Raw genomic sequence first — 57,671 nt, forward strand, 5'->3', positions numbered from 1 at the left:
CACTCAATCGCAAACGAAGAATCCACAAACAAACGTCCCGTTCCATGACCGCCAAATTCATGGAATCGATCGTCTAGGTGCCGGAGCCGGCGACCCGACAGGCCGCGTTGGACGCCTACGCCCGGGTGCTCGACGAGAACCCGAGACGAGGCTCCTGCTCCCAATCCACATCAGCCATCGGACAGGCCTCGTCATGCCGATCGCCGAGATCGTGCGCATGGCCGAGGCCAAGCACATCGGCACCATCGTCGACGCGGCCCATTCGTGGGAACAACTCGATTTCAAGGTAGGTGAGCTCAAGACCGACCTCGTTGGCTTCAACCTGCATACGGCGCGTCGCTCGGGGCGGGCTTCCTCGACATCCGGACGAACCGCCTCGCCGACGTCGACCGCGACATGGGCGACGAAGAGTTTCCGGAGACCGACATCCGCCCGCGGGTGCACACTGGCACGGTCAATTGCGCCACCGTGTTGACGGTGCCCGCGACGATCGCGCTCAACCAGGAGATCGGCGCGGCGACGAAGCAGGCCCGCCTGCGCTATCTGCGCGACTACTGGCTGCGCCGTGTGGGCGCGTTCAAGGACATCGAGATCCTGACGCCGGACAAGGCCGGCTCCTACGACGAAGCTGACAACGACGCCATCGTGGCGAAGCTCAGAGATAGTTATAAGGTGCTCTCCGTGCGCCGGGCGGGTGTCGTCAAGGGCAATGCGTCCGCCTGACGCCGGCGCTCTATACCGAGGAGGCGGATCTCGACCGCGTGGTGGAGGCGCTCGTCGTGGTCACCGGCAAGAAGGCGGGCTGAAGCGTGCCGGTCCTTGAATAAGGCCGCCGCGTCATGGCCCGGAGAAGCCCGGGTGAATCTGGGAACGACTCGGCTTTTGCCTCCAGATCCAGTTGAAGCAACTTCAACAATAGCCCGCCCCAGCAGGGCTCGAGAAGGAATATCATCCCGCCCGTGGGCTGGCGCATGTAGTCCAGGCGAAAACATGCTGGTGTTCGCAAGCACCTGCTGACGGTTGGCGGGCTTGCCGACGAATTCGGCCGCAAGCGTATTTTTCGCGGCGGCATCACACCTCTTCGTCGTAGCCTCCGGGGTGCGCTGGTTACCCTCGACCACGAATACGGGCCGTTGAAAATGCGAGCGCTATTCAGAAGAGAAATCCGAGGAGAGACGAAGCCCACGAGCAGCGCCGAGATACCACTACGGGCTCGGCTCGTTCGCTGAGATTCGTCGATTGTACCTGCGCCCGCTCGCTTGCCTCAATCATCCCGGATGATCTGCTCGTGCTCCACCGGCAGACGTGCCGGAGTATCCGTCCGAAGGACGGCCGCCGGCAGGGGGACGAGGGCTGCGCCAGCGATCGCGCTGCCTCGGCAGCCGCGGCCGCTTCGCGTGCTTGTTTCCTGCGCGACCGCGCGCTCGGTGCCTGCATCGATGGTCCGCTCGGCACGCAAGTTCGCGCTTCAATGTCGGATTGAGTGCTGCAACCGTCTCCTCGCGACGTTCGCCGACAACGGTACGATCGGCTGAGGCGCGCAGCGTCGCTGCTTCCCGTCTCTCCGCAACCGTTTCGCGTCCGTGCGCTCGATGAGCCGCTCGCGTACTTCTCGGCACACAGGAAGGCGTTCTCTCACGAGCCATAAGTCGTAAGCGCTTAGCCTAGGCCCTCTTGAAGCTGGCGTGACGCTTTGCGGAATCGCCACGGCATGAGGTCTTCGATTCTGCTATGGGGATGGCCGTCGATGATCGCTTCGAGTATTTCGGTGATGTAGGCGGCCGGGTTTGACGCCGTTGAGCTTGCAGGTAACGACGATCCCGCCAGCAAGGCCCAGTTTTCTGCCCCGATTTCATGACCGGCAAAGAGAGCATTTTTCCTGGTCAAGCAGACTGGCCGGATGGCATTCTCGAGCGGGTTGGTGTCGAGCTCGAGACGTCCGCCTTCAGCCCCTGCAAATGATTGAGGGCATAGCGGACGTCCTCGGCGAGCGTCGAACCGATCGGCCGCGTTGCAACGTCGATCTTCAGATCAGCACCGGCCGCGATCATCGTGATGCTCGCAGCACGCGGATCACCCAGGACAGCTGCTCGGCATCAATGGCCGTATCCGTCCGCAGCACGATATCACCGATCGCGATCTTAAGCTTGATTGCCGGCGCCTGACGCTCCCCCAACGCACCTCCCAGCACCAGCGGCGCGAATGTCGGCTGCGACGCCTCGCACGCCGGCACAGGCCTCGGCGTCGAAAGCGCCGTCGCCAGCCCTAGATCCGCCAGCGCGTCTCTCCATACTTGCGCGCCACGTCGGACACCTGGGCACAGGTAACAGGCTCTCGGCGAGGATCCGAGCTCTCTCCGCTTCGGAACGCACACGGCGCCTCGATGGCAGTCCAAGAACCTCCAGCCGGCTCACCGCCACTGCCGATGAGCCGTCAAAATGCGCGTCATTTTTGCTGTCCAATCCATCCCGACCTCCGTCCAAGCCGGACGCTTCTCGCACAGCTATCCAGATCCCGAAGCAAGGGTTCCGGCTAAGCGCTTACCGTAAGTCTCTGGGCGACAGGTGCCGATGCGAGCTTTTCACTACGCGCGGGGCAGGGGGCAGACCGCTCGGGCTGTTGCTGCGGCACCAGGTCATTCGTCGCTTTCCCCTGAGCGCCTAGCTCGCTGTCTGCCATCCCCCAGCAGATCGAGAAGCGAGCGCCGAACCTTTCTTGGATACGAGATCTCCGTCTGCGCACATTATGGCGGCACCATGCGGCACGTCGACGCTGTCCGGCGAGCTTGCCCGCTGGACATTCGTAGTGATACGTCATGACCAGCGCGCGCACCGTCCATAGATTCTGTGATCATCCTTCTCGGTGGCAATGTTCGATGTCGCCTGTCCGCGCTCGTCACCCAAATTGTTCGGCTGCACACTCAACGGAGCAAATCGCTCGCTGAAGCGCACCCTTTACTCGATCAAATGGGGCCGTTCACATCCGATGAATGTCTCGCCGATGCGCGGCGACTACAGGTGCGCCTTCTCCGCAACCGCACCGGCTCCACTACTCTCAAAGCACCCACAACTCCTTTGTTCAATTCGGCGTCTATGACATCATACGCACGACAAAGCGCGCGGCTCGCACCGCGACAACATAAAACGCTCAAGAGTCTCATTAGATTCCCTCAACGACTATCGGCAGGAACTACTGGATTCTTCGTATTCCGTTTTGATCTATCGGGAGATAGAAGCGCTCGGGTCGAAAGGCGCCAAGCACCTCACATGATCCTTCCCTTGCAATTTGTTTGGTGAGCAGTAGCGCGACATATGGGGCAAGCGTGACGCCTGCGTGCGTCACCGCAATGAATATCTGTGTTTGACCAGGTAGTCGCCCGACGATCGGGTAGCCATCTTTGGGGACGGGGCAGGTCCCTCTCCGCGCGGCAATGGACTCCCCAAAGGAGGGGTCTTTGAGTTCGCCCCTTACTAACGAGACATTCTCTCTGGCAGCCGTGACCTCTACACCAGAGTCGCTAAGACCCGTGGGGTCGCCGGCATTGCCGACGATGAGAGAAGAAGGCCCGTTTGCGCGGAAATGAATATGATTAGCAAAGACAACGTGCTCGATGGGAGGGCCGAAATACGGTATTTGTGTCAGCACTTTGGGCGACTCATGAACCATTGGCGCATACGCGAGATCTTCAAGCAGCGCGTTGATTCCGGTGCCGCTGGCCAGCACGACTGCATCGACAAGGTAGCAAGTACGATTAGTCCAGACCACGGCGCCTTGGTTGAGAGGCTCTATCTTTGTACATTTTTCAGAGACGCGGTGGGCTAGTCCGGTAGCGACGGCAGCGTCGATCATGCGCTTCGTGAAATAAACAGAATCGAGCCATCCCTCCTGAGGAACCCGCACAATAACTTCGGGAGCCCCCACGATGCAAAGATTGGGCTCAAGGTTCAATGCATCATTTCGTGAAAGGTACTCGACCGTCCTTCCTAGCCCCGCGGCCATACTGGCTGCCTGAAGTAACTTCTTATTCTGCGTGGAATCGGTTGACCAACGCAATGTTCCGGTTGCTCTGATGGCGTCTACCAGACCAATGGGGCGTGCAAGTTCCATGTGGTAGTCAAGGGCTTCAGACCTGAACTGCATGTAGTCCGACGTCGCCGCAGCAAAGAAGTTTAGGCACGCGAAACTTGATCCGGTCGCTCCAGAGCCGGGCACGGCGTCATCAAACAACAGTACCGTCATTTCGTTCGCGGCGAAATGAAGCGCGAGCGACGCGCCCATAATCCCCGCTCCAACAACAGCGACCAACATCGATTCCTCCTTCAGCCAGCCGGGTGCTCGCTGGAGCAGAAGCTATCGGCAAAAAGGGGCTCCGCCGCGTCGTGATCGCTCGTTCTATGTGTCTCTGCTGGCGACAAGTCAACACATCAATCGGGGGCGCTGACAGAGGAGATTGTGGTCGTTATTCCATGCCGAACACCTGCAGGTGACGTTGGCTCGACATTAATCGACTAGTCAGTGACATGCGTCTTTGATCCAGATCAACTACTAACGTTGGTAGTGGATGCAAATTGTTGCATGTCGACATAGCGTTGCAGAGTCGGGCACCAATTTCCGATACGGACATTCTGAGGTGGCACTGAGCGAGGCTCATCGCCTCATCACCCAACTTCTTGTCGTAACACCAACATGATCATCAAGTTTGTATAGGCTCCCCGTTGATTTCATCCGTTTTCGGTCGCATGATTCTCTTCTGGGACGCTCAATCTAGGATAACATCACTATTCGCGCCGCTCACAGAAGCGAGTCGACGAGTGTTCGGTTGCACTAAGTTAGGAGATTCATCCACGCGGCGCTACGGGCGCGCGCCCCTCCGACCGAGAATCACAAGGGAAACGGAATCAGTCCGCGCGAACTCTTTTCAACGATCTCCACTCGGCGGCGCTGCCATGTGGCGTTCAGCACCTTGGCGGCGGCCTTGATGCTCTCATGCGCGTCCGAGATTCACTAGCTTGAGGCCGTGCAGACCCGCCTGGCGAGCCAGCTCAGGAATGCCATCCGCGGATCGGCCGACATCCATGCCGGAGACTTCGCACCGGCCATCACTGCACGCCGATCGCGACGATCCCCGCGCCGAGACAATGCGCCCCAGCTGGCGCCTTCACGTAGGTGGCGTCGATCCACAGAGAGGGTCATCGCGCTCGACCGGACGGGCGAGGAACGTCCCGTCAACTATCAAGCATGCTAATTGATCTTGATGTCAGAAAAGGCGACTGATTGCCGAATGAAGGTTGGGCTGCTCAGTCGGGCTCCTCAACCGTCGCTCCTGGGGTGTTCGGCATGAAACGTGAACCACAATTTGTACTCGCCAACGGTCGTGATCGATGCACGCCCGCAGAAATGCTGCGTGCACAGGTCTGCTCCAATCTTGAACTCTCCGTCCTCATGGAAGCGCATGATGGCCTCTCCGCTGCGATCGCCGAGCGCGCAGGGTTCAAAGGTCTCTGGGCGTCCGGTCTTTCAATTGCTTGCTCTCTCGGCTATCGTGATGTCAACGAAACGTCATGGAGCCAACTTGTCGATGCGGTCGAGCGGATCGTGGACTCGACCAAACTGCCCGTTCTGGTTGACGGCGATGGCGGCTTCGGCAATTTCAACAATGCGCGCCTCCTCGCCCGCAAGCTCCGTCAGCGAGGTGCTGCGGGCGTTGCGCTGGAGGACAGCTGCTTTCCAAAGATGAACTCGCTCATTGGCGATCGTCATCCCCTCGCTGATATCGACGAATTCTCAGGCCGCCTGAGGGCAGTCAAGGATACAGTCGCGGAAGACTTGGTCCTCGTGGCCCGGATCGAGGCGTTGATCGCGGGGCATGGAATGGACGACGCAATTTTACGCGCTCACGCCTACGCGGACGCGGGTGCGGATGCGATCCTGATTCACTCGCGAAAGAGCAGCGCGGACGAGGTCCTTTCCTTCACGCGCACCTGGCAAAGCCGATTGCCCGTCGTGATTGTTCCAACGACGTACTATCGAACACCGGTCTCTGCCTATCGTAATGCCCGCATCTCAACAGTGATCTGGGCCAACCATTCCGTACGAGCTGCAATAGCGGCAATGCGGCAGATCTGCCATCGCATCATTGCTGAAGAAGGTGTTGCCGGTATCGAGCCCAACATTGCGACGCTCGACGACGTCTTCGAACTGTTGGGGTATGACGAACTTGCCCGCGCGGAAGCGCGCTATCTTCACCCTCCTGACTGAGGGCGATGACCTCTCATTTGCGCGCAGCCACTCAATCTCGAAGAACAACCGCCATGCAACCGGCCGCCTTCCTGGTACGCTCCACCGCATTTTTCAGTGAAGCACAGGCGTCCCCCTCCCAGAATTAGATACGTCCATATACGGGCGCGACAGCTCTTGCGCGGCTGATCCGAAACATGCTGCAGATCTACGGGCTCATTTCCCTGCACTGGGCCGCTCGGTTTGCTGTCGCCCGCGATCAAAGAACGGACGACTTTATTAGAGAGCGACAACGAAATCTTGTCCCGCATCGTGAGCCGGTTGTCGGTTCCAAACCAATGTTGTCGTGTTGACGACGTGAGATAAAGCGAAAATCAGCAATTTTCAGTCTGGCGCGTTGCTTGCTTTGTTCGCGCTGTCGGCGTCGATCGCCTGCGAAGGCTTCGTGCATAGTTTGGCAACATTAAGCGAAGACGTGGAGACTGGCTGTGTCGCGAACTGAGATAGAGCGATTCGTGAACGATCTAGGGAAAAAAGGCAATCTGCTCGAAAACGCAAAACCGAGTGCTACAGGTCTTGCATCAATTGTAGCGGTCGGAAAAAGTCACGGCTACAATTTTACTCTTGATGAAGCGAAGAGTTACACCCGGTGTCGAAGCCGACAGGAGTTGATTAGTAAGCAGCTCGATGCGACTGCCGGCGCCAATCGGATTCTAGTGTTGCGATCTCGACCGGCGTTGTGCAGGCCGTTGGGCCGGCCAGATCCGCTGCGGAGGTGCCCACGAGCGGCGTACAGGTCGGGGAAACGCACTCTAACTTCGCCTCGGCAGTCGAGCCCGTCGCTGTTGTTCTGGTTGTTGTTGTTGCGGTCGTGGCCTGACATGCCTTTCGCTCTGACCGCATTGGCCCGTGCTCAAGGAGACGAGAAGTGCGACGAGAACATGAAAGCCGGCCTCGTCCGGGGTGAGATTTGCCATTAGGCTTATAAGATGCTGCTTCAAGGTTTATCCGTAACGTGATGACGTGCGCTGCCACCGAACACTACCGACAGAGTTTTGACCGTCGCACCCCCGAGCAACTGCGCACCCTGTCGCACGTCAAGCGCTTCACGGAGCGGTTAGCCGGTGACGTGGAGTTCCGCAAGGCGCTTTCGGAGAGCGTCGACGCCCCTCGTACGGTAACAGAGCGCTACGGCATCGAAGTTGACCCAATGGAAATGTTGCCGCTCTGGCACGGAGACTACCAAAAATACCGCTTCAAGCCGGAGTCTGCCCAGTGGCCGCTGGCTACGATGTGGGACGAGCATCTGCGCGAGATGTTGCGCCATCGCGACCTCCTGCGCGACGAAGGCGAAATGTCGACGATTAACCCTCGTTTCCATGCCTGGCGCGAGCGCCAAATCCGGCGCTGCAACGACGAATTGGGCGCATCGTCGCTATCGGTCACGTACCCGATCATCGCTTTCGAGTTGAGCGAAGGCTGCAGCGTTGGTTGCTGGTTCTGTGGCCTCTCGGCCGACCGATTCAAAGGCTATTACGACTACAGCAAAGAGCAGGCAGAGCGTTGGCGTGACGTAGTTGGCGTCGCGTGCGAGGTGTTTGGTTCGGCAGCCCGCACTGGCTTCTGCTACTGGGCTACAGATCCTATGGACAACCCACACTACGATCGCTTTCTGTTCGACTACTATCGGATCACGGGCGCGTTGCCGCAGACAACGACCGTTGCGCCGCTCAAGGATCAGGCACTCACCAGACGCGTGCTCAGACTGTTCAAGCTGTATGGCACCACGCCGAATCGTTTCTCCGTGCTGAGCAAAGCACATCTCAATCAGATTCATATGACGTTTTCGCCAGAGGAGCTGCTAGGGGTGGAACTCATCCTGCAGGGTAAGGAGGCGCCGACCGCAAAGGCTTTCGCCGGACGCGCGCGCGAGCAGAGGGGGAAGCTCAGGTCCGCCATCAAAGATGATGCAATCGCGTTGCTGGAACGCGATCATACCACGATCGCGTGTGTTTCCGGCTTCCTCGTAAATATGCAGCAGGGACGTTTGCAACTGGTGACGCCGGTACCGGGGAGCGAACGCTGGCCGCTCGGTTACCGCATCTTGGGTGAACGTTTCTTCAAGACGCCTGACGAGTTCCGGGAGGGGCTGCAGAGCATGATCGACCAGTATATGCTCGAGAGCCCAGCCCCGCACCTGCCGATCCGCTTCCGCAGAGACCTGCAATACAAAGCAGGGAACCGGTACTTCCAGCTCCGCGCCCGCAACATGGAACACCGGGTGCCCGACGACGTCGCTCCGATTTCCGTTGGCGATCTCATCGCGTTCGGTAACTGCACAGCGTCGGAGCTGGTTATGCGGGTCACCACAGACGAAACGAGCGTACTTGCAGTCGCTGACTTGCTCGATCGGTTGTACGCGGCCGGGGTAATCGAAGACGACCTCGACGACCGCTTCGCCTGGCAGACCAGCAATTGGACGACGAGCCGCATCGAAGCTGCCAAATACGCAGGCTGCCGCACGGACGTAGATCATGCCGATTCGCACTGAGGTACTACGTCCAGTATCGAGGAGCTGCGGCATCTTACCATCTCGCAGTGTGGACTAGGGTGGCAAGCCATTTCGCATCCACCGTCCACGGCTTCATGGTGCGCAGAACCGACGTGAACGCAGAACCGGATCTTGGCGTGCCGGGCTCTCCTAGGCAGCTCGAACTCATTCGGTCTACCACCTGCCTGAGCTCCGCCGGATGGGCTTTGGTAGCTCCGCGCTGGACGCGACCGAAGGACTTCCGCGCTTGCGCCTTCGAGCCAAGTCCTCTTTTTTTGCACATCGGCGAGTACGACTGGAACGCTGCACGCGCTTCGTCAAGAACGGTTCGACCCGACCTGATCCTTGGCGTGGCGCCGCTTAATGTCGGGAGCGAAGCGGTGTGTCGGCCCATTCACCGCTCGGCTCTAGCCCCTCCGCTGGACTAGCGCGTTCATGCTTCCCAGTCTCCAGGCAACGAACGTGACACGGAAAACATGGCTCGAAGCGCGCCGCCTAGGGCATTCGCTGAATTAGGTGACTTCATGTTCACGGCTCCAATCACGGAGTCGCGCAGAAGTTCGCATTTCCGTCCAGCGCATGAGGCTGTGGCCGGGCGAACGCGCCTAACCTACACGGATAATGTGGGATCACATGAGTGTCGATGTGCCAATCGTCTTAGTCAACATGCCTATGTCGGCAGTCGAAAGACCGTCGTTGGCGCTTGGTCTGCTGAAGTCAGCGCTCACCCAGGCTGGGCTGCAAGCCACGATAGCATATACCAACATCTGGTTTTTGGAATACATAGGCATTGCCGACTATGGGCCTCTTGAGAGTTGCCCGCCAGAGGAAGCGCTGGTTGATTGGCTGTTCGCGGGCGTTGCGTTTCCCGACTTCGAGCCTGAAGAAAGCGCCTTCCTGGACCTTTTTTTCGAACGCAACCCGTTACACGCAGGCAAATCGTTGGCCGAGCGTCGCGCGAATCTCCTCAGGCTGCGCCCGCTAATCGGCGGGTTTATTGATTGGACGGCTGACAAGATATTGGAGCAGCGGCCGGCCATGGTCGGGTGCAGCTCGACCTTCACCCAGCATGTTCCCTCGCTCGCGTTGCTGCGCCGACTGAGCGAGCGCTCACCGGATCTTGTCACTCTCATGGGGGGCGCAAACTGCGAGTCGGTAATGGGGCGGAGCACTCACAGGCGGTTCCCATGGGTCGACTATGTCGTGTCGGGCGACGCCGACTTGCTGATCGGCCCGCTGTGTTGGGACATCCTTAATCGCGGCAGAGACATTCCGCCTGCTGACCTGCCATTTGGCGTTTTCGGTCCGGCGCATCGCGAGGCCGGTTATCCCGCTGCGTCGACGCGCGACTTAGTGCCCCGCGCAGTGATCGAGAACATGGGTGACCTGCCGCTGCCCGATTTCTCGGACTATTTTGCCGAGCTCAACGCGTCGCTCTACGCCGACCGCATCCATGCCGGGCTGCCGATGGAGTTCTCTCGAGGCTGCTGGTGGGGCGAGCGGAGCCACTGCACGTTTTGTGGGCTGAACGGCGGATCGATGACCTATCGTCAGAAACCCGCGAGGCAGGCCGCAGAGGAGATGATTGAGATGTCGGCGCGCTACGGTTCGTCGCGCATCGAAGCGGTGGACAATATTCTAGCCACTGACTACCTTAAAAAGGCGCTGCCTCGCCTCACCGCGCTACCCGAGAAGCTCGCGATCTTCTTTGAGGTCAAAGCCAACCTGAAGCGCCACGAAGTGGAGAAGCTGGCTGCCGCTGGCGTCCGCTGGATCCAACCGGGTATTGAGAGCCTGGATACCCGTGTTTTGAAGCTGATGCGCAAAGGAACGAGCTCAGCGCATAATGTCCAACTCTTGAAGTGGTGCCGTCAGCACGGTGTGCGGGTCAGTTGGAGTTTGCTGTGGGGCTTCCCCGGCGAGAGCGACGCATGGTATGCGGAAATGGCTCCTTTGCTACCGCTGCTGCATCATCTACAGCCGGGACCTGCGGTACGTTTGCGGTACCAGCGCTACAGCCCCTATCACTACGCAGCCGAGAAACATGGATTGAAGCTGCGCCCGGCCGTCTCGTATCGCTACGTCTATCCGTTGTCGGAGCGCGATCTGGCGGATCAGGTTTACTACTTCGAAGACAGTGAAGACGACGATGTCGGCGGTCATTTCGCGGCGCGCAGCGCTAATCGCCGCCCGGGGCTAAGCGCTGTCGCAAAGGGCGTCGATGCCTGGCTGAAAGCCTGGTACGAGCCGAACTTGTCTATGCTGTCGATGCGGGACAGCGGCGAGGAGATCATAGTCGAGGACACGCGAGCCATTGCAGTCGAGCGCGAACACCGGGTCAGTGGCCTCGCGCGGGAAATTATTCTGGCTGCGGACGAAGGCTCGCCTGAATCCCGCCTGCGCGAACAGCTGAGCGGGATGAATGTAATGCAGGCCGAGATTGAGGCTGCGATAGCTGACATGATCGCTCGCAAATTGATTGTGCGGCTGGACGCGCGGCTGGTTGGGCTCGCGCTCTGGCATCCCTATACGCCAATCCCTCCGATGACTGCGTTCCCTGGAGGCTATTTCGACCGACGAGCCGCGCCATTGGGTACCTCGCGAGAATGAGGAAAACTGCGGGGGCACCTCGGAGAGAGATGCTTCTTGTGAGGCGCAGACGAGATGCCAAGTATGGCGGAGCCGAGATTTCCAGCTTTTGAAAGTTTTGTCTCTGTATATTCCTCCGGACTGGCAGCACGGCGAACAGTGAGCACCGGAAGAGCTCAAGGAGGGAATGCGCTCGCACAACGGGTTGCCAAGTGTGTCTGAGCCAGAGACAAGTCTAACGCTTCGCGGCGCAAACGACTCGGCCAGCATTGGGCCGCCAAGCCTGGAGCAAGAATTTTCCTCCGGCGAAGCTGATTAGGGGGCTAGCTTCAGCACGTGTTGCGTTCAAACGACGGGTTATCGGCGCAAGCGCTGGGCCGTCTTGGCCGTCGTCGCCTCGCTCAACGAGACTGGCCAGCAGCGGGTATGCCTTGAGCGGCGCATCCGCAGTTTCCCCGGCCCCGTCGCCGAGACCGCCGGAGACACGGCGCAGTGCCGACCGCGCGCGCGTCAAGTGGTTGTTCACAACCGAAAAAACCGCACCAAATGGCGTGCCAAATCAGGCCAATCTCAACGAATCAAGACCTCTGTGTCGAGGTGCTGCTCAGCTTCTCGAAAGCCAACCTTCTAGCATTCCAACCCGGTCTCTAGATGCCGATGCCGCCTATGACTGAACTGGTGACTGCGCTCCTCGCTAACAACCTCCTTGCTGATTCCAAGGCGGCCGGCAGGCTGCGTTACATCCCCGTCGGTATTCGTCGATTCTATGCCCACAGCAACCGCTCTCCGGTTCTCACCCCGGGGCGGAGCGGAGAGCGAGGCTCGAAGCTACGCGGGGGCGTTGCCTAGAGTTAATTGGGTTTGGCCGGTATTTTGGGCGATGCCGTGGCGCCTAGCCGCTCGGCGCCTGGTGAGGAAGTCGCGGCCGATGGCACGGTGGTCGACCGGGCTGCGCCCATTGGGGAGCGGCCGACGATAATGGTGAGCAGACCCTGGCCCCACAGCCGCTGAGCGGCCCTCTTGGCGTCCTCCAACGTCACTGCATCGACGACGGCGTTATGCTGTTTGACATAGTCGATCGGCAGCTTATCAAGCTGATGCTGCAGCAGCGTTCGCGCAAACTTCGAGGAAGTGTTGAGGGCCAGCATCTGTGAGCCCCTCAGGTAAGACTTTGCATCGTCGAGTTCCTGCTGGGTCGGTCCTTCCACGGCGATTCGGCGGGCTTGATTCTCGATCTGTTCGACCATCTCGTCAGCGCGATCGGCGCGGGTGCCGCTATTGCCGACAAACATGGCGGAATGATCCATCCAGACCAAGCGCTCATGGACCGAATAGGCCAGCCCGCGCTTCTCGCGGACTTCGCGGAACAGCCGCGACGTCAGACCGGTGCCGCCGAGGATGTGGTTGACGACGTAGGCCGCCATGAAATCCGGCTCGCTGCGGCGGACGCCGGGACCGCCGAAAGTCACAACAGTCTGGGGCACATCGAGCGGAATGAAGACGCGCTGCGGCGGTTTTGCTGCGACCACGTCGGGCACCGGCGTCGACTCCGCCAGGGCGGGCAGGCCGCCAAAAGTCCTGTCAAGCAATTTGCACAGGGCCTCCGGATCGACGTCGCCGACCACCGCGATCTTGAGCGTGTCTTTTGCCATCACGCGTCGGACATAGCCCTTGAGATCCGCGACTTCGATCTTTGGCACGCTCTCGATCGTGCCTCTGGCCTCCCGAGCATAAGGATGATCGTTAAAGGCGACTTCGAGGAATTTGCGATTGGCGAGCGACGAGGGATCGGTCGAAGCATGCCGAAGGTTCGCAAGCATGCTGGCACGAATCCGTTCGACATCGGCCTCATCGAAACGCGGCGAGGTTAGTGCCATCCGTAACAGGTCGAAGGCCTCGTCCCTGTTGCCTTCGAGCGTGCGCAAGGCACCGCGGAGGTCATCGCGGGTCGATCCAAAGTTAAGTTCAATCGCGCGACGGTCGAGCCGCTCATGAAAGGTCTGGGAATCTAGATCGCCGGAGCCTTCACCGAGTAAGCCAGAAACCATGTAGCCGACGCCGGGTTTATCGGTGGGGTCTTGGGTCGCGCCGCCGCGGAATGCGTATTCCATCGCAATCAACGGGACAGTGGCGTCCTGCACGAACCAGGCTACTATACCGCAAGATGACACCAGGCGCTGGATCTTGGTCGCGCCACGCGTTCCGACCGCGGAGAGTGAACGTGGCGAGGCGAGCATCGCGGTCGAGAGCGAGGCTCCACCGGCGAAGTCCGCACGACGTGTGAAGGAATAGGTCATGATCGCTTCTCCTGGTGATTCCGCGTTGACCCTTTCATAAGATAGCCGGTCACGGAGCGCTTCTTGTCGAGCCATTTCCCAGCGGCCGCGCGCACCTGGTCGGCGGTGACGGCGCGGATGCCGTCCTGCCAGCCGCGGACTTCGTCGATGCTGAGTCCAGTCGTGAGCCCACGACCATACCAGATCGCAAGCGTTTCTTGGCTGTCCTGGGCGTAGGTTGCTTGCGCGATTAGCTGCGTCTTGACCCGCTCAAGATCCTTGGCGCGCGCGCAACTGTGCGCAATATCGGCTATCACCTCGTCGATGGCGCGCTCAATCTCCCCGAATCCGACGCCGGGTTTCGGGGTCGCAGAAATCTCGAATTGCGAAGGATCGAGCGAGGCACGCTCGTAGCTAGTCTCCGCCGTGATCGCAATCTGCTGGTCGATTACCAGCGCGCGATAAAGATGTGAGTTGGCGCCGCCACCCATCAATTGCGCGAGCACATCAAGCACTGGACTCTCGCCGGCGGCCGCGGGGTGAGCCGACGGCACGAGATAATAACGGCGCAAGGTTGGCTGCTCGACGCGGGGATCGGTCAGCGTCACGGTACGCGGCGCGGCCGGCGTCGGTTCCTGCGGTCGTAGGCGTTCCGCGGGAATTGATGGTTGCGGGGGGATGTGGCCATAATTCGTCTCCACCATCGGGCGGATCGCATTTGCGTCGACGTCACCGGCGATGATCAGGATGGCGTTGTTCGGCGCGTAAAAACGCTTGTAGAAGGCGAGCGCGTCCTCGCGATCGAACTTTTCGATTTCCTGACGCCAGCCGATCACAGGGCGGCCGTAGGGATGGTTGAGGTAAAGCGCGGCCATCATCTGCTCGGCGAGCTGCGCATCCGGCTTATTGGCGACCCCCTTATTGAGTTCCTCCAGCACCACGTCGCGCTCGGACAGCACGTTCTCCTCTTTGAGGATGAGACCCGTCATGCGGTCGGCTTCAAATTCCATCATTTTACCGAGCTGCTCGCGCGGCACGTGCTGGAAATAGCTGGTATAGTCGGTCCCGGTGAAGCCGTTCTGGTTGCCGCCGCAGCGCTGCACGGTCTGGGAGAATTCACCCGCCGGATGTTTGGATGTGCCCTTGAACATCAGGTGTTCGACGAAGTGCGCAAGCCCCGATTTGCCGGGTGGCTCGTCGGCGGAGCCGACCTTATACCAGATCATCTGCGTCGCAACGGGCGTCCGATGATCCGCAATCACCACGACCTGCAGGCCGTTCTGAAGCGTGAAGCTGGCTGGTCGATCCGACCCGACCGTGTCCCGGACAAGGACGCTTTCGTGCTCAGGAAGGTACCCAAGGTTACCATCCGCGCTATCATGCGTTTCGACCGCCAGTGCGGTGCGCGTCGTCAAATCGAAGGCACCAGCTGCGGTGCTTCCAACCTTGGCGGTTACCGAACTCAAGTTCTTCATCGCATCGCACTTTCGTTCCAGAGAGCAACGTTCGGTGATAGACAATTCCGACAAAGCGGGAAGCCGCACACCGTTTGGCAAGCGACCGAGCAAAGGCCGGGCCAACTGCCCGGCGGCCTGCGCACGGCCACGCTGCGCGCCAACTGTTTGCGCACGAAAGCGCACGGTAACTTGGCGCCAAATGGCAGAATGACAACTTGCAGCGAACGACTGCTTGGAGTGCACTTCGCCACACTAGTGTAGGACGAAGGTACCAGAATAAATTAGATTTCTCGGTAACGCGAATTAGGTTGTCGAGAATGGACCGAGTTCCCCGGCGCAGTCGCCGATAACGTTGGCAGCGTTCATCGAGTGAACCGCCTCGTCGGCAATCACCTCCTGCAATCAAGAAACGTGTTGTTCCCAAGGTCGTCATTGGATGGCGTTTTTGCAGCATAGGCGCGGCAGGTGCACATCTCGTCAAATGCGATCAAACCATCAGGGAGAATTCGTTTTTCAGATGTTCGGGATCGCCGATCCTCACATTCCTAACGGCAGGCTTCCGTCTGCCCGTTCCACGCATCAATCGCACTTGGGCACAGGCGGGATATGACGCCGGTCACGCTCACGATTCAGGGAGAGGCTCATCGGTGGGCTCAGTGCTATCACTTGAGCATTCGCGGCAGGTATTTGAGGTCTGAGGTTCACCATCTTTCATAGTCGCTCCGATACGGACGGAAGCGCACTTCAGCCATCACCCAATATTGCTGCATCTCAAGCCAGAAGTGCACTTAAAGTCGCATACCAAATGAAATGTTCCAACGACGAAACATCGTCGTCCGTGTTGAAATATCCTAGTTTCATTTTCTTGCGGAGTTTCGCGGGCGCAAGCGCGCGTGGTGCGCGTTACCTGAGCCCGAGGCTTCCTTCAGGCCAATGACTGAGCGGACCCAAGAGCGACTGCCGACGCCTCTAATGTTGGGTTTGCAACATGATGTCGGGGCCATGACGCCTCCGATTGAGAAAGTCGCTTTTGCAAATCAAACCATTGCATTTGGCACAAGACTTGAAGGGGGAATATCATCTAGCAGCGCCTGTGCAAGGAGGGGCAGTGGTGGCTTACAAGAGTGTCGCCTCTCGGCTTATTGTATGCGGCGGGTACGATGTTCACTTTCCCAGCGCCGCGATCCGTCGCAATGCGCGTATGCGTATGGTCCTGTCACGTGGTTGACTATTGGGTCGTAGTTCGAGACAACATCGATGCGCGTGCGCGCCACGGTGCTGCGCCTGTGCCAGGCCCCGCGCCCGCCGGCATGAACGTCCGTGATGCGGCCGAATTTGAGCAACTCGAAGCCGAGGTGCGGCGCATGGATGCCGACGGACCAGCTGCGGTTGATTGGAGCAAAGTCAGTACACTGTCACTCCATATCCTGTCGAACCAGTCAAAGGACATTTTGGTTGCCTGTTGGGCGAGCTATGGTTTGTTTCGGACTGGCGGATACCAGGGTCTTGCCGTCGGATTAGGGGTTTTGCGCGGCATGGTGGACGCGCATTGGGAGGGGCTCTTTCCGCCGATCAGGCGGGAACGGGCGCGGGTCGCAGCGATCGATTGGCTCTTTGGTCGCGTCGGACCAGAGGTGGCCGAGAATGCGCCAACTGAAGCCGACTATCCGGCAGTGCTCGCCGCTTATGAGGTGCTCGATGATCTCGATTGGCAATTGCGCGAGAAGCTGGTCAATGAGCAAGTCGCGTTGGGCGAGTTACTGAGTGCGCTGCAACCGCATTACGACCAAGCCAAGCGTGTGATCGCCGCGGCGGCCGAACGTGCGACTGAGGCGGCCACCCAAGCTGCCGAGCTGGCCGCGGTCGCACCGGCAGTATCCATTCTGCCGGTCAAGAGTGCTCAATCGGCAGTAGTGGAGGCATCGCTAACGGCTACTTCCGATGACGACTGGGCCGGCTTTATCGACCGGTTGCCTGATATGCTTCGGCAAGCTACGGCCGCCCGGCGCGTCACATCCCCCACAGACCCGAAGGTCTATCTGTTCGCTCGCGTCGGCTCGTGGATGCGCTTTGACGCGCTGCCGCCCGATACGGGTGGCCGCACGACAATATGTCCGCCCGCCGATAACATCGCGGCGTTAGAAGCCAAGGTGGCGACCGGTCGGCATGCCGATGTCGTGAATTTGGTCGAAGAGATCGTCTGGACCGCTCCGTTCTGGCTCGATACTCACCGGCACGCCGCCAAAGCGCTGAAGCAAATGGGGCCGCTCTTTGAGCCGGCGGCCGCGGTGGTGCGCGCTGGGTTGGCTCTCCTAGCCATTCGCTATCCGCGGATCTTCGAGCTTCAGTTCAACGACGGCCGGCCTTTTGCGGACGAGGAAACGCGTGCTTGGGTCGCCGCGGATGGTGCGGACGTGTCGCCGGGCCGTGATCCTGTCGACGTGGCGGTTGCCGAGGCATACAGGCTCATCGGCGGCGGGCAGCCGCAGGCCGCACTCGAGAAGCTGTCCCATGCGTTGAATGGCGTGAGGGGGGAACGAGCGCGGTTCGTGGGCCAGCTTGCGCAAGCACGTTTCTGCATCGAAACCGGCTTCGTCACGACCGCCATCCCGCTGCTGGAGCACATGGAAGAGGTCGTCGCCGAGCGCAACCTCGAAAGCTGGGAGCCCGAGCTCGTACTTGATGTCGCGGAATTGCGCTTTCGCGCGATGAGTTATTCCGACTCGCAGCAGATGATTGACGAGCCTCGCCGCCGCGCCGCGCTTGAGCAACTCCGAACGCGGGTCGCAGGTATCGACATCGCACGCGCGAGCCAACTTAGTGGCTAGCTGATCTTGTCAGGAACAACGTCCCAAAGGGAGCTGATATGGCACAGGAAAGCTCGGTCGCGCCGAAGGAGCGCATCAATATCCGTTTCAAGCCGGCAACCGGCAATCTCAAGGAGGACGTCGAGCTGCCGCTCAAGTTGTTGGTCGTGGGCGACTTCACCGGACGGGCCGATGACCGCCCGATTGAGGAGCGAGAGCTCGTCAATATCGACAAGGACAATTTCAACGAAGTTGTCAAAAGCCAGGAACTGACTCTCCAGATCTCCGCTGAAAATAGGCTCGACGACCAGCCCGAGGCCGGCAAGCTGTCGGTATCGCTGAAGTTTGAGAGCCTGAAGGACTTCGAACCCGAGCGTGTCGCACAGCAAATCCCTGAATTGCATGCGTTGACCGAATTGCGCGCGGCGTTAATCGCCCTGAAGAGCCCCCTCGGTAACGTGCCAAGTTTCCGCAAAGCCATCCAGAATCTGCTCGAAGACCGCGGCGCGCGGCCGCAGCTCTTGAGCGAGCTCACCAGCAAGAGCGAGTGAGCGGATCAACGAGCTGTTTCAGGAGCAAGGGCGCTATGACCGACACAAGCGCGCAGCAGCCGGCTGAAGTCGCCACCCTTTCACTGCTGGATCAGGTCCTCGTCGAAACCAGGATTACTCCGCGCGACGAGGAGTACGACCTTGCCCGCCAAGGCGTCGCAGCTTTCGTCGCCGAGCTCATCAAACCGAGCCGGGCCGACGAGCAGGTCAACAACGCGCTCGTCGATCGGATGATTGCGGAGATCGATCGCAAGATCTCGGCTCAGCTCGACGCCGTGTTGCACACAGTGGAGTTCCAGCAGCTCGAGTCGGCCTGGCGCGGGCTTAAGTTCATGGTCGACCGCACCGATTTCCGTCAGAACATTAAGGTGGAAATTCTCAGAGTCGGCAAGGACGAACTGCTGACCGATTTCGAGGATAGTCCCGAGATCGTCAAGTCCGGTCTGTACAAGCACGCCTATACCGCAGAGTACGGCCAGTTCGGCGGCCAGCCTGTCGCGGCCATGATATCGGCCTACGAATTCGGCAGTGCCAGCCAGGATGTTAAGCTCATGCGGTGTATGAGCGCGGTAGCCGCCATGTCGCATGCACCAGTCATTGCCTCTGCTGCGCCGGAAATGTTCGGCGTCGAACATCATGAACAGATCGCGGGTCTGAAGGACCTGCGATCGGTGTTCGAGGGACCAAAATACGCGAAGTGGAACTCGTTCCGCGAAAGCGAGGACGCTCGCTATTTCGGACTGACGCTGCCGCGCTTCCTGCTGCGCCTGCCCTATGGACCGGATACGGTTCCGGTGAAGACTTTCAATTACCAGGAAGCCTCAGACGGCGAAACCGACAATTACCTCTGGGGGAACGCTGCTTTTGCGTTCGCCACGCGCTTAACCGAAAGCTTCGCTAAATATCGCTGGTGCCCGAACATCATCGGCCCCCAGTCGGGTGGGGCGGTCGAGGACCTCAATCTGCATACTTATGAGGCGATGGGGCAATTGCAGACGAAGGTGCCGACGGAGGTTCTGATCTCGGACAGGCGCGAGTTCGAACTTGCCGAGCAGGGCTTCATCGCGTTGACCATGCGCAAGGGCTCAGACAATGCCGCTTTCTTCTCGGCAAATTCCGTGCAGAAGCCGAAGTATTTCGGTAACACCCCGGAAGGCAAGACGGCCGAGCTCAACTATAAGCTCGGCAGCCAGCTGCCTTACATTTTCGTGATCAATCGGTTCGCGCACTACATTAAGGTGTTGCAGCGCGAGAACATCGGCTCGTGGAAGAGCAGGGAAGAGCTGCAAAGCGAGCTGAACAACTGGATCCGCCAGTATGTCGCCGACCAGGAGAATCCGTCGGCAGAGATACGCTCGCGGCGGCCTTTGCGAAAGGCGGAGATCGTGGTCGAGGACGTAGAAGGTGAACCGGGCTGGTATCGCGTCGTCATCGCCGTCGTTCCACACTTGAAGTACATGGGCGCAGATTTTGCTTTGACCCTCAAGGGCAAGCTCGACAAGCAGTAGAGATGGTAGACGATGTTCGACCGCAGCCTTATGGAGCGCTTGGAGGACGAGACGGCGACCAATCAGGCGTCGTTCGACCGTTTCCGGGCAAGCGTCATGGAAAATTTACGTCGGGTCCTGAACTCGCGCCAGGGCTGCTGCGAAACACGGCCGGACTTCGGCATGCCCGACCTCAACGATGCGATGGGGCAAGGAGCCGACGCGGTGCGTGCGCTCGCACGTTCGCTCAAGCAGCAGATCGAGACATTTGAGCCGCGCTTGAAGAATGTTTTGATCCGCTTTCATGCTGATCCCGACAACCCGCTGCAACTGAGTTTCCACGTCAACGCGACGCTCAATTATAACGACCGGATGGAGCGGGTTGCCTTCGATGCGATCTTCGAGAAGCATGTCCAGGTGAGGGGCTGAAGCGGTGGCCCTTAATCCCTATTACGAGGATGAGCTGTCCTATTTGCGCGAGCTCGGCACTGAGTTCGCTTCAGCCAATCCGAAGCTTGCGCCATTTCTCGGACGTGATGCCACTGATCCCGACGTAGAGCGGCTATTGGAAGGCTTCGCCTTTCTTGTCGCGCGGCTGCGCCAGAAGCTCGACAACGAGTTTCCCGAATTCGTCCACGGCTTGTTGCGGATGGTATGGCCACAATATCTTCAACCTCTGCCGCCCATTACCACTGTCGCCTTTGCAATGAAGCCATCGGCGAGCGCCGCGAGCCTGAACGTACCGGCCGGCACGAGCGTTCGCTCGCGTCCAATTGAGGGAACGAACTGCACGTTCGTCACCTGCTATTCAATTGACGTGCTGCCGCTGCAGATTAGCGACGTTCAGCTCGAGAACCGGACGAATTCGGCTCGACTTATTTTGGTTATCAAGGCAACCGGGCAGCGAGACCTGTCATGTCTTAAGGGTGGTCGGCTCCGCCTCTTCTTCTCGACGGAGCGAGAGCCACAAGTGGGGCGCTATCTGTGGACTTGGCTGTGCCGGCACGTTACGCAGGCAACCGTGACAGTGGCGGATCGACAAGTCGTCACCATCGGGCCCGCACAGATCACACCAATCGGCTTCAGCGATGCCGAGGCGGTTTTGCCCTGGCCGCGCAACGGCTTCTCAGGATTCCGGATCATTCAGGAGTATCTGAATTATCCATCGAAATTTCTTTACCTCGAACTGTCCGGTCTCGAGCCGGTCGGCACCCACACAGAGACGGAATGCAGGCTCAGCATCGAGTTGCAGCGTCCCTTGCCCGCGCACTTGCGCGTGGGGAAGGGCCAGATTTGCTTGAATTGCACGCCAGCAATCAATGTCTTCAGCCACGAGGCCTCGCCGATCCCCTTGAAGCGGACAAAGACCGAATACCGGGTACTTGCCTCCGGTGGGCCGAACTTCAGCATCCGTTCCGTTGACCGGGTGACGGGCTATGTGCAAGGCCACCCCGAACGCACCGAATTTGAACCATTCGACCTGTTACGACACGATCTGCCCGGCGCCGAACCTAACCGCGCTTACTTTCGCGAGCGTATCCGGCCGGCGGTAGTCGGCCGGGGCGTCGATCACTATGTAAGTTTCGTTGACCGGCTCGACATGTGCCAGCATGCGCCAATAGACGTCGCGTCCCTGCAATTGACTTGCTCCAACGGACCCATCGCCGACCGGTTGCCGGTCGGTGCAGTGGATCTGCCGACCTCTGATACGCCTCGCGCGGTCACCTTCTCCAATATCACGACGGTCGTTGCAGAAGTTCCGCCGCCGGTCAATGACGGCCTGTTGCGGCGGCTGACGGCCAATCTGGCGCGCAATTACGGCGCCATAGTCAACGTAGAGACGCTGCGGAGCATTCTTGCCAGCTACGAGTTCCGTGCGGTCTACGACGTTCAGGCGCGTCGGCGCCTGGAGTTGCTGCTCGAAGGCCTCGACCAGTTCGTGACCACCGATACCGATCACGTGGTACGCGGCGCCCCGATCCGAATGCGAAATATTGAACTAGCCGTGGTCGACAGCAAGATCGGCAGCGAGGCCGAATTGTTCCTGTTGGGTTCGGTGCTCGACGCCTTCTTCGCGACCTTCGCCGGCATCAACATGCTGCACCGGTTTTCGGTCCGGGGCACGGAAAGCAACGCACACTACGCATGGCCAGCGAGAATCGGATCGATCACCCCGTTCTGAGCGCGCACGATGAATGGGATGAGCTTTCGGCCTGCGGGTTCTTCTCGCTCGCCGCGCTTCTCGAGCGGCGCTTCAGCGACGCTCCCCCGATCGGATCCACCGAGAATCCCGCGCGTGAGGCGGTGCGCTTTCGCGCGGCGCCGACGCTTGGATTTCCTGCCGAAGAAATCGCGGGAGTGAGGCGGGTCAAGGCCGTCGGCGAGCGCGTGGAGGTAACTCTCAATTTCCTCGGGCTGCACGGCCCTTCCTCGCCGCTGCCGGCCTTCTACACCGAACGCGTCATGGATGCGGACGGCATGGGATCGCTCGGCGACTTTTTTGACCTTTTCAATCACCGTCTGATTAGCCTGCTGCTGCTGATCTGGCGGTACTACCGCCACCATTTGCGGTTCGAGGAGGGTGCAACCGACCCGATCTCGGTGCTGATTGGTGCGCTCTTTGGCTTCATGCCCGCCGAAAACACAGCCAAAGAACGCGAATGGCGCGCACGGCTGCTGCCACACGCCGGTGTCCTTGCATTGTGCAGCCGGTCGGCCCGGCTTCTGGCCGGCGCGATTTCTAGCCATCTAAATATTTCGGCCCGGGTCGAGGAATTCATCTGGCGCGAGATCGATATTCCACCGGAGGCGCAGTGGCGCCTTGGCCGGCGTGGTCTTGAGCTCGGCGTTGATACTCTTGCTGGCGAAACCATGCCGGATGTGGTGGGCAAATTTCGAGTTTGCCTCGGCCCGGTCAACCAGCAGATGTTTCGGTCGCTGCTGCCCAGTTGCGAGACCCACGCCATCCTTTGCCGTCTGATTAGCGTCATTCTGCGCGAGCCTTTGGCATGGGATCTCCAGCTGGAATTAGCGGCCGGGCAGACACCGGAATGGACTCTGGGCGAAGCAGAATTGGGCTGGAGTACATGGATCGACCCGCCCAAGGGAACCGGAGGCCTTGTTCTACTGTGATCGTTTTCAAGTTATTTGCTTATGGTGAAGATCACCGGCGATGACGGGACACCGGACCATGATGGCGTGTCATTGATCGCAGATCGGGTCGCGGTCAACCCGGTTGCCATAGGGTACTGGCTGCGCTCCAACGGCTTCCGCACCGAGCGGATCCTGGCTCCTTACGACCGTGAGCACGCCGTCACCTGCATGCGCCTCTTGGATGCGGATGCAGAGGGCGCGGACTGGCGCGAGGTCGCGGAGATCATGTTGCGCATCGATCCCAGCCACGAGCGGGTGCGCGCCCGCCGGGCTTATGAGAGACATCTGGTTCGCGCCAAGTGTGTGAGTAGGCATGGCTTTCCACGATTGGCGCTAAAGCCGTTCGGCACGCTTTTTGCGTGGTTCACTGGCAAATTGGGAGAACTATAGGTGCTAAACGTAGTGCTGGATGTTCCGCTGGTCGGCCAACAACATGGCTATGACGGTCAATTGAACATGCGACGAAACTATGCCGGAAATATACGACCGCATGGGAATGACAATTGTTGGTATGCTTGCGCTTGTATGCTGTCGTACTACTTTCGCCCGGGGCCTCGGCTGGGGCTGCCGTCCGTTTGGCGGGCTGACGTAGGCATCAACGGTCACCAGTTTGATTGGTTGGCGCGCACCGAAGGATTAGAGAGGCTCGAAGAGCCAGATGACGGATTTACGCGTGATTTTATCGCAGAGACGCTGATCACAAGAGGGCCAATCTGGGCTGCGCTGCGTCTGCCGTCACGCTCCGGGAACGAAATACAACTGAGTGGGCATATAGTAGTGTTGACTGGTCTGATAGGAAACATGTTGTGCTACAATGATCCGTCTTACCCAGCGCGTGGAGTGATTTACTTCTATGATTTTTTATTCGTCGACCTTTTCGTCAAGAATACCGATTGGCTGTGAACACCCCTCCGGGCCGCAGGGCTCTCCGCTGCGAACCCCGAGCGAAGACACCTCAGTCCTGCTTTTGTGTCCGATTGGCGACATGTAAGACCGGAAGCCGCCGCCGAGGGCGCGAGTGGTTGGCCGGGCATGGCGTTAAAGAGCGCTGCTTTTTGCCTCCCTTCATCGCATACGGTTGACGCGAGCGGAACTCAAGCAAATCAAGCGCCCGTCGCTGGCCGAGCTAAATGATGTGTCATGGCGGGTTGACGGCTCGTTCTATCCTTGCCGGGATTGCGTTCTCTCATTCGAGAAGAAACTTGCGTCCTGGGCAGAAGCCGCGCTGCCTTCTCGCAAAGATCACCCGCGACACGGGACGTGGGATCGTCGCGGAGGAGGGCCGAAACCCTGCGCTCCCGGCAAAGGCGTCAACTCGATTGCGACCGGTTGCTCGGGCCAGGTCTTTTCGCGGCTCGACCCAACTGCACGAGGGGCAGCCGCCGTGAGGCCTTGGGCGTCCGTAGCATTGCGGTTGCTAGCTGCGCAATGGTCGCTCAAAGCGGTTTCGCGGGTGACACGACTGGCTTCGCACCAACCGTCGGGATTAGAAAAGGAGGATTAGCGAATGAGGTTTCCGCCATAGCGAGCGCTGTTCTGGATGACAGCGGTGGCGAGGCAGATCATTGCACGGCTTTGTCGCAGCGCGCCGGAGCTCGAATAGCCTTTAGCCTGTCGCGGAACGTCCCGACCAGACGTGGCCCCCCGAAGTGAGCACTTGCTCAGAAACGACGACGAAAATCAGATCCAGGCACTCGATGCCGAGCAGCCAGTTTGCAGATGATGCGTGGGGTGCCGCAGCGATCGTACGCGCGCGATAGTACAACCCTCTTGTTTGCAACACTTGATGTCGCGCCAAGTACGTCATCAACTCATCAAAAAACCTATCGAAGGGATCGAGCCCAGCGCCTGAAGTCACCGACAACGCGGCCGTCGAGAAAGTCGCCAAAGACGTAGATCGCCGGACCGCCGAGCCGTCATGGTCTGGCAGGTCTTCGTCCTTTCATCGATAGAGGATACGATTCCGGTGTCGGACCGCGTGCGTCCGGCGTGGAAGCGACGCTTACCGATTCAGCAAGGATGGACGACACAGACAGCATCCGGTTGAGAATGTCCAGTGTCCGACAGCCGCAGCGCTTCTGTCAGGTTGAGAACACCTGCCGCCTTTCGCCGACCTAAGGTTTTCGACGCGTAATCAGTCGCTTAAATGAGGGCATGCCATTGGCACGGCCGTTGCTATTGAGATCCGGCAACACTGTTTGGCTGAGTACACGCACATGCGTAAGACGAGCGCTGCTCTTCCGTCCTCGGGGCCGCGTGCCTCGATCCTGAGAGAGAATGCCGGCGCGTCCTCCACGGGATCTGAGAACGCACGAAAGATCTTCGCTCTTCGTGCGCTAAACGCGCCCAAACCAGTCAATCAGCTCCACAATAATGGTGCGGAACAGGCAGCGTCAGTGTTGATGCTGCACGGAAGTCTAAAGCGACGATCGGATATTGATGTGCGCTAAGTGAGTGAGCCTGAGGGGGACCGGATGCATCTCATACTCGAAGTCATCGGAGAGCAGGCTGAACCGCTAGGTCGTAACGCTAGACAGGCGTTTGGACCAGAAGGTGGCTCCCTGGGGCGGGGGCTCGGCTGCAACTGGCAGCTTCCCGATCGAACCAACACGCTGTCAGCACGCCACGCACTGATCGCATTTGATGGCATTGGCTTCAACATCACCGACACCAGCACCAATGGTGTCTACATCAACACCGTTGACGCGCCGTTAGGACGTGGCAATACAGCACCGTTGGCCGATGGCGATACACTCTACATGGCGAATTACATCATCTCTGTCATGATTGAGAACGATTCCGTCGAGGAACGACACGGGCTCGGCCTGACAGGCCCGAACGCAGTGCGTCTCGGCGGTGCAACACGGACCTTGCCGCCGCCTTTGCTCGCCCAAGAGTTTCTAACAGCGCATGATTCGACTGGCGGACTATTAGGCGTCGTTGCGAATGTTCAACTCGACCCGTTAATGGCGCCTGCTAACACCGAATTGTCCTCCTATTCAGCCGCGGAAGGGAAGCCGCAAGCCCTCGTTTCGCCACAAGCGACTCATCCGTTGTGCTTGCCTGGAGACGAGACGCTCGCCAACGACACAGGCTCTGTCGAGCCCAATCTGCTGGCAGATATTCCGCCGCGGTCGTCGAGCTCGGCCATCGCGGACGTGCATCCGTTGGGTGCGCCGTTGGGCAAACTTCCGTTAGTTCCGTGGTCGTCCGCGGCCCCACCGCTTGTCGAGCCATCGAATCCGCCTCCACGGTCGCTCTTGGATGAAAGTTGTGCACCGTCGAATGCTCGACCTGCATCAGGCATTCCCGAGGACCTCGACCTCAGCGATCTGTTGCCAGGAGCCGCCTCGGCCCGGACGCCATTGGTGCCATCGCAGCGAGAAAATGCGCGTCTCGATAAATCGAACGAAGCGCCGCACATCGTGCGGAAGACGCTCGCTCCTCCCCCGACGGATGATCTCGAATTACGGGATCCTGGCTCAAGGTCGCGCCCGCTCGGTGAGCGGGACCTTGATCGGTTGGCGAGCCTGAAGGAAGCTGCTGCGCAGCGCGTTGTCGCCGCTCCCGAGCTGAGCAACGCGACAATGAGCAGGGCTCCGCTGTCGCCGGCGGCCTCTCCATCCGACGCAGATGAACTGCAGGCGTTCTGGAACGCGCTCGGATTCAATCCGGATCTTGCGCCACCAGCGCAGCGTCAAGAGTTCTTTGCCGAACTCGGCCGTGCGATCGCGGAGATGGCGGACGGCATGCATTCGATCCTGGCGGCGTGGGCCACGGTCAAGAATGAATGCCAAATCGGGTCGCTGCGGACACACGCTGGGAACGACAACGCATTACAGTTCATGAAGAGCAGTCACGCCCTGCGCGAGGCGCTCGCAAAGGATCGCGGATTCCTGCTGCTGTCCCGGTCTGTGCGCGCGGGCTTCGACGACATCAAGGCGCATGAAGTCGCGGCCATAGCGGCAATGAGGGGGGCAGTCAGCAATGTGCTAACAAACATGAGTCCTCAGCGTATCGAGAGCGACGGTGCCAACATCGGGCTGTTCGGGGCACGCATCACCAAGGCCAAATTATGGGACAGCTTTGTGGAACTGCACGCATCCATGATCAGTGACATTGACCGAACTGCTCGCTCCTATATTGCTGAAGAGTTTGCTAGAAGCTACGAATCGCAATTCTCGGCGCCTGGCCAGAATGCTGGGAAAACGGCGTAATGGCGCCGTCCAATAGACTTCAGCGGTTGTCCGCCGTTGGCGGTGCATTGCTGTTGGCTGCTGCGGCCAGCAGTTGTTCGACTGATAAGAACTCGAAGACGACGCCAATCAAATTCGTGATCGAGGCCGATGAGCTCGTCAATCCAAACGCGCACGGCAAACCGTCGCCGGTTGTGGTCCGTATCTATGAGCTGAAGTCAACGACCAGTTTCACGCAAGCGCAGTTCTTCGAGCTGTTCGACGATGACGCCAAACGACTCGGGCCCGATCTGGTGGCTAAGCGTGAGCTCGAGCTGACCCCTGGCCGTAGAGTCGAGATCGAACGCAACACGCCGATCGAGACTCGAAATGTCGGTGTGATTGCGGGCTTCCGCTCGGGCAACGACGCGCAGTGGCGCGCAACTGCCGAAATCAAGCCCGATCGTGACAACAGGATTTCGGTCAAACTGACCGCGCAGGCTGTTAGCATTGAGGAGGAGGTCAGCCTAAACTGGTGGAAAAATCGTCTGACTGGTTCGTGGTAATCGCATCGGCCGCGGGGCAGATGCATCTTTTTTGTAAACTCAGCGAAGAGGCGCCTGAAATAGTGTCTGCGACAAGCAAACCGATCTGGTCCGAAGGAATGTTGGTGCGGCCGCAGCACTTTCAGCAGTACGACCGCTGGATCGAGCAACTGGTCGAGAACCGCGTTGCTGGTTTGGTCGGCTACGGCTGGGGCGTCCGAAAAATTGCCTTTGATCGCAATCTTCTGGCGCTTGGCCAAGTCGCGCTGACTGAACTTGACGCCATTATGCCCGACGGCACGGCCCTTCGTGTACCCGAGCATGTCCGCCTTCCGATCGGACGAATTCCTCCACCCGCTGCGAGAAACATGCTGGTCAAGATCGCAGTCGGTACACGCCGGCAGGCCGGCAGCGACGTCGCTTCCGGGGATGCACTTGCGCGCCGCCACGATCAGGAGGTCTTGCAGGTCCGGAATGCGAGCGCGCCGGAAAAGGCTCCGATCGACATCAGGGTTGCGCCGCTAATAACACATCTCATGTTCGACGGTGAGGAACATGGTGATCTGATCACGCTTCCTATTTGCTGCATCCGTGACATTGATCCATCCGGCGCGATCACTTTATCCGACACCTACGTTCCGCCAGCCATCGACATTCACGCAGTCCAACCGCTCATCGCGCTGTTGAACGAGGCCAGATCGTTGCTGCGGACGCGCGCAGAGGCGCTTGCTGCGCGCGCGGATCCCTCGCGCGCGACGACAGACGGAGCGGGACTGATAGATCTTATCACTTTGTCGATTGTGAACGGCGCAGAAGCCGTGTTCGACCACTTCGCTGCAACACGTGGGCACCATCCTGAAACCCTCTTCCGCGCGGTGCTTGGTCTAGCAGGGCAGCTGTCGAGTTTCGTTGGCGACCGCCGCCCACCGCAAGAGATGCCTCCCTATCGGCATGAGGATCTCGAGAGCTGCTTCACGCTCTTGGCTGATACTCTGCACAAGCTGCTGTCTGTCGTGATCGAGAGCACGGCAATATCGCTCCCCTTGCAGGATCGAGGCTACGGCATCCTGATTGGCCTGATCACCGACCGTACTTTGTTCCAGAACGCTCGCTTCGTTCTCGTCGCTGTGGGAAGCGTACCGACCGAGAAGTTGCGTAACCAGCTTCCGGCGCAGATGAAAGTAGGCTCGGTCGAGCAGATTCGCGATCTCGTTAATCTTCAACTTCCGGGTGTTCCGATTCGCGCCCTCGCGGTGGCGCCACGCGAGTTGCCTTACATCCAGAATGCCGTCTATTTCGAACTGGACCAGTCGGTGGAGCTGTGGCGCATCCTGCCGCGCTCCGCGGCCTTTGCTTTCCACGCCAGCGGTGACTACTCGGATCTCCACCTTGAGTTCTGGGCCATCCGTGGAAAACGGGCGTGATGGGCTCGAAACAGATGGATGAACCAACAGTCATTGGACGTAGACCAGTCGGTCCAACCCGTAACACTCAAAGCGGGCAACCTTGCGCTTTCGTTCCACCGAAGGTCGCCGCTCCAACGGGTCCTCAAACGTCGTCGCCTGTAGCTGAATCAGACGAGGTATGGGCAGAAGACCATACCGAGATCGTTGGGCAAAATCTCTTCGAGCCAAAGGCAGTGGAGGACACCTTGGTCGCGGCCGCGACACCGCTCCTTTTGGTCGTCGCGCAGCTTCGTGTCGTCAACAATGCCGATATCTCCGCGCTGCGTCGCGGGATTGTCGAGCAAATCCGTCGCTTCGAGGAGCGTGCCACCAAAGATAAAGCGGGCCGCGGCGATATAGGAGCCGCCCGTTACGTGATATGCGCGCTGCTGGATGAGGCGGTGATGACCACGCGTTGGGGCGGTGAAAGCGCCTGGAGTGACAACAGCTTGCTCAACCAGTTCCACAACGAGACGTGGGGAGGCGAAAAGGTCTTCCAGATACTCGAGCGCGTCCAGGCAAAGCCGGCCAAGTACCTCGCGTTGCTTAAGCTCATCAACATCTGTTTGTTGATGGGATTCGAGGGCAAATATCGCGTGATGGATGGGGGTCGCGAGCGGCTTGAAGACCTGCGTTCCGACGTTCAACGTCTCTTGCGGGGCTATACCAGCGCACTACCCGCCGAACTATCGATCCGATGGCGCGGCATCAAAGTACGTACGGGCGTGCGTCCCTACGTGCCATTGTGGACCATCTTCGTCGCCGCCGCCATTGTTATGCTGACGGGCTACAGTTTCGTCCATTGGCGCCTATCCGACGAAGTCGCGCCCATCGAGCAGCTGCTCTTCGTGATCGGGCAGTCTGGGCTGCGTTAATGTGGAGGTGCAGATGTTTGGCGCTCAATTCGCGGCACTCTTCTCGGTTCGAGGCATCACCACGCTGATCGCCTTGATGTTAGTCGACGCGTTCATTTGGGTAGTCGCCCCTTACCTTGACCTGTTCGGTCAACATCCGTTCGGCTCGGTGACTGTTCGCGCGGCCACAATCGCCTGCTTCTTTCTGGCGGTCGTCGTCACCATCTTTGTTCGTTACTGCCTGGCGCGCCGTGCCAACCGGCGGGTCATCAAGTCGCTAATGGAGAGCGAAGGCCTCGTCACGACTTCCAAAAATCGTAGTCAGGAGGAGGTCGAGCTGATCCGCACACGCTTCGAGGACGCGCTGAAGGTCCTGCGCGATAAGGTGTTCGCCGGCAAGAGCGGTCCAAGCTATCTCTTCGAATTGCCCTGGTATGTCATCATTGGGCCATCGGGCGCCGGCAAGACGACGATGCTGCGCAACTCGGGCCTTGAATTTCCGTTGGCCGAACGGCTCGGCGCTCACCCCGTGGCGGGCCTCGGCGGCACGCGAAGCTGCGACTGGTGGTTCACCGAAGAAGCCATCTTGATCGACACGGCAAGCCGTTACACGACCCAGGATACGGATGCCGAGGTCGACCGTGCGGCGTGGCACGGCTTTCTCAATCTTCTCACGTTGCATCGACGCCGGCGGCCGATCAACGGCATCTTGATTGCGATCAGCCTGTCCGATCTCTTGATGCGCGATGATAACGGGCGCAGGCTCGCCCAGTCGATACGATCGCGGATACAGGAGCTTCTGAAGACGTTTGTCATGCGCATTCCGGTCTATGTTGTGGTGACCAAGTGTGATCTCGTGCCTGGCTTCGCTGAATATTTCGACGATCTCGACGAGGAGGGCCGCGCGCAGGTCTGGGGCAAGACCTTTCCTCTCGAGGGGCCGGGCGATCACATTGATGACGTCGTAACCCGTGAGATCGAGGAACTTGCCGAGCGGCTCGAGGGCAAATTAGCCTTTCGCATGCATGACGAACGTAATCCCAACCGTCGTGCAATGATGTATATGTTCCCGAAAGAGTTGCGGAGCATCCGGACCGCGGTCGCCGGCTTCGTGAGCGAGGTCTTCCGGTCGAGCCGCTTCGAAGTGCGACCGATGCTGCGCGGAATCTACCTGACAAGTGCTGCCCAGGGAGGGATGCCGATTGAGAGGATCAGCGCTGCGATCAGAAGGAATTTCGGTCTGCGCGCAATCCTGCCCGCGTCGTCAGTCGGACCGGGAAAGGGATTCTTCATCAAGCAGGTGCTGGCCGACGTGATCTTTGCCGAGCAGGGACTGGTCGGCCGCAATCTCAAACTCGAATGCAAGCTCGCGATGATGCACGGTGGTGGCTATTTCGCGGCGGTCATACTGGTGGTAGCCGCATTGACCCAGTGGTACGACGCCTTCGCCCGCAGCGAAGCGCGCATCGCTGAAATCAAAATGGCCGCACAGACACTGCAAGGGCGCCTCAAGGAAGTACGCGAGCCGCTGGACCTGAAGCAGCTCTTGCCGACGCTCAACGCCGCGCGCCGGCTGCGTCTGGCTGCCGGCGAGAATACTTGGTACACTTGGCTCGGTGCCGTCGGAATTTCGGCGACCCCGGTGCTCGTGCCAGCTGCGCAACAAGCCTATGATCAGATTCTGGTCGATCGCCTGCTGCCGGTTTTTGCCAGCAGGCTTGCCTTTCGCATCGACGAGCTATTGCGTGCTGGCAATGATACTCTGCTGGACCAAGCCAAGGAAATGTTCCGCACGTATTTGAGGCTGAGCGATCCGAGGCATTTTGATCGCGGCAAAGTCGAACAGGCTGCGCGCAGCGAAGTGGCGAATGCATTTGCGCTCGACACGACATCAGCGGGCGAGCTAATGGAGCATTTTTCACGCCTCATCGAGTTGCTGCCGAAGCCCATCACGGGTGACCGGACATTCGTAGTTGCGGTGGGCTCGCGGCTGTTGGAACGCCTCCCGGTCGAACAGATCTACGCCCGGCTTTTGCGCGAAGGCGCTCAGAACACGCAGCTCCGGCCAATCCACCTGGTCAGTCAGCTGGGGGCGGGCCAGCTTGAGGCAAAGCCCCAGACTGTGCTCCCCACTATTGACCAGCAGGAGCGACCTTCTTCGGACGGCACTGCGATCATCCCGGGCATCTTCACACGAGATGGTTTGATCGATTTCGTGCTGCCGCAGCTTCCACTCATTGTCAAAGACGAGCAAAGCGGTGACTGGGTCCTTGCCGGTAGCTCGTTCGACGAGGCGGATACACAGCAGGTGGCGCGCAAGGTCATCGATCGTTATGTTACGGATTACATTCGCATTTGGACAAACGCGCTGAGCAGCGTCCGCGTCGTCAAGTTCGATGATATGCAGGGCGCCTCGGGGATCCTGCGCGGGTTGGCCGGCCCGCAGAGCACCCTGCAGCAGATCATTTCCCTCCTGCGCGACAATACGAACCTGCCGCCGCCCGGAGAGCAGAACGCGGCCAAGGCGGGCGAGACAGCGGTCGGCATATTTTCTGCGGCACTCGGCGACGCAGCCTGGCCGGGAAAACGGATTGTCGAAGCCTTCCGGCCTCTGTTCCAACTCGGCATAGCCGGGGCCTCGGGAGAGCCGGCCGGCATGGATCGCATCCGGGATCTTTTCGGCGGCCTGTATGCAACGGTGGCTAATATCGCGACCGCACCGGATCCCCGCCAAGCCGCATTTCAGCTCCTTCAGCGCCGCGTCAAGGACCCGAACAACGATGCCTTCGGCACCTTGCGCGCCGACTCGGCGCTACGACCCGAGTTGGTCCGCACCATCATGAACGACATCGCGCTCTCAACATGGAGCGTCTTGCTTCAACAGGCGCACGGGCATCTCAATGCCGTTTGGATGCGGAAAGTGGTGCCGGTCTGCCAAACTGGCATCTACCAGCGTTATCCATTTTTCTCGGCAGCGACCGAGGACGTAACATTAAAGGACTTCAGCGATCTCTTTCGTCCCGCAGGCATCCTCGATGACTTTTTTAAGGAATACCTGTCGCCATTCGTCCTCGAGGGCAGGACCGGCCTTGAGTCGGCGACCATTGACGGCGCGGCGGCGCCGATCCATGCGGATGCTCTGGCTCAATTTCAGCGCGCGCGAGAGATTCGCAAGTCTTTTTTCGGCGGTTCTGGCTCCGCACCGGGCGTGAAGTTCAGCATCAAGCCGGTCTACCTCGCTCCCAAACTGCTCCGCGCGACTTTTGTCATGGATGGCAGGGAGATCGTCTATCGTCACGAGCCGTCCCGTGCCTACGACGTTGAATGGCCGACTCGAAACGATGCAAGCACGGCCTCCATCACCCTTGTTCCAGTGGATGGGACTGAGGAGAAGATAGAGCGCTCAGGCCCTTGGGCTCTCTTCCGTCTCCTCGACGCCGCGCGGCCCGTCTCGCGTGGCGCTCCCGACCGCTTCACGATGGCGATCGGTGGATCTGACCGGCCCAATGTAACCTATGAACTGCGGACGGAAAGCGTAAGCAATCCGTTCAGTTTGCGCGTCCTTCGTTCGTTCCAATGTCCGGATCACCTGTAATAGGAGCGCTGTGAGAGTTCTTTTTAGTGTTTTTGGGAAGAGGCGCGAAAATGCCGATGGCCCCCCCCTCGAGCGAGCGCTCAGCTCGGCCGCGACGCTCGCACGCCGTCGCCTGGTAGCGGCGAGTGAGCTGCGCGACACGTTCCAGCTTTGCCGCAACCGCGTCGACACGAAAGTGCCGTATCAGGAGCTCAAGGGATTGTTGGCGGTCAACATTTTGACGGGCAGCGTCTTGCCTTGCGCTCCAGCGGAACAGGCTACCAAGGATACGAGTGCGATCGTCGAACGTTTGGGCGAGGCCGCATTGTGAGTACGGCCGCCTTGGGGTACGTGCTGGGCGGTCGTTTCGACCTGGTAGAGGTCATTAGCGAGGGCGGCACCAGCACCGTCTATCGCGCGATTGATCGGATCGGCCTATGGGCGCGTGAACAAAATCCCGAGGTCGCAGTGAAGGTCATCCAACCGCATTCGAAGATGCGCCAGAAATTAGTGCAGTTGCTGCACGGCGAGGCGCGTCTTTTGCGCGACTTCGTGCACCAGAATTTGGTGCGGATCTACGATTCCGATTACGACGGCAAGTACCATTACATGGTCATGGAGCTCTTAAAAGGCCGCTCGCTAGCGCAGATCCTGGCCGATCGTCAGGGACAGCCGCTGTCACCCTCTGTATCCTTTCAGATCGTCAACGCCGCCGGGCAGGGGCTCACCCACATGCACAACTTAGGTATGGTTCATGGTGACCTCAAACCGGGAAACATCTTCATGACCTCGACGGGCGAGATCAAGATTGTGGATTTTGGGACAGTTGTCACGCTGGGCGGCCCGCTGCGATGCGACAGGGCGACGGCTGTGCTGGATCAAATTGGACTATTGACACCGGCTTATGCTTCCCCAGAGTTGCTGATGGGTGAGCCACGGGCGGAAAGTGACGATGTGTACTCTCTCGCGGTGGTCGCGTATCTGGCTTTGACCGGCAAGCACCCGTATGCGCGGTGGCCGGCCGACGAAGCACTCAAGGCAAATCTCAGACCGGCGCAGTCCCCGATTATTTCGCCAGCACAATGGCGGGTGCTCGCTTCGGGCCTTGCCCTTAACCGCCGCGACCGGATCCAAACCGTCGGTGAGTTCGTCCAAAGCCTTGGTCGGCCGCCCTGGTTCTACCGATTGTGCGGCCAGCGTATGCCAATGTCCGAGTGAGAGTAGGCGCGCGCGAAGTTACATTTTTCTGTAACAAGCAGAACAAGCCAAAATGCGACGTCATCGGGAGCGGACGTCTCTCTCTTTTGGGTGCTCATCGGCAACTGGAGAGAGGATCTCTTTCCGCCGCCAGAATTCGCTGAAACGCCGCAGTTCAAATTGTTCGATAGATCCGCGGAGGAAGTATTTGGCGCTCGGATTATGGCGCGGCCGACCCGCATTGGAATTGGCCGGCTAGTGTTCCGATGCTGACGAACGATTCACGAATCGGCTCAGACCTGTCAATCTGGGCGGATGAGGACGATCGGACGGATTCGATCAGCTGTGCTGATCGCGAAAGATTGGAGGGACTGGTCCGAAACCGGAACGCGCCCTAGAATGTGGTTGGAGGGCGCAGATCGTGCTTTTGGCCAGCGATTGCGGCGGCCGCGGGCAAGAGCCTTCTGACGATACGCCGCTGGCGCCCCGCGATTTTGCCAAGGGAGCGGACAAGCTTTTGAAGGACGCAACCCGGCCTTCGCGCGTCAAGCCGTTGAGCCCTGAGAAGATCAAGCAAGTGGTGCATATGACGCTGCTCGAGAATCCTTCGAAGGCAAGGCATTGGAACGGGCGCAGGATGGCGGCGGCAGCGGGCATATCCTACAGCAGCGTCCAGCGGATCAACGGATCTGGCGTGTGGCGGGCTGAAGTCGCATCAACACGTTCAAGGTCTCGCGCGACAAGCACTTCGCCGCGAAGGTCGAGGATATGATCTGGCTCTATGTCGATCCGCCGGACAGGCGCTGGTTCTCTGCGTCGATGAAAAGAGCCAGATTTGAGCCCTCGACCGCACTCAGCCTGGCCTGCCGATGATGAAGGGCCGCGCCGGAACGACGACCCATAACTACAAGCGCAATGGCACCACGAGCTGATTGCAGCGCTCAACATGCTGGACGGCAAGGTCATCGGACGTGCATGCCGCGCCATCGGCATCGGGAGTTTCTGCGCTTTCTCAAGCTGATTGACCAACAGATCGCCGAGGGTCTCGACCTTCACCTCATCGTCGACAACTATGCCACGCACAAGACCCCGGCCGTGAGACGTTGGGTCAAGGCATCCGCGCTTCCACCTGCACTTCACGCCCACCTTGGCGTCCTGGCTCAACATGGTTGAGCGCTTCTTTGCCGAGATCGCCCGAAACCGCAGCCGCCGCGGCACCTTTAAGAGCCGTCGCTGAGTTGAAAGGCGCCATCATGCAATACCTGGAAAACCACTATGCCGATCCTAGACCCTTCGTCTGGACCAAATCTGCGAGCCAAATCCTCGAAAAAGTCGCCCGGGCGAAACAAGCGTTGAAGTCACGTCATTCGATCAAGCAATTCTGTATACGAGCGACACGGACGAGGCGAATACCTCCGCTGCCAGGGGGCCAAACCTTCTTGGCCCGCGCCGGGAGGCAGCTCGATCGCTTGTTGCACCGGGAAACCGTGAGCCTGGCCATGCGGATGCCAATGCCGATCATCTGCTCCCCTCCAGGGCGGTTTGCCGCCAACTGTTCCTCTAGGAAGCTTGGCGTCGATGGATGACAAGGATGCGCCCGTCTGGTCCCGTTTCGGCTGTGTACCGCTCACCGTGGATGTAGAAGCGTGACATTGGAACTTCAGGGCTCGGTAGAAGTCTGAACGCGCGCAGTATGCCGATCAGGAAGTCGTCGGCCACGCGGGGGCTATGAATCCAGCCTAGGCCGACGCTCGCTCCGATATCGGGGAATGGCTCGATTTCATTCGTCTGCTGGACTCGAGGCAGGGGCTGCAGTCCTAACTCGCTGTATCCAGGAGTGAGAATAAAGTTTTTGCCTTCCGGATTATTTGGAGTCACGGGCACCCGCCCTGGCCACAATATCGCAGCATAGCGCATACCGTTGATGAGCACACTTTCTGGCCGCAACACCGCCGGAAGGAGGCCGCTTTCTCGCAATTCCGCGATCAGTGGGTCCGGGGCAAGGCCGCCCCTCCAACCGGGGAGGACATAAGCCCCGAAGTCACGCTCGGCTTGCCTAGCCCCTGCGTCGGCCAGGGACGGGCGATCCGACGGCATTGTGGGCGCCAGTGGTGATGACGATGGCCCGGCCGCTTCGAAGCCCTGAAACATCGCACCGCGCGTACGGGCCGAGTCCTCGAATTGAACGTGGCGCTGAAAATCCCGAAGCATATCTCGCAAATTCAGGAGACGGTTACGAATTCCGCCAATCGCGGGTGCGTCGTGCCCTATACAGTCGGCTGCATAGGCTTGCACGTCGGCATCCAACGACGGCAGCGCAATCCGGTCCACCATTGGGGGTCTGTTGGTCTCGCGGATCCACTCGAGGAAGTCGTACAAATCCCCTGCAGCATGGTCGGCGCCGCGGGAACGGAGGTTCGGGAGCTTCTCTCTAAGCCAATCCCAAAACTCCTGATGAAGCGTCATGTCCACCTCACACGGGCCGCGCACCTGATTGGAGCCGCTGCTGCTTTCGCCGCCACCCCTGCTATCGCTGTTGTCGGTGATATCGTTGCTACCGCGGCAACCTGACGAGGGCCCGGCTCCATCAAAGCCCTGAAACATCAGACTCCTCTCACGTGCCCACTTCTCCAAATGCAGGTCCCGAAGCATATCTCGCAAGTTCAGGAGACGATTACGAAACCCGCCAATCTCCGGTGCATCGCGCCCTATATAGTCGGCTGCATAGGCTTGCACGTCGGTATCCAATGACGGCCGCGTAATGCGGTCGGCGATTGGGGGTCTGTCAGTCTCACGGATCCACCCGAGGAAATCGTGCATATCGCCTGCTGCAACGTCGGCGCGGGGGGAGCGGCGCTCCGGGAGCTTCCAAGCAAACCAGTCCCAGAAGTGCTCATAAAGCTGCATATCCGCCGCATAGAGGGGGAGCCACTGATCCGAGCCGCCGCTGCTGTCACTCACGCGAACCTCCGGTAAAAGGTGCAACTGCAGCGGTAAGGCATGCTCGCTCGATGCGAAGCGCACGTCGCGTGAGTTTGGTTTGGGAGCCGTCCTGCCAAATGCTCCGAATTGAAAAGCAGCACGATTCGCCACCGCTCCAGCTTGTTTGCGATCAATCTTCCAACCGCCTACACTTCGTCGTTCGGCAGGGCGATGGATGTTGCGATGACGAATCCGACGAGATTGACCATCGACTTCTCGAGACTGGTTCTCGCGTTACGGGTCGATCGCGGCCGTATAATCCCGATCGACGAGAAGCTCAAGTCGGCGGCTATCTGCGGCGCACCCTCTGCCCCCGGATCCTTTCCTTGTCTGCGCAGGGACCGGAGCCATGTTATCCTGCCGCGTTGCAGTGTCAGCGCTTCGATAGCTCCGGGTTATCTCGGCCTCGCCTCCAAGGCGGTTCGAAGACAGCAGTCACAATCCTCCGTGCCGCGTCTAGCCTGAAGTGGTGATAACGCGCCCCTCCTTTGGAGCGCAAGGCACGCAGCGCGTTTCTGAAGTGCTCAGGCTAGCACACGAGATCGCCAGAAGTGAACCAAGACCAATCTGCACTGTCTGTTCGGTCACAAACACTTTTGTTCAATGATCGACATGTCTGTTTTCTGGGCGGTCTTAGAACCGAAGTACCGTGTTCAATGCTGTGGCCCACCAAACAGGCTCGCCATCAGCCCTCGAAAGGCCTCTCTGTGGTTGCCTCACGCGGCACGTCACGTGCTGATCGTCTTGGACCGGTCCCTTTCAGGTCAGTTCGAAAAATAGCTGATCTTGTCGAGCGACGAATCATGAGATGCCTCCGAAAGACCTTGTTAGGGTGCGTTCAGCTCGACTGTTGTTCAGAGTCTGACAGTGTGTGGCCGCCGCCTTTGTCAGGTTGAACACTTATTCGGTAAATCTCAGTTATTTCAAAGCGATCAATAGCTCAAATCAGGAAACGTCATTGGCACGGCTGTTGCTCTTGAGATGTAGCGACACCAACTGGCGAGGACACGCAGAGGAGCAAGGCAAACGATGCTCTCTTTCATTTGAACCCGTGTGCATCGCTTTAAGAGCGAAAACCGGGGTATCTGCATCTGAGAGCGCATACACCAAGCGCGCGGGACTGCCGATCGGCTTTGCAACTATCGTGCGAAGGAAGAGAGCAACGTTAGCGCCGCAGGAATTCGAATGCGACACCCGGATGTTGAATCCGTGCTGATGAGCAAGGCTCACCTTGTGAGATGAGCTTTGCGCTCCGAGCCGCTGGAGAGAACGATGAACTCTTCCGAACCATGCGCCAGATGCGCCGTTCGAACATTCATAGCGGCGCGTTTAGGCGATCGCGATACTCGATGGATGGCAACGAGACACCGGGCCGGCCTCCCACCATCTCGCCAGCGGACGGGCGGGTGTCGCTTCAGGGCTTAAACTGCCACGATCGAGCCGGTCAGCGAGTTCGTCCCGCATCTCGCCCGTGTTTGGCTTTATTAAGTTCTGCTGTCGGCGCAGTTTGCGGTCGTAACGACTAAGCAAGGTGAGATACCGCTAGCATTCAGTGTTTCGGGCTCACAAACGACCCTCGCTCCCCGGCACCCGTAACAAGCAAGCCTAACACTGCCAGAGTTTGACATGGTGCACAGATGAACAACGACTCCAATCTCAATATTGATCTGGACATTTGCAGCAAGCCCAATATTGAGCTCGACGTGGAGGGGTTCGAGGGCACAGAGTGCATTTCACTGCCGTTCAGTTACGTGATCTATGCCACCACATCGAACAATGTCGATACGGGCTCTTTGATAGGCGAGCGCGCCAAGCTGTCTGTCAAAACCGCGTGCGGGCGATGGCTTGCCTCGGGCCTGTGCGCCCAAGTCGAGGAACTCGATCCGACGGTGACTGGCCTACGAGTGCTCCAGTTCGTCCTACGGCCGCGCTTTGCCGTTGCCGAGCTCTCCATCGCGAGTCGCATTTATGGCCCTGGCCAACCCATGGGCGTCGATGACATCATCAAACAGCAGTTGAACAAGGTGAGCATCAGCGTTCCCACCGAATACAATCTCGATCGCTATCCCAAGCGAAGTTATGTTGTGCAATACAATGAAAGTGATTTGATGTTCATTTCCCGCCTTTGCGAACGAAACGGAATTTTTTACTTCTTCAAACAGGAAGAAGACGGTGACATCGTCGTCTTCGGCGATAAGAATCTGGCCTTCCCCAAGGTCGGGTTCGGCGCCAAGTCGGCGCTTCTCTATGCGCGCCAATACGAGCGCAAGACATCGCGAGACGTCGACGAAAGCGCCGTTCGGTCATTCCGGCAGCGCCGGGTTCTCTCGACAAAGACCATCGCGCTCCACGATTACGACGAGACGGTGCCTTCTGTCGTGTCCGTCGATAAGCAGGTCGGACAAGGCAGCGGTTTCTTGGGCAAAGCCTCGCGCTTCGGCGGGCATTTTGCGAACGAAGCAGAAGCGGCCACGCTGGCCCGGATCCGTGCCGAGCAGATCTGCGCCGGCCAGACAATGTACATCGCCCACAGCGACGCACCGGAGCTGCGAGCTGGCGTGATCTTCGAACTGCAGGGCCATCCCCGTTTCGATGGTGAATATCTCGTCATCGCCGCGGATCACTCGGCCTATCGCCCGGCACCGACCGGATTCCGCGCGTTCGCTCAGGATGGGCGAGCCTACCAGAACATGGTCCATTGCATCCGCTCGGACGTGCCTTATCGACCGGTTGTGATGACGCCTGTGCCTCTGGGCGTCGGCCTCCACACCGCCACAGTCGATGGAGAAGCTTGGAACGGGCGGGCCGAGATCGACGACCATGGCCGCTACAAGGTGCAGTTGGCATTCGCCGAAGAACTGGCAAAAGGACGTGGCAGCGACTACGTGCGCAAGCTCGAACCTTATGTAGGTCCGAATCAAACCGGCTTGCATTGTCCGTTAGTCCCCGGAACTGAAGTTCTGGTCGGCTACTTGAACGGCGATATTGATCGGCCAGTCGTGATCGGGGCGGTCCACAACCCTGATATGATGGCAGGAGTGACTTCGGAAGCGCCTTTGTTCAATCGCCTCAAGTCGCAATCTGGCGCCACGATCGAGATTTACGACGGACCTGCATGATTTCTTCACCTCATGGCGGCTTATGACCGCTTGGCGACCAGCGACTCACGAGATCGACCCGGTATTGGAAGCGATCGCCAATGCGGCACGCGCGACCATCCTGCCGGCAGTGTCGATCAACATACCCTCGCCATCGACCGACGGCATTCGTTCGCAACGGCTTCGTGACGGGCGGGAATTGCGTCTCAAATTATCCACGCGCTGTCCCGATCAGAAACAACGTGGTCCTCGCACGGTGATCGTCTACGCGTTGCTGGGCAATGCAGTTGTCGATAACCGCATAGGATACCAGGTGAGGGGACAGGCTGTACTCGATGTTGCCACGCGTGCCTTTCTAGATATCGACTGTCAATTAGAACAGGTCGCCCCTGTCATGCCGTGACGGATTGCTGTCTTGATTGCGACGACGTCTTCGCGTGATGGTTGCCGGTGCCTGGAGACCTGCCCAGCCCCAATTGACTATCACGTCTGGTAGGCCCGAAAATCAGGTGTCGGTTGCACACGGCTCTTGGCACGGATGTTGCGAGGGTCATCGGGCAAGTATGTGCCGGGTATGCCAGAGACCGGGGAGACGAACGTGTCACTTGAAGCCTACATGACAATCAAGGGAAAGAAGCAGGGCGACATCTCCAAGGATGCGTCCAAGCTGGACAGCATCGGGCAGGTCGCCAAGGGGGCCTCTGATAAGCAAGGGAAGATCACCGTGGTCGCCTTCACCAGCGGCGTCGTCGTTCCGCGCGACACGACGAGCGGTGTCGCCACAGGCTCTCGCAACCACCAGCCTGTGCTATTCACGAAATTCTTCGATCGGGCCTCGCCGCTGTTATGGCAGGCGCTGGCCACCAACGAGGTGCTCGAAAACGTGGTCTGCGAGTTCTACCGCACCGATCCAGGGGGCATGCCGCAGCCGCAGAACTTTTTCAAAATAACCTGGAAGAACGCGACATTAGTCGAGGGCAAGGCTTATGTGCCGCTGACAATCAATCCCCAGAACAACTTCTTTCAGAATATGGAAGACTGGTCGTTCACCTACAAAGAAGTGAAATGGGAGCACGTTCCCGGCAGCACCAGCGGCGAGGATAAATGGTGAGAACGCCGCGACGTTCGCGGTGTCGCCGTTTTGCGGCGCCGACGCGCTATGCTCGCCGCCAAACCAAGAACGGAAATGTTGTCGCAAGCACCGGCCGGGAAATGGTGGATGCAGGGCGTACATTCGAGGCGTCGCAGAGCCCCCGGTTGGCTATGCCGGGTCTGCTTGATGACAGTGTGTAAACAGTGCTTGCTCAACAGATGTTATAGGCGGCTAGCATTGGCTACCATTGCTGATTGTTGCATTGAGGCTGAACCGATTGAGCAAAGCCGGCTCATATGCCTGCTGATCAGACAAATTGTCCGACGTACAACGTAGACAGGCGACAGAGATACACCGGTTCCATAGACGGTTTTGGGCGTCTCGATGTACCAAATCGGCTCGTTTTCGGACCGAATATCGCGCGTGTAGCCGAACAGGGTCCCACAATCGTACTGTTGATTCTACGTCATGGGTCGTGATTGACGGACATGAAGCAGCGATATTGGCGTCCGACCAGGTTCAGCGGTCGAGACAAGAAATCATCGCCGCCGTCGAACGGAAGGCTGAAGTCGGACCGTACGAAGCCTCTTACGCCGCAAGCCGATACGAGCTTGTAGGTCCGGCGAAGCGTCTCGTTGCCCGTGAACTCGAGGCGCGGTAAAATGGCGCATTGGAGCGGCGTTGCCGAGCTTAAGAGGCGGATCAAGGAGCTGCGTGCCGCATCGCCGGAAAGTCCAAAGATCGACCGCGCCCTGCTGCTGCAACTTGCGATGATCTGCCGCGGGTTCGGAATGCACCGTCAACGGACACACGCACCAAACAGCGGCTGGTTCACATCGTGGTTCGGGAGATTGTTTGCCGTCACCCTAAGAGACGCTCGTCGATGTCCAGGCTCGTCGGATTCACCCGAATCCGCAACGCCGCCGCCCAGTCCGTGCTGGCGCATTTGTTCCGTCCGCAATGAGGCGCCGTAACAGCGCGGACTTGGCGCCCTGGTTGACAGCAAGAGTCGGGAATTCTGTCGCGATGTCGGCGGCGAAATGACGCGAGACGGAACCATCTGCTCCAGTCTCAACCGCGATGTAATACATCGCTCGTACGAAGCCTACGGCATCGATGCCGCTTCGCTAACCTGTCGTAGGAGCGGTGACTGCCTTGGCCCTCACTCAAATTTCGGCAGACGAGCGACACACATTGTCCTATGTCCTCTCTGCAGAGATCGCAGCCAGCCTTCGCTCAATGATTCCTTAAAGCTCCTTCTCGCCTCGAATGCTCGTGAAGGAATCAGAAGTGATTCTTTCGGCTCAAGCCGATCAGCAGACACAGATAGATATGGGTAATAGAAGAAAAGCTTTAGGGACGATTTGCAGTCCAGACGAGCTGTTCAGCCGCCCTTAAGCTGCGGTATGAGAATAACGTTGACGCCTAGCGGATTGTTGAGTGTCACCTCCCTTGTCCCCGCAGCCAACTGCGCCATGTAGGAATGACCGTGGATGTAAAGACTTGTCGTTGCCTGGAATGGCCTTGGGAACGCGGCCATTCTATTCAGGACGCCAAGCAGGACGTCCGGGGCCGCTTGGGGACCATGGTTCCAGCCCGGGCCTACTATGTTCGTGAAATCATCATCTAATCTCCTAGTCGTCACATCGGACGCCCGACGTGACAACTGCCGCGACAGGTCCAAATGACTCGACCCGCCGGCTAACGTCCCATCGACCTTCCCTTTCGAGCCGCTAGGCTCGTCCACATCCCGCGGACCGAACCGGCACGCGAGTTTCTCAGTCGGAGTGTTTTTCAACTCCGTAACGAAGTCCTCGCTCCATCGCGCGATGGGATATGCTTTTAGTCTCGCCATCATGTCGCGCCAGCGCGAAATGCGCTCGCCAGGCGACATCGAAATTGCCGTCGAAATCTTGTCTGCTATGTCGTCGATGTTGTTTGGATCGACGAGCAGCGCCTGCTCCAGCTCTTTGGCAGCGCCAGCAAATTTAGACAAGATCAGCACGCCGGGATCTTTCGGATCTTGCGCCGCGACATATTCTTTCGCCACCAGATTCATGCCATCACGCAACGGCGTTACCAATGCAACCTTCGCTGCGCGGTACAGACTCGCAAGTGCGGCTTGGCTGAAGCCCTCTTTGACATAGCTAACCGGAATCCAGTTGTCCTTACGATGGCGGCTGTTGATGTCGCAGACGAGATCCGAGACATCCCTCTGCAACTTCTCATAGATCGGATTCCCGATGCGGGACGGAATCGCGATCTGCAATAGCGAGATCCTCCGCTTCAGATCGGGCTTTTGGGTCCATAGGCGATCTAAAGCATGTAGGCGTTCTTCGATACCCTTGGAGTAATCGATCCGGTCGACGCCGATTGCTATCGTTTCACTGTTGAGGCCGCGCCGTATGTAAGAGATCAAAGGCTCCGAGACGGCGTCCGCGCTCCATTGCGTGAACGTGTCCACATCGATGCCTATCGGAAACACTCGGCATCGGGTTTGGCGATGACCACAGGTCGCAACATAGCCCTTGATGTTTACCATGGGATCGGTGCCGAGATACTCGAGAAAGTTGGTCCGGTCCTCCTCGGTCTGAAAGCCGATCAGGTCGTAATCCAACATCGCTCCGATCAGTTCGTCATGATGGCGCACACTCTCCATTATAGCGGGCGGCGGCCATGGCGTGTGCAGGAAAAAACCGATGGGCTTTTTGATGTCGAGCTTGCGCAGCTCCTTGCCGAGAGCAAGGAAATGATAATCATGTACCCAGAACGCCGTCGCCTCTCTGATCCGGTCCAGTTCTTGCGCCATGATGGCGTTGATCTTGCGATAACTGTCGTAATTCCCCTCCGAGGAGCCAACCAAGTCTGCGCGCCAATGCAAGGCCGGCCATAGTGCCGAATTGGCAAAACCGTCGTAGTAGCGGCGATAATCCTCGGCGGGCACATCCAGCCTTACAAGCTTGCCTCCGCCGTGCGTCTCGCTAGGCGGCTCCTTGTCATGACCATCGTCCAATTGGCCCGAGAACCCCACCCAGATTGCTCCGGATCTGTGCACCACGGGGAGCAGCGCCGCTGCAAGACCGCCTATCTTGGGTTCATTGGCATCGCCGCTGGCAACCCGGTTCGACACGACGACGAGGGTCACAAGTCATCCTTTTGCGTCTGAGCTACCGTTACCCTTCCGTTCAATAAATATGGCTTGATCATCGTCTCAAGAAAGATGAACCAAAATGACGCACGCGCTCAGGCATTCGGTCTTGCTACTTGGATCCCGCGGCCCATTCGGTAAGCTTGATCGCTTGCGATCCGCGGCCTGATACCCGACCGACATCGACGATTTGCCTTCCTCGACTGCGACCAAACACAGCGCGTCGGCTCGAATGACGGGCGGGCCACGCAATGTAGTGATTCCGGCTCCCAGTGCACCAACAGCTTCCTCTCTAGGCAGATTTCCAACGACAGTGAAGTGCTTGGTTTTCTGCAAACCGGAGCGCTTGTCCTTTTCGGCAATCGCCGCAAGCCCCGACGCAGTCTTCCATCTGGTCGCGCGAGCGGGTTCCGAGCCGGTGAGGGCGCCACAGAAGCAAGTCGCCGCTTTCTTGATCAAACTCCTGCAGTTCGGATCGGCCATCTACGCCCGCTCTGCTGACTTGGGCTACCCACCTGATTTGGCAGGTGACACAAAGACGCGTCCGCATGGGCGGACCGAAAGTCCGTCATGTTTGAGAAATATAGCAAGGAAGCGACAATTGTCTCGGCGGGTCTCATGCCCATTCTTGTAAAGCCACGCACGTTGGGTCTTTGACGAAATGCGAGCGCCGTCCGCCAGGGGCGAGCCTCATCATTTCCGTTTTCGCGATGTTCGACCTGGCCAACCCGGGCGCGGACCATCTGGAAGGCGAGCAGGATCTCTGGATTATGGCGGCGAAGGAGCTTCCGCCCGGCACCCCTCTCGACATCGGCATGCCCAAGCCGCAAGCGGAAGTGCTCATCGGCGGACATGCCGCGGCACCAGAGGGGCGGCCTACCGAGCGCATGATGTTGGGCTGGACTTTCGGGTCGATGCAGAAGCACCTTCTGGTGACGGGCGACCGCTATTGGCAGATGGCAGCCTCCGGCTGGCGACCGACAGCCGTGCAACCGTTCCGTCAAATACCGCTAACGCGCCAACGCGCGTTTGGCGGGCCCGGCTACTGGCAACCGACTCGAGCGACTTGATCGGGATGAAAGTATCACGTCTAATAGACATGCGCTTTTGGACGATGGTGACATCTGCATTTGGCAGAGCAGTCGAGCAATGGACCAGGGCCGCTCATTATCCAACAAGAGACAAAGCCTCGGTCAAAGGCTGCGCTCTCCGGGGTGACCGCGGCACCGTCATGGCCAACTTCCTGTTCTTAGAGCGCGACCGAAATCGTTCTTGAAGTGGCAACATGCGGTCACGTCCCGCGTGATCATTGCTGGAACGAACCGTCTTTTTCATCCTATCGGATTTGATGGCCAGCTTCTCAGAAAGCATGCGTCGCGATGAGATCGGACGTAATTCGCGTTGCGGCTCAGACTGCCTCGATAGCGGCGCTCGCTAATGCACGACTCCTTACGGCGTCAACTCTGCTTCGAGAGATATCTGCCGCCGTAATACTCTCGCGAGGCCTTCCGACACACCGTCTCGTAGAACTCATCCGCGTCTTCGATGGTGTAACCAGCACCAGCGAAGCAGCCACGTGCCGTCTCGTGGAGCGTATGCCGTATTGACGTCGTGTCTTCGTAGACAGCGTTCAGACACGCGACGATGACTATAACGTCCTCTTTTGAGAGGCGTGGCTGTCCACTCATCAAGCGCGCGTGATTGATGCAGGCAACGGCATTGGCGCACGTGAAGGAGTCACCCAACCCCGAGCAATCTTCGAATCCATTGCCTTGCTCGTTCAACTTGACGTGCGCGATGGGCAGATATTTCATGTCATCGATGTCCGGGTGGTTAAAGTCCTGGCCTGTCGCGCGATCATGACCCGCTCGCCATTTCTGAAACCAGATGTCGAGTTGGTGGAGTCCTGGCCCAACCCAGCTTTTGTTGCGTTTGAGCAGATTCTTATTTGGATCCTCGAACATAAGAGTCGCATCGAGCCTGTCGGTTTCCGCCCGTGACAGCCAGCCGTGCTCGCGCAATGTCTGCATCACGACGTTCTCAGCGTGGCCCCAATGCGCATCCGCAGCGTACACCTGCCTGAAGTTCAGGATGGTCTGCCCAGCCGCGAACTGGGCCTCCTCTCCGAGGCCGCGGTGCTTGTCGAGCAGTGGCTCCAGCCTCTCGATGCATCGCTTGAAAGTTAGTCCCTTCTCGCCTTGGAAGGCGTCCCGAAAGTGCTGCACGCCCTTGTTCACGAAGGGCTGAGTGACCGATCGCGAGGTGTAGCCGTAAGCGCCAGTTTCCTCGTTAAGCACGCCTGTCAATGCGTACTTGTTCTGTCTGTCATATAAGGGACTGTTCGTCAGGTCCGGATCCTTCGGCACCTTCGGCGGTTTATACTTGGCCACGCACTCGTCCTTGACAAGATGGCCCTTCATGCAACTCAGGTTCAGAAGTAGCGAAGCGTGCGCCGGCATGCAATCGACCAGGCGCGCAACGTGCACGTAAGTCGCCGCCCGGTAGTCGATCATCGTTACGAACAGGTTGATACCGCAGGTGCGGATTGGGTTGAGGGGACGTTCATTGAAACGCCGAGTGTCAGGGTCGGCGGCGTGATACGATGTATAATACTCCCTCGCCTTCGCCAGAGCCAACCTGAGCCGTTCGTTACTGGTGAAGCCCTTCTTCCCGTCGTGCAGTGACGTGGTCGAAAGGAAGAAGTCGTTTGCGACCTCATTATAGGCGTAGCCCGCGCCCGCAAGGCACAATCCGCATTTCACTGCGCGCGCAAAGCTTGGCCCGCTCCCCCTTTCGCCTCCACTATTCGTTCCCTTCCCGACCTGTCGCAATGCAGCGTTCCCCGAAGCTGGAGTTGACCCGCCCTGGGCAAAGAGCCGAGGAAGTGAATGCCCCTCTCCATTAAGCGCAGTCATCGCATTCGCGGCCTCAGCCTGTCCGCTGACCATTTGCCAAACTTGGGAGCGAAGCGTAGCAAGTGAATGGCCCGCTTGGTGAGACGCACTGAGTGTACTTGGGGCCTCTGCCTGGCCGCCAACGATCCGCCAAACCCGGGAACGAAGAGAAGCAAGCGAAATTTCGTGGAACGCGGTCATCGTACTCAAGGCCTCACGCCGTCCATGAACGATCCGCCGGTTGAGTCTCGGACGGAGCGAAGGCTGGTCTTCCCAATTCGCATCTCATGTTGGTGAATCACTGACCGTGACGCAGGCTCACCGGTACGATCCCAGCGCCCTGCGGCTATATGCGCTCGATATTGTGTCCGAACAGATCGACCTGATCGTACGCGAGATCTCAAGCTACCAAACAAATGGGTGTATATTCGCCGCGTATCTATGTTGTGCGTTGGACAATTCGTCGGACCGCAGACCTCCTGTTCGAGCACCTCGTTGGCAGCAGCGGCGAGCCCCGATCGAAGAACTTGGCGAAGAGCACCGGCTCGTGGTTGCGCGCGCGCCCGTGGCAACACCACTCGTCATGTCACGCGGAACGACAATGTCGCTGGTGAAGGCAATTCTTTCCTCGCTTAGCGGAGCCACCTTTGGCAACCTGCCCGTTGCCGTCCGGCTCGAAGGCATCCTTGGATATATCGCCCTGCTTCTTCCCCTTGATTGTCATATAGGCTTCAAGTGACACTTTCGTCTCCCAGTTTCTGGCATACACGCTCAGGCATTCGGTCTTGCTACTTGGATCGCGCGGCCCATTCGGTAAGCTTGATCGCTTGCGATCCGCGGCTTGATACCCGACCGACATCGACGATTTGCCTTGCTCGACTGCGACCAAACACAGCGCGTCGGCTCGAATGATGGGCGGGCCACACAACGTAGTGATTCCGGCTCCCAGTGCACCAACAGCTTCGTCTCCAGAGGGCAGATTTATAACGACAGCGAAGCGCTTGGTTTTTCTGCAAACCGGAGCGCTTGTCCTTTTCGGCAATCGCCGCAAACCCTCGACGCAGTCTTCCATCTGGTCGCGCGAGCGGGTTCCGAGCCGGTGAGGGCGCCACAGAAGCAAGTCGCGGCTTTCTTGATCAAACTCCTGCAGTTCGGATCGGCCATCTACGCCCGCTCTGCTGACTTGGGCTACCCACCTGATTTGGCAGGTGACACAAAGACGCGTCCGCATGGGCGGACCGAAAGTCCGTCACGTTTGAGAAATATAGCTAGAAAGCGACAATTGTCTCGGCGGGTCTCATGCCCATTCTTGTAAAGCCACGCACATTGGGTCTTTTGACGAAATGCGAGCGCCGTCCGGCAGGGGCGAGCCTCATCATTTCCGTTTTCGCGATGTTCGACCTGGCCAACCCGGGCGCGGACTATCTGGAAAGCGAGCAGGATCTCTGGATTATGGCGGCGAAGGAGCTTCCGCCCGGCAACCCTCTCGACATCGGCATGCCCAAGCCGCAAGCGGAAGTGCTCATCGGAGGACATGCCGCGGCGCCAGAGGGGCGGCCGACCGAGCGCATGATGTTGGGCTGGACCGTCGGGTCGATGCAGAAGCACCTCCTGGTGACGGGCGACCGCTATTGGCAGATGGCAGCCTCCGGCTGGCGACCGACAGCCGTACAACCGTTCCATCAAATACCGCTAACGCGCCAACGCGCGTTTGGCGGGCCCGGCTACGCTGCGAACCGACTCGGCGCCGGCCATGAGGCTCTCCGCCGCAGCATGGCCGGCGAATTGGTGGCCCTGCCCAACCTCGAAAGCCCCGAGCATGCGATTCAGTTCATTGACACAAGCGCACCGCCTGCAACGTTCGGACCAATGGCGCTTGATGATAGGGAGCGTCTGCAATACGCGGGAACCTATGACGCTGCGTGGCTGAAATCGGTCGCGCCGGGCCTGGCGACCGACGCTGATCCGCGCCTTTTTCTATTCGCTCCACCAGACCAGCGCATAACCGGCTTTATTTGCGGCGGAGAACCCTATGCGCTGCAGAACTTCTCGGCAGAGCATCCGATGATTGAAGGTCGTCTGCCGGCCTTTCGCGTGCGCTGCTTCATCGGCTGGAGCGATGCGGCGCGGGGCGTCACGGAACTGCAGACGCGCATCGATACCTTATGGCTGTTCGCGGGCGCCCGCCGCGGCATCATGATCTACCGCACCTCGATCGCCATGCAGGAATTGGACGGCGGTGACGTTGGCGACATTATGGTCGCCTACGAGCGACAAAGCGAGCCCGCGCGTCCGTTAGATCATTATCTGACCGTCCGGCAGTTGCGGCTCGCCCCGAAGACGGCCGCACGCTATGCCTTTTCGGAACATCAACTCACCCCTGGGCCTTCGGTTGCCGAACGCGAGCGCCGCGCAACGCGGCGGCGCCAACTGGCCGAACAGCGTACAGAGCGGAAGATGGCTTCCATGCGCTGGGCGCTCGATCGGGAACTCGCGCGAATTGACCTTCCGGCTTCGCTGCGCCCCGGGATCGAGATACCATCCATCGAACCCTCGAGTATTCCGGAACTGTTGCCCGAAGAACTCGAGAGCGGCGAGATCGAATTGGCCGAGATCCTCGACGCGTTGGAGAAAGTACAGGAGAAGGCGCAATCCGACATCGACAAGCTCGCAGCTCAATACGAACCCGCACGCGCAGACGATGGAAAGATTGCCGACGGAAACGCCGCATCGAACAGTATCGACGCCTTGCTCGCCGCGATCTCTTCCACGGACGCTGCGCCGTCGACAGACGCAAGCCTAGAGGAAGATCTGCCACCGCCGGTGGACATTGATCCGGCCCTTCTAAGCGATATCAAAGATAGGCTCACGCGCGCTAGGAACTGGCGCGGCAACCTCGTCGGCGCGGTACAGCAGCCGCTCGACGAGCAAAAGCAACTCCAGATTGCGCATGCTCGTTTCTTTAACCTGGCGGCTGGACGGCCGCTGGAGCCGATACGCAACGCCATAGCGGACGACGCCTTTTCACTTCCCAATATTCCGACGTTGGTCCTGCCGGAAGAAGCGCGCAGCGTCGCCCGGGAGGCGCCGCCGCGCCTGTCGATTGACGAGATACTGGCGCAGATCGAGAGCGCCGGTACACCGTCTGACGCCGCAGCACGTCTGCGGACCGGCTTCGCTGATGCAGAAGCGGCGCTAAAAAAGGTCCTTCCTTCATTAGCCGCCGATGAGCGTCCGCCATTCGAGGCCTTGAGTGCAACCCGTCATTCGGCAACCGCCGATGGACCCGAAGCAGCGATCGCCGCGGCCAAAACGGAATCCACCAAAGCACTGACTACCCTGCGGACCGAGATCGACCAAGCGGAAGGTCTGTTGGCAGCCGGCATGGCCGCGGCCAGGCTTGCCTCACCCAAGCCGCTCCGACCAGAAACCATGCTGGCGCCAGCTGTCGCGCGGGCGCTGGGGGATCTGGTGGAAGAGGAATTTCGGCGCGGCGGCACGATTGCCGGACGCGATCTGGCCGGCGCCGACCTCTCCGGGCGACGATTCACGAACGCGGACTTCTCCGGTGCCTTTCTCGAACGCGCGAAACTAAACGGGACCAATCTCACCGGCGCCAAACTCATGAAAGCCACACTGTCAGGCGCGGCGCTCATCAACGCTGATTTAAGCACGACCGATCTGACCGAAGCCAATCTTGGTGAAGCCGACTGCCGCGGAACGCGTTTCGCGGGGAGCCTGCTTGTGCGCAGCAATCTTCTCGGCGCGCGCATGGCGGGCGCTTCCTTCGACCGAGCGCGCCTTATCGAGCTGCAAATCTTGCGGGTGCCGTTGATCGGCGCAACCTTCCGCTCTGCACAGCTAGATCAATGCTGCTTTATCCAAGCCACCCTCGATAATACGGCCTGGGGGGACGCCATCCTCAGGCAGGCACAATTCATGGATTTATCGCTATCCAGTGCGAGCTTTGCTAACGCGCGAGTCGAGAAAACCTGCTTTCTCAGGGTGGCAGCGCCCCAACTCGATCTCAGCAGATCGCAATTAGACCAAGTTAGCTTCACCGGCGACATCGATCTGCGCGACGCCGACTTCGGCCGCAGCAGCGCCGAGGCGCTTTCCTTTCAGGCAGCCGACCTCAGCGGCAGCGACTTCACCCTGGCCCGAATAAACGGTGTCTATTTTGGTAAGTCGACTCTCGCACGCGCCTCCTTCCGAATGACATCGCTGAAACGTGCGGTCTTCACTGGCAACAATCTGCGCGGCGCCGACTTCTATGCCGCCAACCTGCTCGAGGCACATCTCAATCAGACCGACCTGACCGGTGCCAACCTGCGCCATGCAAATCTCTATGGTGCCGACCTGATGGGCTCTGCTTTAGTCGCTGCGGATTTGAGCAACGCCAATATCGATCGCACCGTTATGATGGTCCCGCGTGATGCCAGTTGATCTGCTATTGCAGTCGATCGCCCATGGCTTCCCCGTACGCGACGCTCACGTCGATGGCCAGATGCTATCTGAACTGCATCTAAATGATGGCGTTGTGCTGAGTTCCTCCTTCCGCCACAGCAGCTTCTCGGGCGCCTCCCTGACTGGCATGATGTTTCAAGACTGCGACTTCAACGGTGCTTCCTTCGCCGACGCTCGCTTCGAAAAATGCACGTTCGTTGGTTGCCGTGCTGCCGGATCCGACTGGCGACGAGCAGGCTTCACCCAGTCGACGTTCATGTCATCTGATTTGAGCCATAGCGACTTCAGCGAGACACGGTTTACCCAGACGACAGCGATGCGTTGCATCTTGTCCCACACCGTCCTGCGCAGCGCGATTCTATCTCAAAGCGCTATCATGGATTGCGGGCTTGCCGAGATCGTGCTCGACAATGCCACGCTTACGAACGCCGCCATCACGCAAGCCGATTTGCGTAGTGCGCGGGTCACCGGAATGCGTTGCGACACGATCGTTTTCTCGGAATGCGATCTGTCGGAGCGAGATCTCACGGGGCTGATGCTTGCCCGAGCGAACCTGAGCGGCGCCAAGCTCAACCGCACAAACCTGTCCGGCGTCGACCTCTCCGGCTCAATTTTGACGGGTGCGAGCCTCGTGGGTGCCGACCTCTCCAACACGACCGCCCCGAACGCACTGTTTGTTAGGGCTGACCTGCGAGCGACCCAGCTGCGTAATGCCAATTTGACGCAGTGCGTTTTCACGGAGGCGCGCCTCGACGGCTGCGATCTCTCGGGCGCACAACTGGGGATGGCCGTTTTCACGGGTGCATCGGCCAGGTTCGTTTCATTTGCCGGTGCCGACATGTCCTACGCGCTGATGCATCATGCCAAGGTCGATGGCAGCGACTTTTCCGGCTCGCGCTTTCTGCGCACTGACTTTCACTGCGCGTCGACCGGCGGCCGTCTGTTCGTGCCCCAGCAAGGCAGCGCACTGCATACCGTACCTGAACGCGCTATCGCCGAACTCTACGATGCGAGCCGCATCGTTCCGTTCAACGGAGGGTGCTAAACGATGACCTTTGTCAATGCAAGTGGTCCGATGTCGGCGCAAGATTACGGCTTTCCCGACGTCTGCAACACACCATTCGGCCCTGTCGTCGTGCCGACCCCCTATCCGAACATCGCGACGAACACGGCGGCCATTCCCACGCAGTCTCGTTGTCTCATCATGTGCATGCCTGCGCACAACATGACGACCGAGCGTGCCGTATCGTACGGCGACAATGCGGGTTTGGCCCTCGGCGTCATCTCTGGCCTTGTCATGGGGCCTGGGCGCGCCAAGGCCGGATCCGACAATTTGTCAATCGGCGGGTCCCCAGCAACCAAAATGGGGATGCCGACTAAACAGAATGGAGTCAATCCGAACGCATTCGGTGTTTCACTATCGCCCTCTCAAACCCGCTTGATGGCGCAGCGCTAAGGCGCCGACAATCCTACGATTAGGGAGCCTATGATGCCAAATGCCTACACGCGACTGTTCGTTCCAGAAACACCAATCTCTCCCATGACGAAATCGACGTATCTGCGCCTCGGTTCTTATTCGGAGGAGGAGGCAAATATCGTCACAAAACTGACGACGACTGTCGACCAGGGCCTTGCTGGAACGAGTCAGTATGAAAGCGACAACACCGGCATACTTGCCTTCACCAATACGGACTTTCAGGCAAACGTCGAAGGTGCCGCATTGATGAAAATCGGTCGCGGTCAGACCACGGAGGTCATGAACGGCAACTCCCAACATAAGGTCTCGGAAGGTACTTATGATATCTCCGCCGAGAAGGGCATATCAATCACGGCTGGCGCTAACGGGACGCCCGCCGACATCACGCTCACGGCCTCGAACCGCGTCAAGTTAATCAACAAAGGCAACAAGTCGGAAACTACCACCGGTGACGTGGAAAAGCAGACGATGGGCAACACCAGGGAGCTCTTCCTAGGCACCAAATTCACTTGCATGAGTGGCGCAGCTACCAAGCTGACGATGGCCCGCAAAGTATCCATTTTTCTCGGAGAAGCGTTCACGTACAAAGTCTCCCGCGAATGTTCCGTCAATCTCAGTGATTTCAATTCGATAACGGTCGGCAACAGACTTGATATTGTCCAAGGAAACGACGTCAAGCAAGTGATCGGAAACTCGACCAAATCTGTCTTCGGACCCGACTTCAAGTCGGCCGATAGTGATACCAAGATTCTCAGAAGAAGCGATTTCAAGCTCGCGCCAGTTGAGGATTTGAAGATGGTCGGCCGCGAGGGCAAGGTCAGCAAGACCAGCGTGTCCGTCACAGAAGAAGAATTGAGGAAAGGGAAGTTGAATACTGAACAGTACGAGGTTGTGAACCGAACAGCGGAGATCGTGTCCAGCACGGGCAAGGACGAAGTCATACAAAAGAAGTCGATAAATTTCATGTAGCCGACTGGAGAGCGGGAATGACGATGACAATCCGCGTCACAAACAGCGACAGGTTGGCGACGGCCGCGCGCATGCTGGAACCTGGACATCACACAGCCTGGGTAGTGTCAGTCAGTGATGACGGCAGTGTGATGGAGGTCGAAGTCGCTGGCGCTCGTCACACGGCGACGGTGGCTGTGGGCTGCCTGATCCGGCCTATACCACGGGACAAAGTGCTGCTCTTCGCCAACGTGGAGCAAGCCTTCGTCGTGACCGTGCTCGAGCGGGCGGCTTGCAATGATGGCATGCTCGGCTTACCAGGATGCCGCAACATATCGATTGCCGGCGAGACCATCACCATCGCCGCGCGCCAGCGGATATCCTTTCGCGCTGATAGTATCGATCTGCACGCTAAGTTGTTTGCCGTGCTCGCGAACAAAGGCACCTGGATCGGCAAGCTCTACACGTTAATCGCGGACCGTGTCCAATGCTCGGCGCGGACCCAGGAAGCGAGCGCCGAGTTGCTTACGGTGAAGGCGGGTGAACGTGTCTCAGTGATCGAGCGTATCGACTCATTGCAGACTGAAACCCACGTTATCAGAGTCACCGGCATTGCCTCCGAGACAGCCCACAGCAAAGTCATCACGGTGAGCGAGGATCTCCGCCTCGACGGCAAACGCGTGACGGTGGCATAATGCGCATTCCGACCACTGGCATGGCCGGCCCGACCCGACAAGACCGGCTCAGGATGGCGCAGGAGTTTATTGCAACCGGCCGTCTCGAGGAAGCGGACGCGCTGTTGGAGCAGGTCGTCGTCACAAGCGATCCAGATACGCTCAGTGCAAAAGCTGCACTAGCGCTCGCACGGCAACGCACGGAATTGGCATTCGAGCTGCTGGCGGAGGCGGCGACCGGTCATCCCGATCACGCTGGGCTTGCTACTAACCTCGGGATCGCCCATGAGATGCTCGGCAGGTTTGACGAGGCAGTTATTTGCCTCAAACGCGCAGCGGCGCTCGCCCCACGCAGCCAGGAGATCAAGCTCACGCTGGCTCATGCGCTGGAGAGCCGCGGTGACGTTGCGGAAGCCCGCGCGATTACAAAGGCTGTTGTCCAAGACGAGCCGGGCAATGCGCGCGCCCTCCTTCAGCTCGGCACACTCGATATCGGCTTGCGCGATTACTCGTCGGCCGAGATCGCCCTGTTTCGTGCCCTGGAGCTTGTTCCCAACGATCCCGATACGCTGCGCAATTTGTCGGTGCTCTTGTTTGAACGCGGCTGCTGCGAGCAGGCGCTCAATGTTGCTGAACACGCGTATCTGCGTGCGCCGCTCGACACGGCCGGGCTCTCGCATCTGGCTTATTGCCGTGCCGCGATGGGACTTTGGGCGGAAGCGGAAGCAACCTGCAGGAGATTGATCGCCTATGCACCGACCCATCTTGGCGCGCGCGAAATCCTTGCCCGCGTCATGATTGCCAATGGCGAGGAGGAGCGCGCAATTGCGGAGCTCACAACGTTCGTACGAGCGCACAAATCGCACCCTTCTGCTGCGCTTCTTTTGGCCGATATTTTGCGGTTCGTCGGCCGGTTCGATGAAGCCCTAAGGCTCGCCAGCCACATCTCGCAAACGCAACCTAACGATGAAACGGCTAAATCTCTCGCGACCGCGCTTGAACTGACGCTCGGTCGCTTCCCAAGCCCCGAGCCGGCCGCCTTGGGAGTTGTGATGCGAGTGATCGTGCCACCGAGGACTGGCGCTCTCGAATTCATTGCACTCGCTCGTCTCTTGCGTCGGGCGACGAGCCAGCAAAATGTGCATGTTGTCGCGGAGCCACGTTACCAGGCTCTTCTTAGGAATCTAGCCGAGCAGGCCATTCTCGATGAGCCGAGGCCCGAGCTCTCAACGACCCCGTTGCAATCGTTATTGCGCACTCTGTCGACGGACGCGCGGAACATTGCCGTTGATATTCCCTACCTGCGCCCCGACGCCGAGCTGTCAACGAAATGGCGGGATGCCTTGGCGGCCTTCCCAAGGCCTTGGGTTGGCATCGTGTGGGAGGGCGGCGCTCTCGGCCTATCGATGGAGCAGGTCGCCGCCGTGATTCCTCACTCGGTGACGCCGGTCAGTTTGATGACCGACGCGCGACGGCATGACATGAAGCGATGGAGCCGTCCGATTGATGTTGGTGTGCATATCGAACACCCTGCGGAATGCATTGCAGCGATCGCCAATCTCGACGCTGTGGTCGGGCCCGACAGCTTCGCCGTCCATATTGCCGGAGCGCTCGGCGTTCCAGGTGTAGTCTTTGTTCCGCGCGGTTATCCCTGGTATTGGGCTCAGGCGGATGGCAAGCCCCTGTGGTATCCTTCATTCGAGGTTGTCGTGCAGGAGCGGCTCGGCCATTGGTCAGGCCCGATCGACGATGGTCGGCACCGGCTCGAGAGCCTGCTGCGCATACAAACGATTGACTAGGCGGCAAGCTCTTGCTCTTCGGTGGACTGGGGAAAATGTCGACGAAGGGGTTAACGTGGACGGCGCCTCGAAAATTTGATGCATTCCACCCAAGCCGGTTCAATCCATCGATGGAGAGTGGTGGTTGGCGTACCAACAGCAGCAAGCTGAGAAGCGGAGGCAAGCTGAGCAAGCGGCGCAGCCGCGGTAAGCA

General features: G+C 59.1%; 39 protein-coding genes and 2 pseudogenes. 32 read left to right on the forward strand and 9 right to left on the reverse strand.

The annotated features are described in order from the left end of the window. Positions 1 to 193: 193 nt before the first annotated feature. Positions 194 to 475, forward strand: a complete 282-nt coding sequence (locus QSV46_RS22820) for a hypothetical protein (protein WP_314957010.1) — start codon at positions 194 to 196, stop codon at positions 473 to 475. Further along, on the forward strand, positions 397 to 723 hold the full coding sequence (locus QSV46_RS22825; RefSeq protein WP_314957012.1) for a hypothetical protein: 327 nt from the start codon (positions 397 to 399) through the stop codon (positions 721 to 723). Before QSV46_RS22820 ends, QSV46_RS22825 begins: the two co-directional genes overlap by 79 nt. Positions 724 to 1,659: 936 nt before the next feature. Here the strand turns inward: QSV46_RS22825 and QSV46_RS22830 are convergent. From QSV46_RS22830 to QSV46_RS22840, 3 genes and pseudogenes are all read right to left on the reverse strand, one after another. Continuing rightward, positions 1,660 to 1,947: pseudogene (locus QSV46_RS22830) on the reverse strand (transposase domain-containing protein); the annotation flags it as partial. Beyond that, positions 1,884 to 2,051 (reverse strand): hypothetical protein, encoded by a 168-nt coding sequence (locus tag QSV46_RS22835; RefSeq protein ID WP_314957014.1) that lies wholly within the window; start codon positions 2,049 to 2,051, stop codon positions 1,884 to 1,886. The gene QSV46_RS22835 and the pseudogene QSV46_RS22830, both read right to left, overlap by 64 nt. Before the next feature lie 1,138 nt (positions 2,052 to 3,189). Next, positions 3,190 to 4,308, reverse strand: coding sequence for an FAD-binding oxidoreductase (locus QSV46_RS22840; RefSeq protein ID WP_314957016.1), 1,119 nt, complete (start codon positions 4,306 to 4,308; stop codon positions 3,190 to 3,192). Positions 4,309 to 5,397: 1,089 nt separating this feature from the next. On the opposite strand from QSV46_RS22840, the gene aepX reads away from it, so the two are divergent. The 3 genes from aepX to QSV46_RS22855 all read left to right on the forward strand — a co-directional run bounded on the left by aepX (position 5,398) and on the right by QSV46_RS22855 (position 11,398). Continuing rightward, positions 5,398 to 6,258: a phosphoenolpyruvate mutase gene (aepX, locus tag QSV46_RS22845; RefSeq protein WP_314957401.1), complete on the forward strand. Its 861-nt coding sequence runs from the start codon at positions 5,398 to 5,400 to the stop codon at positions 6,256 to 6,258. Positions 6,259 to 7,255: 997 nt separating this feature from the next. Then, positions 7,256 to 8,788, forward strand: a complete 1,533-nt coding sequence (locus tag QSV46_RS22850) for a radical SAM family RiPP maturation amino acid epimerase (protein WP_314957019.1) — start codon at positions 7,256 to 7,258, stop codon at positions 8,786 to 8,788. A 633-nt stretch (positions 8,789 to 9,421) separates the two neighbouring features. Further along, positions 9,422 to 11,398, forward strand: a complete 1,977-nt coding sequence (locus QSV46_RS22855; protein WP_314957021.1) for a RiPP maturation radical SAM C-methyltransferase — start codon at positions 9,422 to 9,424, stop codon at positions 11,396 to 11,398. 830 nt (positions 11,399 to 12,228) lie between these two features. Here the strand turns inward: QSV46_RS22855 and QSV46_RS22860 are convergent. Beyond that, positions 12,229 to 13,614, reverse strand: a complete 1,386-nt coding sequence (locus QSV46_RS22860) for a M16 family metallopeptidase (RefSeq protein WP_409997202.1) — start codon at positions 13,612 to 13,614, stop codon at positions 12,229 to 12,231. A 56-nt stretch (positions 13,615 to 13,670) separates the two neighbouring features. Next, positions 13,671 to 15,128 carry a M16 family metallopeptidase gene (locus tag QSV46_RS22865; RefSeq protein ID WP_409997203.1) on the reverse strand — a complete coding sequence of 486 codons (1,458 nt, stop codon included), beginning with the start codon at positions 15,126 to 15,128 and terminating at the stop codon, positions 13,671 to 13,673. A gap of 1,175 nt (positions 15,129 to 16,303) precedes the next feature. On the opposite strand from QSV46_RS22865, the gene tssA reads away from it, so the two are divergent. The 16 genes and pseudogenes from tssA to QSV46_RS22945 all read left to right on the forward strand — a co-directional run. Then, a complete protein-coding gene (gene tssA / locus QSV46_RS22870; protein WP_314957404.1) occupies positions 16,304 to 17,938 on the forward strand; it encodes a type VI secretion system protein TssA in 1,635 nt (544 codons plus the stop codon). 38 nt (positions 17,939 to 17,976) lie between these two features. Beyond that, positions 17,977 to 18,468, forward strand: coding sequence for a type VI secretion system contractile sheath small subunit (gene tssB / locus QSV46_RS22875; protein ID WP_314957026.1), 492 nt, complete (start codon positions 17,977 to 17,979; stop codon positions 18,466 to 18,468). Positions 18,469 to 18,503: 35 nt separating this feature from the next. Further along, a complete protein-coding gene (tssC, locus tag QSV46_RS22880) occupies positions 18,504 to 19,976 on the forward strand; it encodes a type VI secretion system contractile sheath large subunit (protein ID WP_314957028.1) in 1,473 nt (490 codons plus the stop codon). A 12-nt stretch (positions 19,977 to 19,988) separates the two neighbouring features. Then, on the forward strand, positions 19,989 to 20,384 hold the full coding sequence (tssE, locus tag QSV46_RS22885) for a type VI secretion system baseplate subunit TssE (RefSeq protein ID WP_314957030.1): 396 nt from the start codon (positions 19,989 to 19,991) through the stop codon (positions 20,382 to 20,384). Between the two features lie 4 nt (positions 20,385 to 20,388). Continuing rightward, complete coding sequence (tssF, locus tag QSV46_RS22890) at positions 20,389 to 22,137, forward strand: type VI secretion system baseplate subunit TssF (RefSeq protein WP_314957032.1); 1,749 nt, start codon at positions 20,389 to 20,391, stop codon at positions 22,135 to 22,137. Beyond that, on the forward strand, positions 22,101 to 23,087 hold the full coding sequence (tssG, locus tag QSV46_RS22895; protein WP_314957035.1) for a type VI secretion system baseplate subunit TssG: 987 nt from the start codon (positions 22,101 to 22,103) through the stop codon (positions 23,085 to 23,087). The genes tssF and tssG overlap by 37 nt, the downstream gene beginning before the upstream one ends. Positions 23,088 to 23,108: 21 nt before the next feature. Next, positions 23,109 to 23,498 carry a hypothetical protein gene (locus QSV46_RS22900; RefSeq protein ID WP_314957037.1) on the forward strand — a complete coding sequence of 130 codons (390 nt, stop codon included), beginning with the start codon at positions 23,109 to 23,111 and terminating at the stop codon, positions 23,496 to 23,498. Next, positions 23,499 to 24,011, forward strand: coding sequence for a papain-like cysteine protease family protein (locus QSV46_RS22905; protein WP_314957039.1), 513 nt, complete (start codon positions 23,499 to 23,501; stop codon positions 24,009 to 24,011). It begins immediately after the preceding gene. 1,571 nt (positions 24,012 to 25,582) lie between these two features. Next, positions 25,583 to 27,325: a type VI secretion system-associated FHA domain protein gene (locus tag QSV46_RS22910; protein ID WP_314957041.1), complete on the forward strand. Its 1,743-nt coding sequence runs from the start codon at positions 25,583 to 25,585 to the stop codon at positions 27,323 to 27,325. Then, positions 27,325 to 27,849: a type VI secretion system lipoprotein TssJ gene (gene tssJ / locus QSV46_RS22915; RefSeq protein WP_314957044.1), complete on the forward strand. Its 525-nt coding sequence runs from the start codon at positions 27,325 to 27,327 to the stop codon at positions 27,847 to 27,849. The genes QSV46_RS22910 and tssJ overlap by 1 nt, the downstream gene beginning before the upstream one ends. After that, positions 27,819 to 29,252, forward strand: coding sequence for a type VI secretion system baseplate subunit TssK (gene tssK, locus QSV46_RS22920; RefSeq protein ID WP_314957046.1), 1,434 nt, complete (start codon positions 27,819 to 27,821; stop codon positions 29,250 to 29,252). The genes tssJ and tssK overlap by 31 nt, the downstream gene beginning before the upstream one ends. A gap of 14 nt (positions 29,253 to 29,266) precedes the next feature. Continuing rightward, positions 29,267 to 30,148: a type IVB secretion system protein IcmH/DotU gene (gene icmH, locus QSV46_RS22925; RefSeq protein ID WP_314957407.1), complete on the forward strand. Its 882-nt coding sequence runs from the start codon at positions 29,267 to 29,269 to the stop codon at positions 30,146 to 30,148. A 13-nt stretch (positions 30,149 to 30,161) separates the two neighbouring features. Next, a complete protein-coding gene (gene tssM / locus QSV46_RS22930; RefSeq protein ID WP_314957048.1) occupies positions 30,162 to 33,722 on the forward strand; it encodes a type VI secretion system membrane subunit TssM in 3,561 nt (1,186 codons plus the stop codon). Positions 33,723 to 33,732: 10 nt separating this feature from the next. Then, on the forward strand, positions 33,733 to 34,032 hold the full coding sequence (locus QSV46_RS22935; RefSeq protein ID WP_314957050.1) for a hypothetical protein: 300 nt from the start codon (positions 33,733 to 33,735) through the stop codon (positions 34,030 to 34,032). Further along, positions 34,029 to 34,919, forward strand: a complete 891-nt coding sequence (locus QSV46_RS22940) for a serine/threonine-protein kinase (RefSeq protein WP_314957052.1) — start codon at positions 34,029 to 34,031, stop codon at positions 34,917 to 34,919. The genes QSV46_RS22935 and QSV46_RS22940 overlap by 4 nt, the downstream gene beginning before the upstream one ends. 278 nt (positions 34,920 to 35,197) lie before the next feature. Beyond that, positions 35,198 to 36,277 (forward strand): annotated as a pseudogene (locus tag QSV46_RS22945) (IS630 family transposase); the annotation flags it as partial. Positions 36,278 to 36,458: 181 nt separating this feature from the next. On the opposite strand, the gene QSV46_RS22950 reads toward QSV46_RS22945, so the two are convergent. Further along, entirely contained in the window at positions 36,459 to 37,859 is a 1,401-nt protein-coding gene (locus QSV46_RS22950) for a hypothetical protein (protein WP_314957054.1), read from the reverse strand. A 1,658-nt stretch (positions 37,860 to 39,517) separates the two neighbouring features. Between QSV46_RS22950 and QSV46_RS22955 the strand changes: the two genes are divergently transcribed. The 3 genes from QSV46_RS22955 to QSV46_RS22965 all read left to right on the forward strand — a co-directional run bounded on the left by QSV46_RS22955 (position 39,518) and on the right by QSV46_RS22965 (position 42,089). Further along, positions 39,518 to 40,999 (forward strand): type VI secretion system Vgr family protein, encoded by a 1,482-nt coding sequence (locus QSV46_RS22955; protein WP_314957056.1) that lies wholly within the window; start codon positions 39,518 to 39,520, stop codon positions 40,997 to 40,999. Between the two features lie 64 nt (positions 41,000 to 41,063). Then, positions 41,064 to 41,381: a hypothetical protein gene (locus tag QSV46_RS22960; protein ID WP_314957057.1), complete on the forward strand. Its 318-nt coding sequence runs from the start codon at positions 41,064 to 41,066 to the stop codon at positions 41,379 to 41,381. Between the two features lie 195 nt (positions 41,382 to 41,576). Then, complete coding sequence (locus tag QSV46_RS22965) at positions 41,577 to 42,089, forward strand: Hcp family type VI secretion system effector (RefSeq protein ID WP_314957058.1); 513 nt, start codon at positions 41,577 to 41,579, stop codon at positions 42,087 to 42,089. Between the two features lie 1,366 nt (positions 42,090 to 43,455). Here the strand turns inward: QSV46_RS22965 and QSV46_RS22970 are convergent. After that, positions 43,456 to 45,216: a trehalose-6-phosphate synthase gene (locus QSV46_RS22970; protein ID WP_314957059.1), complete on the reverse strand. Its 1,761-nt coding sequence runs from the start codon at positions 45,214 to 45,216 to the stop codon at positions 43,456 to 43,458. A 66-nt stretch (positions 45,217 to 45,282) separates the two neighbouring features. Beyond that, positions 45,283 to 45,702, reverse strand: coding sequence for a hypothetical protein (locus QSV46_RS22975; protein WP_314957061.1), 420 nt, complete (start codon positions 45,700 to 45,702; stop codon positions 45,283 to 45,285). Between the two features lie 170 nt (positions 45,703 to 45,872). Between QSV46_RS22975 and QSV46_RS22980 the strand changes: the two genes are divergently transcribed. Next, the gene (locus QSV46_RS22980) at positions 45,873 to 46,289 is read left to right on the forward strand and encodes a DUF2169 domain-containing protein (protein WP_314957063.1); all 417 of its coding nucleotides are present in this window, start codon (positions 45,873 to 45,875) and stop codon (positions 46,287 to 46,289) included. Positions 46,290 to 46,676: 387 nt separating this feature from the next. On the opposite strand, the gene xopAG is transcribed toward QSV46_RS22980, so the two are convergent. Next, a complete protein-coding gene (gene xopAG / locus QSV46_RS22985) occupies positions 46,677 to 48,314 on the reverse strand; it encodes a XopAG/AvrGf1 family type III secretion system effector (RefSeq protein ID WP_314957409.1) in 1,638 nt (545 codons plus the stop codon). 106 nt (positions 48,315 to 48,420) lie between these two features. Between xopAG and QSV46_RS22990 the strand changes: the two genes are divergently transcribed. The 7 genes from QSV46_RS22990 (at position 48,421) to QSV46_RS23020 (ending at position 57,478) form a co-directional block, all read left to right on the forward strand. Further along, on the forward strand, positions 48,421 to 48,852 hold the full coding sequence (locus QSV46_RS22990) for a hypothetical protein (RefSeq protein ID WP_314957064.1): 432 nt from the start codon (positions 48,421 to 48,423) through the stop codon (positions 48,850 to 48,852). A 560-nt stretch (positions 48,853 to 49,412) separates the two neighbouring features. Then, positions 49,413 to 52,559 carry a DUF2169 domain-containing protein gene (locus QSV46_RS22995; protein WP_314957065.1) on the forward strand — a complete coding sequence of 1,049 codons (3,147 nt, stop codon included), beginning with the start codon at positions 49,413 to 49,415 and terminating at the stop codon, positions 52,557 to 52,559. Further along, positions 52,549 to 53,625 (forward strand): pentapeptide repeat-containing protein, encoded by a 1,077-nt coding sequence (locus QSV46_RS23000; protein ID WP_314957067.1) that lies wholly within the window; start codon positions 52,549 to 52,551, stop codon positions 53,623 to 53,625. The genes QSV46_RS22995 and QSV46_RS23000 overlap by 11 nt, the downstream gene beginning before the upstream one ends. A gap of 3 nt (positions 53,626 to 53,628) precedes the next feature. Next, positions 53,629 to 54,036, forward strand: a complete 408-nt coding sequence (locus QSV46_RS23005) for a DUF4150 domain-containing protein (RefSeq protein ID WP_314957069.1) — start codon at positions 53,629 to 53,631, stop codon at positions 54,034 to 54,036. A 33-nt stretch (positions 54,037 to 54,069) separates the two neighbouring features. Beyond that, on the forward strand, positions 54,070 to 55,026 hold the full coding sequence (locus QSV46_RS23010; RefSeq protein ID WP_314957071.1) for a hypothetical protein: 957 nt from the start codon (positions 54,070 to 54,072) through the stop codon (positions 55,024 to 55,026). A gap of 17 nt (positions 55,027 to 55,043) precedes the next feature. Beyond that, on the forward strand, positions 55,044 to 55,700 hold the full coding sequence (locus tag QSV46_RS23015) for a DUF3540 domain-containing protein (RefSeq protein WP_314957072.1): 657 nt from the start codon (positions 55,044 to 55,046) through the stop codon (positions 55,698 to 55,700). Beyond that, on the forward strand, positions 55,700 to 57,478 hold the full coding sequence (locus tag QSV46_RS23020) for a tetratricopeptide repeat protein (RefSeq protein ID WP_314957074.1): 1,779 nt from the start codon (positions 55,700 to 55,702) through the stop codon (positions 57,476 to 57,478). The genes QSV46_RS23015 and QSV46_RS23020 overlap by 1 nt, the downstream gene beginning before the upstream one ends. Positions 57,479 to 57,671 lie beyond the last annotated feature (193 nt).

The sequence above is a fragment of the Bradyrhizobium cosmicum genome (genome assembly GCF_032290525.1).
Lineage (GTDB): Bacteria > Pseudomonadota > Alphaproteobacteria > Rhizobiales > Xanthobacteraceae > Bradyrhizobium > Bradyrhizobium cosmicum_A.

Bases quoted from the DNA above. Each gene is read 5' to 3' on its own strand.
- tssB (WP_314957026.1), top strand. From the start codon at position 17,977: ATGGCACAGGAAAGCTCGGTCGCGCCGAAGGAGCGCATCAATATCCGT.
- QSV46_RS22860 (WP_409997202.1), bottom strand. From the start codon at position 13,614: ATGCTCGCCTCGCCACGTTCACTCTCCGCGGTCGGAACGCGTGGCGCG.
- QSV46_RS22975 (WP_314957061.1), bottom strand. From the start codon at position 45,702: ATGGCCGATCCGAACTGCAGGAGTTTGATCAAGAAAGCGGCGACTTGC.
- QSV46_RS23005 (WP_314957069.1), top strand. From the start codon at position 53,629: ATGACCTTTGTCAATGCAAGTGGTCCGATGTCGGCGCAAGATTACGGC.
- QSV46_RS23000 (WP_314957067.1), top strand. From the start codon at position 52,549: ATGCCAGTTGATCTGCTATTGCAGTCGATCGCCCATGGCTTCCCCGTA.
- QSV46_RS22850 (WP_314957019.1), top strand. From the start codon at position 7,256: ATGACGTGCGCTGCCACCGAACACTACCGACAGAGTTTTGACCGTCGC.
- QSV46_RS22825 (WP_314957012.1), top strand. From the start codon at position 397: ATGGGCGACGAAGAGTTTCCGGAGACCGACATCCGCCCGCGGGTGCAC.
- tssE (WP_314957030.1), top strand. From the start codon at position 19,989: ATGTTCGACCGCAGCCTTATGGAGCGCTTGGAGGACGAGACGGCGACC.
- tssC (WP_314957028.1), top strand. From the start codon at position 18,504: ATGACCGACACAAGCGCGCAGCAGCCGGCTGAAGTCGCCACCCTTTCA.
- QSV46_RS22910 (WP_314957041.1), top strand. From the start codon at position 25,583: ATGCATCTCATACTCGAAGTCATCGGAGAGCAGGCTGAACCGCTAGGT.
- QSV46_RS22835 (WP_314957014.1), bottom strand. From the start codon at position 2,051: ATGATCGCGGCCGGTGCTGATCTGAAGATCGACGTTGCAACGCGGCCG.
- xopAG (WP_314957409.1), bottom strand. From the start codon at position 48,314: ATGACCGCGTTCCACGAAATTTCGCTTGCTTCTCTTCGTTCCCGGGTT.
- icmH (WP_314957407.1), top strand. From the start codon at position 29,267: ATGGATGAACCAACAGTCATTGGACGTAGACCAGTCGGTCCAACCCGT.
- tssJ (WP_314957044.1), top strand. From the start codon at position 27,325: ATGGCGCCGTCCAATAGACTTCAGCGGTTGTCCGCCGTTGGCGGTGCA.
- QSV46_RS22900 (WP_314957037.1), top strand. From the start codon at position 23,109: ATGGTGAAGATCACCGGCGATGACGGGACACCGGACCATGATGGCGTG.
- tssA (WP_314957404.1), top strand. From the start codon at position 16,304: ATGCGCGTATGCGTATGGTCCTGTCACGTGGTTGACTATTGGGTCGTA.
- QSV46_RS23015 (WP_314957072.1), top strand. From the start codon at position 55,044: ATGACGATGACAATCCGCGTCACAAACAGCGACAGGTTGGCGACGGCC.
- QSV46_RS23010 (WP_314957071.1), top strand. From the start codon at position 54,070: ATGCCAAATGCCTACACGCGACTGTTCGTTCCAGAAACACCAATCTCT.
- tssM (WP_314957048.1), top strand. From the start codon at position 30,162: ATGTTTGGCGCTCAATTCGCGGCACTCTTCTCGGTTCGAGGCATCACC.
- QSV46_RS22855 (WP_314957021.1), top strand. From the start codon at position 9,422: ATGAGTGTCGATGTGCCAATCGTCTTAGTCAACATGCCTATGTCGGCA.
- QSV46_RS22820 (WP_314957010.1), top strand. From the start codon at position 194: ATGCCGATCGCCGAGATCGTGCGCATGGCCGAGGCCAAGCACATCGGC.
- QSV46_RS22840 (WP_314957016.1), bottom strand. From the start codon at position 4,308: ATGTTGGTCGCTGTTGTTGGAGCGGGGATTATGGGCGCGTCGCTCGCG.
- aepX (WP_314957401.1), top strand. From the start codon at position 5,398: ATGCTGCGTGCACAGGTCTGCTCCAATCTTGAACTCTCCGTCCTCATG.
- QSV46_RS22995 (WP_314957065.1), top strand. From the start codon at position 49,413: ATGCCCATTCTTGTAAAGCCACGCACATTGGGTCTTTTGACGAAATGC.
- QSV46_RS22865 (WP_409997203.1), bottom strand. From the start codon at position 15,128: ATGAAGAACTTGAGTTCGGTAACCGCCAAGGTTGGAAGCACCGCAGCT.
- QSV46_RS22955 (WP_314957056.1), top strand. From the start codon at position 39,518: ATGAACAACGACTCCAATCTCAATATTGATCTGGACATTTGCAGCAAG.
- QSV46_RS23020 (WP_314957074.1), top strand. From the start codon at position 55,700: ATGCGCATTCCGACCACTGGCATGGCCGGCCCGACCCGACAAGACCGG.
- tssG (WP_314957035.1), top strand. From the start codon at position 22,101: ATGGCCAGCGAGAATCGGATCGATCACCCCGTTCTGAGCGCGCACGAT.